Raw genomic sequence first — 56,488 nt, 5'->3', positions numbered from 1 at the left:
ATCTCGCCCAAGCCGGGTATGACGGCTCTTTGACCTCATTTCATCGCTGAAGCGGCGTACATCGGTCGGGTGGCCCAGCACCTTGTCCGCTTTGGCCGAAATCATCCAGAGCGGTGGCCAGTTGACCCGCACCGCCGCCTCGTCATAGGCGAAACCGTCGTGAGGATCCTGCCAGGGGCCACACTTGACCCAGGGGATGGTCTCCTGCAGATAACGTAGCGGTTCGTCGTCCGCACCGATCTTCAGATTGCGAGCCGCCAGGAAACCGCGCCGGCGGGCCAGCCAGGGGGCCAGCCGATTCCAGATCAGATCCACCTTCAGCCAGCGTTCGGGATTGTGCACCGACACTCCCCGCTTGGTGCCAAAAAACAGCAGGCTGGCCACCTGCTCCGCCAGCTCGGGAAAGCGCACCAGGGTCGAGGCCATGATAACGCCGCCCCAGGAGTGGGCCACCCAGTGCACCTTGAAGCCATGATGGCGCGCGGCAATCCAGCGCTGCAGGGCGGGCAGATCCTCGGTGATCAGCTCATGCTGACCGTGCTCCGCCTGCTCGGCGATGGCCGGAGTGCTGAGCCCCCGCCCCCGCAAATCAGCCACATAGACCTGATAGCCGTGGCGGGCCAGAAAGCAGGCCAGCCCCTTGCCCGATTCGGTATAGAAGATCCGCCCGTTCTCGATGGCGCCATGCACCATCAGGATCGGCTCGCCATGCACGGCGACCCGGGGTTTGATGTGGCGCACATGCAATTGATGGGCGCCACAGGGGATAAACAGAGACTGCTGCAACAATTCCATTTTTATTGGTTTCCTCCTTGAAACACTGTCAGCGCTTGTCCCAACGTTGCTCGCTGCAGGCCCGCGCCGCCAGCAGGCAGATCACCCCTTCCAGATCGTGATGATTGAGGGTTGCCGCCGCCTGCGCCCGCACCAGCGGTTTGGCGTGAATAGCGATGCCAAGGCCCGCAACCCCCATCATCTTGAGATCGTTGGCGCCATCGCCGATGGCCACGGTCTGGGCGGCAGCAATGCCGTACTCCTGCGCCAGCTGCTGCAACACCTCGGCCTTGACGCAGGCATCAACGATGCGCCCGCTCACCTCGCCGCTCAACTGGCCACCTTCCACCGCCAACTCGTTGGCAAAGATGGCATCGAGCCCCAGCGCTTGCTGCAACTCACCGGCAAAACGGGTAAAACCACCGGAGGCGATGGCCAGCGTCCATCCCGCCTCTTTGAGGGTATCGACCATCAGCTGCAAGCCGGGCATCCACGGCATATTGGCGGCCACTTCGTCGAGAATAGAGACCGGCGCCCCTGCCAGAAGGGCCACCCGATTGCGCAGGCTGTCGGAAAACTCCAGCTTGCCCTGCATGGCCGCGGCCGTCACTGCCGCCACCTGCTCGCCGACCCCGGCAAGCCGGGCAATCTCGTCGATGCACTCAATGCAGATCGCGGTGGAGTCCATGTCCATCACCAGCAGGCCGGGCTCACTCAAGGTCGGCAGCGCGGGCAGATGGCAGAGATCGATCTCCCACTCACCGCTCTTGAGCTCGGCCACCAGAGCGGGAGAGAAGCGATCGCAGCCAAGCAGCAGCAATGGCACGCCCGCCACCTCGGTGGGAGGATAGAGGGTGACCGCCAGCCCCTGCGCGGCCAATAGAGGCGACAGACGCGCCAGATGGGATGCCCCCAACCCCTTGCCAAACAGTACCAGCCAGCCACCCGCCTGCGGGGTCACTGTCGGTTGCAACGCATCAACACTGAGTTGCCAACAGGGTGAGCCGGACAACAACGCGGGCCAATCGGATAGCAGAGAGGGGAGCCGGGACAACAACATAAGGGATACGCCTTCCTTGGTGATCAGGGGGTTAACAATGCTGGCCCAGAGTAGCGTATTGCTTTTTGTACAGGCAAGCGCCAAGATCTCGCCACTCCTTGTTACCATGAGGTCTCCTGCTTGCAGCGTCATCTTCCCATCAAACGTGCTCTTAGCCTGGGCGCCGGTATCCTGCTCGGATGCTGGGTACTCGGTGTGCTCATCCATATGCAGGGTGAAAGCCAGGCAGCACTGCACAGCGAAGCGCGCAACCGGGCGCAGGCACTGGTCGCCTACGCCGCCCGTGACATGAAACGCTGGATCAAAGAGGAAAAAAGCAGCGAGCTGGAGCGGCTGGCGCGGGATCTGGCGGCAGAGCCGGAGATCCTCGATGCCACCCTCTACGACGGACGTGGCATTCCCCTCGCCCAGTCAAAGCAGGCGGTGCCGCTGGAGAGTCTGCTGCCCATCGGTAGCGATAACAAGTCACTGCCAGAGCTGGGCAAGGGACGGATCCAGTTCGTGCAGGAGATCCGGGATGGCGAGCAGACCATCGGCTTTCTGCGCATCACCCTGGAAGAGCAGCAAATGCTGGCAGACAAGGATACCCGGCTCAAGGTGGTGCAGGAGAAGCAGCGCTTGCTGCTGCTGGTCGCCCTGCTGGCCGGATTACTCATCTCCTATGGCGTGCGCCGTAACTACATGCGGGTGCGCAAACACAAGAAAAAGAGTCCCCCTCCCTCCCCACCTCCGGAACAGTGATGGCGTGACCAGATAGCAGATACACAAACGGCGGCCCGCAGGCCGCCGTTTCTTATTCGCGAGGGGATTAGTTGTCGCCCAGCAGGACGGAATCCAGTGCGATTTCGATCATATCGTTGAAGGTCAGCTGACGCTCTTCAGAGGTGGTCTGCTCACCGGTACGGATATGGTCGGAGACGGTGCAGATGGTCAGTGCCTTGGCACCGTACTCTGCGGCCACGCCGTAGATACCGGCGGCTTCCATTTCGACACCCAGGATGCCGTACTTTTCCATGACGTCGAACATGGAGGGGTCCGGGGTGTAGAACAGGTCGGCGGAGAAGATGTTACCCACACGCACGGCAACGCCCTTGTTCTTGGCGGCCTGTACAGCATTGGCAACCAGGTCGAAGTCGGCGATGGCAGCGAAGTCGTGATCCTTGAAGCGCAGACGGTTTACTTTGGAGTCGGTGCAGGCACCCATACCGATCACCACGTCACGCAGTTTCACATCTTCACGCACGGCACCGCAGGAGCCCACACGGATCAGGGTCTTCACACCGTAATCGGTGATCAGCTCCTTGGCGTAGATGGAGCAGGAGGGGATACCCATGCCGTGGCCCATTACGGAGATACGACGGCCCTTGTAGGTACCGGTAAAGCCGAACATGTTGCGCACGTCGCAGATCTGCTCGACGTTCTCCAGGAACGTTTCAGCGATGTACTTGGCGCGCAGGGGGTCGCCCGGCATCAGTACGGTATCAGCAAAGGCGCCATCTTTCGCATTGATATGAGGAGTTGCCATTCTCTTGATTCCTTCACACTAGGTTGAGTTTTATTGTTTTATAAATTGCCCGCCGCCGAAGTGGCGGGCGGGTAAATTACAGGAAGCTGGTGCCGTACGCCAGTTTCGGCAGGCCGTGGTAAGCCGCGATGCTCTGGCCGATATCGGCAAAGGTCTCGCGACGGCCGACGGAGCCGGCCTTGACCGGCTTGCCGTAGAACAGCACCGGAATGTACTCGCGGGTGTGGTCGGTGCCACCCCAGGTCGGATCGCAGCCGTGGTCGGCAGTCAGCACCACCACGTCGCCATCTTGCAGCAAGTCGAACAGCTCCGGCAGACGGGAGTCGAAGTACTCCAGCGCATCGGCGTAGCCCTTCACGTCACGACGGTGACCGTAGGAGGAGTCAAAATCGACGAAGTTGGTGAAGACGATGGTGTTGTCACCAGCTGCTTTCACCTCTTCCAGGGTTCTGTCCCACAGCTCGGTCAGACCGGTACCCTTCACCTGCTTGGTGATGCCCTGCTGGGCATAGATGTCGGCGATCTTGCCGATGGAGACCACCTGGCCACCCGCTTCCTTCATGTAGTCCAGCACGGTAGGCGCCGGCGGCAGCACGGAGTAGTCGTGACGGTTGCCGGTGCGCTTGAAGTTGCCCTTGCCACTGCCCACGAACGGACGCGCGATGACGCGACCGATGTTGTAGGGCTCCAACAGCTCGCGCACGATGTGGCACAGCTCATAGAGCTTCTCGAGGCCATAAGTCTCTTCGTGGCAGGCGATCTGGAACACCGAGTCGGCAGAGGTGTAGAGGATCGGCTTGCCGGTACGCATATGCTCCTCGCCCAGATCGTCCAGCACCTGGGTACCGGAAGCGTGGCAGTTGCCCAGATATCCCGGCAGACCAGCCTTCTCGACGATGGCGTCCAGCAGCTCCTGCGGGAAGCTGTTGTGGTGATCCTTGAAGTAGCCCCACTCGAACAGCACGGGCACGCCGGCGATCTCCCAGTGACCGGACGGGGTGTCCTTGCCGGAGGAGAGCTCCTGGGCAAAGCCGTAGGCACCGACTACCTCGATATCTTTGTTCAGCCCTGCCGGGAAGTAGCCGGAGGCCTGTTCACCAGCGTGGCCAAGGCCCAGCTTGTTGAGGTTAGGCAGATGAAGGGGGCCACGGCCCTCGATCTCGCCGGCGGCACACGCCTTGGCGATATGGCCGAGGGTATTGGCGCCCACATCGCCGAACTTGTCGGCGTCGGCGGCTGCGCCAATACCGAAAGAGTCCATCATCAGAATAAAGGTACGTTTCATGGGACTTCCCCTTGTTACAAATCAGCCAGACCGATGCGACGGTAAACCTCGGGCAGGGCCTCTGGTTGGGTATCACCGATCTTGACGGCAGCCTGCACCATGCTGGCCGCCTGAGCGAATTGATCTTCAGTTTGAGCGTGGATCATGGCGAGCGGCTTGTCTGCTGCGACACGCTGACCCAAGCGGATAAAGTCGGTCAGACCGACCGCGTAATCAAGTTTGTCACCGGCCGCGCGGCGACCGCCGCCCATCGCCACCACGGCCAGCCCCAGCTCGCGGGTATCCATGGCGGTCACAAAACCGCTGTTGGCCGCGAAGACCGGGCGCACGATGGCTGCTTTCGGCAGATAAGCGTCATAACGATCCATAAAATCGGCCGGGCCACCGAGGCCGGTCACCATACGACCGAAGATCTCGGCCGCCTTGCCATTATCCAGCACCGCCTGCAGCTTGGCATGGGCATCGCGCTCGTCGCTGGCCAGGCCGGCGGAGATCAGCATCTCGGCGCACAGCGCCATGGTCACAGCGTGGATGCGCGGATTGCGGTATTCACCGGTCAGGTAGCGCACCGCTTCGCGCACTTCCACCCCGTTACCGGCGCTGGAGGCCAGCACCTGGTTCATGTCAGTCAGGAGCGCAGAGGTGCGGCAACCGGCCCCGTTGGCCACGGCCACAATGCTCTTGGCCAGCTCTTCGGAGGCTTCAAAGGTCGGCATAAAGGCACCGGAGCCCACTTTCACATCCATCACCAGCGCTTCGAGCCCGGAGGCGAGCTTCTTGGAGAGGATGGAGCCGGTGATCATGGCGATGGATTCGACCGTCGCAGTGATGTCCCTTACTGCATAGATACGCTTGTCAGCCGGAGCGAGATCGCCAGTCTGGCCGATGATGGCGACTCCCGCCTCTTTCACCACTTTCAGGAAACGGTCGTTGTCGACCGAGGTCTGGTAGCCGGGAATAGCATCCAGTTTGTCGAGGGTACCGCCAGTGTGGCCGAGGCCCCGGCCGGAGATCATCGGCACGAAACCGCCACAAGCAGCGACCATAGGGCCAAGCATCAGAGAGACAACGTCACCCACACCGCCGGTGGAGTGCTTGTCGACAATCGGGCCACCCAGATTGAGGTGATCCCAGGTCAATACCATGCCGGAATCGCGCATGGCGCAGGTCAGGGCAACCCGCTCATCCATGGTCATGTCTTTGAAGTAGACCGCCATCGCCAGCGCAGCAATCTGCCCCTCGCCGATAGTGTTGTTGGTAATGCCCTGAACGAAGAATTGAATTTCTTGGGTACTGAGCGCTTCACCGTTGCGCTTCTTGCGAATAATTTCTTGAGGCAAAAACATCTTTCATTCCCTCCGCCATTGCTGGCGTGACACAAGCCTGAATCCTTGCCCGCACACCGCATGGTGGGGGCTAACAGGGCGGACAGCCGTCCGCCCTCTCATCAACCTGTTAGTAACCGCTGGTGTTGGCCGGCTTGTCGCCGTGCCCCAGAGTGGCCAGCAGACTGGCCAGCAGGCTGGATGCACCAAAGCGGAAGGTACGGGCGGATACCCAGTCGTTGCCGAGGATCTCTTCGGCCATGGCCAGGTACTGACCGGCCACGGCGGCATCTTTCACGCCACCGGCAGGCTTGAAGCCGACTTTCGGATTCTTGGCCTTGATCACTTCCATCATGATGCGGGCAGCTTCCGGGGTCGCATTGACCGGCACCTTGCCGGTGGAGGTCTTGATGAAGTCGGCGCCAGCATCGATACAGATTTCGGAAGCGCGACGGATCAGCGCCTCTTCTTTCAGCTCGCCGGTTTCGATGATCACTTTCAGCAGCACCTTGGCACCACAGGCCTCTTTACAGGCTTTGACCAGATCAAAACCGATCTGTTCATTACCAGCCATGAAGGCGCGGTACGGGAAGACCACGTCCACTTCGTCGGCACCGTAGGCAACAGCGGCACGGGTTTCGGCCACCGCGATCTCGATGTCGTCGTTGCCGTGGGGGAAGTTGGTCACGGTCGCAATGCGCACGTCGGCAGCGCCGATCTCACGCAGGGTCTTGCGAGCGATAGGGATAAAACGGGGGTAGATGCAAACGGCAGCAGTCAGACCGGCCGGTGACTTGGCCTTACGGCAGAGATCGATCACCTTCTGGTCGGTATCGTCGTCGTTCAGGGTGGTCAGGTCCATCAGATTCAGGGCACGCTGAGCGGCCACGTTCAGATCAGTCATTCTATTCTCCAAAGTCTCGATTTAATCCAGATAACCGGGCGCCATCAGCCCATCCAGCAATGGATGCACAGGCAATAATCCCCAGCTATACGGCAATGGAATTACAGCGTGAAGATACCAGCACTATCGGGATGCTATTCCAAACACCCTGCAGGCACTGCGACTGTAAATAAGGCAAGAGCCCTGTCACTTTCTTACAAAAGTGCGGACTTGGTTCCATGAAGACTTGAGAAAGGCCGACAACATCTGACCCGACTTCCCAATCAATTCCATTTGACCGCCAACACCCGATTTCATCGAGTATTAGTCATTGCCAGCACCCTGCTGGCAACGCCTATTTCAGCCGAGATACCCCCTGTTTGCAAGCCGGATTTGCCAATTTCAGAGGTACCTCACATCTGGCAAATCCAACGCTAAAGAAGCCTTACGAAAAGAAGCGAGTCAGGATCCAGGAGTATGCCAGCCCCCCTAGATAGACTCCGACGATACCCATGATCCCGGACAACACGGGAGGTGCCGGGATCGGCAATTTGAGGAAAGAAAACAACAAACCAACTATAAAGCCGGCCATCATCGCCAGTAGCACTTCATTCATATAACCTCCGATTTGACTCATTTTATTATTAGTTTAGATAGGAAAACGGTTGTCACCGCTCCATACGCGAACGCCACGGCAGATGCCGTGGCGTTCGTGTTTATACCCTGTCAGTCAGGCGGCTATTACATGGCGGACAGTGCCAGGAAGAAGCCTGCGATAGTGGCAGACATCAGGTTGGACAGAGAGCCAGCCAGTACAGCTTTCAGACCAAAACGAGCAATGGTGCTACGACGGTTCGGCGCCATGGACCCCAGACCGCCAAGCAGAATGGCAACGGAAGAGAGGTTGGCAAAGCCACACAGAGAGAAAGAGATGATGGCTTTAGTATGCTCAGACATGGCCACACCGTTGATCAGCAATTCATCTTTCAGGTACGGCGCGAAGTTCAGGTAAGCCACGAACTCGTTCACTACCAGCTTCTGGCCGATAAAGGAGCCAGCAACCACAGCTTCACTCCAGGGCACACCGATCAGGAAGGCCAGCGGGGAGAAGATCCAGCCCAGCAGCAGTTCCAGAGAGAGCTGCGGATAGCCAAACCAGCCACCAACACCGGAGAAGATACCGTTGATCATGGCGATCAGGCCGATAAAGGCCAGCAGCATGGCGCCGACGTTCAGGGCCAGTTGCATACCGGCAGAAGCACCCGCAGCAGCAGCATCGATCACGTTGGCAGGCTTGTCATCCAGCTCGGCATCGGCAGAGCTTTCATCGTAGCTCGGGGTCTCGGTCTCGGGAACCAGCAGCTTGGCGAACAGCAGACCACCCGGTGCAGCCATGAAGGAGGCAGCAATCAGGTACTCCATTTTGACGCCCATGGAGGCGTAACCGGCCAGTACGGAACCGGCAACGGAAGCCAGGCCACCACACATAACGGCAAACAGCTCGGAGTCAGTCATCTTGGAGATGTAAGGACGAACCACCAGCGGCGCTTCGGTCTGACCTACGAAGATATTGGCCGTTGCAGAGAGGGATTCGGTACGGGAAGTACCCAACACTTTCTGCAGACCGCCGCCCAGCAGCTTGATCACCCACTGCATGATGCCGAGGTAATAGAGTACGGCAATCAGGGAAGAGAAGAAGATGATGACTGGCAGAACACGGAAGGCAAAGACAAAGCCGCCGCCGCCAAACACTTCAAACATTTTATTGCTGACCAGGCCACCGAACAGGAAGTCGATACCATTCTGGCCATAGCTGATCACGCTAGATACCGCATCGGACACACCGACCAGGATATCGCGACCGACCGGTACGTAGAGTACGAATGCACCCAGACCGGCTTGAATTGCAAACGCACCGGCAACGGTACGCACCTTGATTGCCTTGCGATTGCTGGAGAACAGCACCGCAATAAGGATGAGCGTTGCCATCCCTACCAGACCCATGAACAAACTCATTATTATCTTCCTCTCGTAGCACCTAGTCGCACCTAACTTGTTAGCTGAATGTTATTAAAACCAACTAATCAAGGGGAGCGCATTATACTAATTAAAGTTCGATAAAATAGAATGCTGGTCACATTTTATCGTCATCAAAATATCCGAGTGTCACAAAATTAGACAGCAAACGATTTTTACGCTCGTTTTTTTTCCTGACGACGTCATCGCGTGTTGCATAATTGTTTCATTGCTGCGTATCGGGATGAAAAAGTTGACGGGCAGTTTCAAATAACACCTTGGCAACATTTTCCGGTGATTCACGCCTTAACTTCATCAATATTTGCGCGATTTTTGGCAGGGCTTCCGGGGTATTTCGGGTGCCTTGTTCATCTTGCAACGGCATATCTGGCGAGTCTGTTTCCAGCACCAGGGCCTCAAGCGGCATGGCCCGAAATACCTCTCGTGTCTTGTTCGCCCGCTCAAAACTGATCACCCCACCCACCCCGAGCCGAAAGCCCAGTTGCCAGAAAGCCTCTGCCTGCTGCAGCGAACCGCTGAAGGCGTGGATCACCCCGCCACGAGGTGGCTTGCAGCGGCGCAACAGCTTGGCCACAGTGTCATTGGCACGCACCGAGTGGATCATCAAGGGGAGTCCGGCATCGGCAGCCAGCCGGATCTGAGCCTCAAACAGCGCAAATTGTCCCTCCTGCGGCACATGAGATCGCAGATCCAGCCCACACTCGCCTATGGCCACCAGCCCGGCGGGTTGGCTCATTACCAGCGTTCGTAACCGCTCCATCACCCCCTCCAGCTGCTCACCGGCATACCAGGGATGAACGCCCAGACCATAAAAGAGGCCGTCATGCTGATCTGCCAGTGCCATCACACGAGTCCAGTTATCCTCTGCGATGGCAGGAATGATATACTCCGTCACCCCTAATGCCCGGCAACGGGCCAGCAGCGCCTCCCTGTCCTGGTCGAATACCGGAAAGTCGAGATGGCAATGGGTATCTATCAGCTGCATATCACTCACACCTGTTTGCGGTATTTAATGGGTCATTGAACATGATGAATAACAGAAACAAGGGCTTTACCCTGATTGAACTGGTGCTGGTGATCATAGTGCTGGGGATCCTGGCCGTCACCGCCCTGCCCCGCTTTATCAATATCAAGGATGATGCCCTGAAAAGCACAGTCTCGGCGACCGCAGGCGGCTTTGCCAGTGCAGTTCAGCTGGCTCATGCTGGATGGGCGGTGAAAGTGCAGGGACAGGCGATCGCGCTATACAACCTGAGCAGCTTTGGTAAAGGCGATGTGGATATCAATCGATATGGCTGGCCGGCGGGGACAAAAGAGGATCACTACAAACCGGCAGACACACCCTATCAGATCGGCACCGGCAACCATATCTCGGTCAATAATGCTGAGGATTGCGAGTTGCTATTTACTAACCTGCTAGATAGCAGTCAGAGCGTTGCTTCCACAGAGCGGCCTGACGCTGTTCAAAAGCAGGCTGATTACCTCACCACCATGATTGGCCCGAGCCATCCGGATGAAGATGAACCGAACGAAGAACACAATAACTGCCGCTATATTCTGCGTGATTCTATCGGCCGCTTCCCGGCTCACCCCAATGGCCTCGGCTTCGAGTACAACAGTGTTACCGGTGCCGTGACCCGCAATTTTGATTGAGCTCAGCCTCTTCTGCGCAAGCTCGCTCTTTGCTTGAATCATCATCATAACGAACCGGCGTGCAGCAGCGCCGGTTCTCCTGAGTGAGCCCCCACTCCTCACACCATGCATCGTAACGGGCCAGCCAACGCAGCAATACCCCTCTCATCGTCACACCTCCGCCAACAGGTTCAGGTCAAAAACCATCCTAATCAGAGTCAACAAGGGGGGCAAGTCCCTATTATTGCGACCGGGCGAGATAAAAAGAGCCGGTCAGCATGGCTGACCGGCTCTGTTAACATTCTCCGAAGAGAGTCTGTCGATGAGCGGCTGCTCATCCGCCTCACAAGCTTTTCAGCTTCTCTTCCGGCAGGGCCAGCTCGTCATTGCGATTGACGCCGACACCGCGAGCCAATACATCACGAGCGATAGCGTGGGCCTCTTCCAGCGAGTGCATGCTGTAGGTGCCGCACTGATACTCGTTCAGCTCGGGGATCTTGGCTTGATCCTGTACGGTCAGCACGTCGCTCATGGCTGCCTGCCAGGCGGCACCAACACGGGCTTCGTCCGGTGCACCGATCAGGCTCATGTAGAAGCCGGTGCGGCAACCCATGGGGGAGATATCGATGATCTCCACCCCGTTGCCGTTCAGATGATCACGCATAAAGCCGGCGAACAGGTGCTCGAGGGTATGGATGCCGCGCTCGGAGAGGATCTCCTGATTCGGCACACAGAAACGCAGGTCGAACACGGTAATGGTGTCCTTGTTCGGGGTCTGCATGGTCTTGGCCACACGCACCGCTGGCGCTTCCATACGGGTGTGGTCAACGGTAAAACTGTCCAATAACGGCATTTCTGACTCCTGCTTTGGTTACCAGAACCAGCCCCCGCGGGAGAGCTGATCCTTGCATTGACGGTACTGGGCGCCGTAGCGCTGGGCGCGCGCTTCCACCTTGCGAGAGGTCTTCATCAACCACCCCTTGCTGCGGTAGCTGCCACGCCGGTAGCCACCCCACCCTTCGTGATAATTGAGGTACTGGCCATAGGCATCCCACTTGGAGGTGCCATTGAGCCGCTGGGCCTTGTGAGTGTACCAGCCCATAAAGTCGATGGCGTCGGCAAAGTCATCGCGACTACTCCAGCTATTGCCGGTTTCCCGCTGGTAATCCGCCCAGGTTTCGTCTTTGACCTGAGCATAACCATAAGCCGAACTGGCCCGCCCGGTCGGAATGAAGAGAAAATACTGCATCGGCGGCTGGGCATCATGCACGAAGGAGGACTCCTGATACATCATGGCCATGATCACGTGGATCGGCGTCCCCCACTGCTCGTTCATCTTGAGCGCCGCCTTGCGCCACTCAGGCTTCTCGCGAAAGATCTGGCACAGGTTTTCCGGCTGAGCCGGTGGCCGGGTACTGCAGGCGGTCAAACCAGCCAGCAGGGTGACCACCGCAATGAGGCGTATCCAGGACATCAGCAGCTTCAACACTCCATGGGTTGGGTCATGACAAGTCGCCATCGGTTAGATGGCGTCTTCGTTCTCTTCGCCGGTACGGATACGAATGACACGCTCTACCTCGCAGACGAAGATCTTGCCGTCACCAATCTTGCCGGTGCGGGCGGTGTTCTGGATCGCCTCCAGGCAGGCATCGAGATCCTCGTCCTGCACCACCAGCTCGACCTTCACTTTCGGCAGGAAGTCGACCATATATTCGGCACCGCGATAGAGCTCGGTATGGCCCTTCTGGCGGCCGAAGCCTTTGACTTCGGAGACGGTCATGCCGTTGATGCCGATCTCGGCCAGGGCCTCGCGCACATCGTCCAGCTTGAACGGTTTGATGATGGCTTCAATCTTCTTCATGGTGACTCCTTACCAGTTCTGTTTGCCAAACCCGGATGTAATGGGGTAACGGCGATCCTTACCAAAGTTGCGAGCCGTAATACGGGGCCCGACCGCCGCCTGTCGGCGCTTGTATTCGTTGAGATCCACCAGCCGGATCACCTTGCGCACCACCGCTTCCTCGAAGCCTTCTGCCACCATGTCGGCGACCGAGGCATCCTCTTCCACGTAGCGTTTGAGGATCGCATCCAGGATGTCGTAAGGAGGCAGACTGTCCTGATCCACCTGATCCGGCGCCAGCTCCGCTGAAGGAGGGCGGTCGATAACCCGCTGCGGGATCACGTAGTCGACCGAGTTACGATATTCGCACAGCTTGAAGACCAGGGTCTTGGGTACATCTTTCAGCACGTCGAAACCGCCCGCCATGTCACCGTACAGGGTGGCATAACCGACCGCCATCTCGCTCTTGTTGCCGGTGGTCAGCACGATACGACGACGCTTGTTGGAGAGCGCCATCAGCAGCACACCGCGGCAGCGGGCCTGCAGGTTCTCTTCGGTGGTATCGCGGGCAGTACCTTCAAACAGCGGCGCCAGCTGGGTCATAAAGCCTTCGAACATCGGCTCGATGGAGATGATATTGAACTCCACCCCCATCCGCTCGGCCTGCTCCTTGGCATCTTCCACACTCATTTGGGCTGTGTAGCGGAACGGCATCATCACCGCCTGCACCTTGTCGGCGCCGATGGCATCTGCCGCGATGGCCAGGGTCAGGGCCGAGTCGATGCCACCGGAGAGACCCAGCACCGCGCCCTGGAAACCGTTCTTGGTGACATAGTCACGCACCGCCAGCACCAGCGCCTGATAGGTCTCGGCCAACGGCTCCAGCGGCGCCGCAGGTTCCCGCTCTTTTACCGGCTGGCCATCGGCAAAGCGCACCAGCGCCAGCTCTTCGGCAAACGGGGCGAGCTTATGGGTCAGCTCCCCCTGGCTGTTGAACACCTTGGAGCAGCCGTCGAAAATCAGCTCGTCCTGACCACACACCTGATTGAGGTAGACCAGCGGCAGACCGGTCTGATCGCAGCGTTCGGCCATCAGCTCGCGACGGATCCAGGGTTTCTCCTGATCATAGGGCGAGGCGTTGATGGTGAGCAGCAGTTCGGCCCCTGCCGCCTTGGCGGCCAGCGCCGGGCCTGGCTGCCACAAATCTTCACAGATGAGCAGGCCCAGCTGGTGACCACGGAACGGCACCACACAAGTTTCGGTCGCGGCGGTGAAGTAGCGCTTCTCGTCAAACACGCCGTAGTTGGGCAGATCCTGCTTGAAGTAACGGGCAATCAGCTTGCCCTGCTCATAGAGGGAAGCCGCGTTGTAGAGCGCCTCGCCTTCACGCCAGGGATGACCCACCAAAATGGCACAGTTGCCCTGCCATTCGGCAACACGAGCCAACGCGGCTTCGACCCGGATCATCAGATCGGCGCGCAGCAGCAGATCTTCCGGTGGATAGCCGGTCAGGGCCAGCTCGGAGCAGACCAGCAGATCGGCACCTTGCTGCTCGGCCTGAGCTGCCGCAGCGAGCACTTTGTCAGTGTTATCTTCGATGGCGCCTACCGTCAGATTCAACTGGGCAAGCATCAGAGAGAGGGCTTTTGCCATGGCGATGCATCTTGAATTCGAAAATGATGGGGAATGATAAAGAAAAGGGGGGCAATCTGCCAGTTCAAGACAGGCGTAACCGTGTGACAGCAACCAGCGGGAAGGATAAGCTGTACATAGTCACGGAACGACAGGCCTTCGCAGATATGAAAAACGCCGGATTTACCCTGATGGAGTTGATGATAGCCATTGCACTGGGCGTTATTCTGTTGGGGATTGGTATCCCTTCCCTCTCTAACCTGCTGGGCAGCAATAATCTGGCAACCCAGGAAAAAAGCCTTCTCAACCACTTAAACTACGCCAGGCAACAAGCCATCTCCAACCAACAGACCGTCACGCTCTGCCTGACCACTATCAACAATGCTGTTGAAGAGTGTGTTAAAAACAATGCAACCCGGCTGTTAGTCTTTATCGACAGCGATAGGGACCAGAAGCTTAATGGCAGCGAAACAACTCTGACGGCAAGCCCCGAGTTTCCGGCACAACTGGCTATTTCCGCCGATACGCATTCCGCCGATGTAAAGTCCCTGCGCTTCCTCCCTGATGGCACCCTGGCTTCTGCCAATAAGGTTACATTTTCACTCTGTATCAGCGGCGAAAAGGGCATTGATATTGACGTTATGCCTGCCGGGCGTGCCCACAGCCAGACAAGTGGTGCTGTATGTCCATGACCTGCGTTAACCACAGTGGAACTCGAATGAGCACAAGGAGATCCATTTCAATCCAATAACTATGCTTAGAGTCTCCTTTGAACAAGGACTCACACGGCATGTTACGAAATGGATTTACTCTGCTCGAATTTTTGCTCTCAGCAAGTCTGGCTACCATACTGCTGACCTTGGGACTACCGTCACTGGCAAGCCTGATAACCAGCACAGAGGGCAACCTCTACACCAGAAACCTGCTGGATCACCTGATCTTCGCTCAACGGCAAGCCATCATGCATCAACAAACCCTCACCGCATGTCTTGCCAAGCCCGTCAATAACGCCACAACAGAAAGCTGCGTACCTGCAAACCAAGCTGGCGCCCGGCGCATGCTGGTGTTTATCGACACCAATCAGGACCGTGTGCTCGACATCAGCAACGGTGATCGCTTGCTATCAGCGACAGAAGACTTTTCAGCCAAACACACAGTGACAGCCAATCGACAATTTGTCCGTTTTAAACCCGATGGCACTGCGATTGGCACCAACATGACAGTGCGGTTTTGTATCGACCAGAGATCCCGTATCGACATTATTATCTCGCCATCCGGCCGCAGCAGAAGTGAAAAAAAGGGGCTGGGTTGTTCTTAGCCCCTTTGCAATCCTGACATCTCCAACCTATCTCGGTTGCACCTCGTCCTGCTTTTTTGCTTCAGCCAGCGAGAACGTAGCCGCCAAGGGAACGCATTCGATGACCTCGGTCACCGCACGCACCACCCCATCAATCTCATAACCTTTCTGTTTGAACACACGAGCCAGATTTGCCTTGCTGGTGTCGGCAACGGGCTGCTGCAGCACCATCTGTGCGCCCCCTTCCAAGATCACATAGCATTTCATATCCTCAGTTTGAGCCTGAGCCAGCAAGGGTAAGCTCACACACCAGAGCAGCATCCGCTTCATCTCTGTTCTCCTTCATAGAGGTAGATTTTCTTGGCAGACATATCCATTTCGGCCTCTTCTGCCCCTTGTGAGCATTCATCTTCACCGGTACAACGTTCCGACTTCTCGTCTTTGAGGATGACCTCCTTGCCCGGCGCACCACCGATAATTCTGATCCGGCCATCATCACCACCATGAATTACCAGATCATCGGCGACCTTATTTTGCACTTCGACATAACGCTGAATAACCTCCTGATTGTTACTATCCAGCACATATTTGAACGATGTGCCGTAGTGCATATCAATCATATATTGGCGCATAGCACCGATGGATTGGATGGTACACTGCTGGAAGTCCTGAACCTGAGGCAGGAAAGAGGTGAAGTAAAGCTTGCCTTGCAACACCAGACCGGCCCCCATGGATTTCTCACCCGTCTCATTGAGCCAGAATTTCCATCCCAACTTGCTGGTAAGAGCCTTGGTCGTATTTACAATTTGCTCTTCATTCAACCCCGTAAAGGGATCGCTGGTCACATCGTAGAGATCGTTCAGTGTGATACTTGATGGCACCGCTGGTTCAGATGTAGCACCAAATAGGGTCGGATTGACATGGTAGTCACGTAGCATCACATAGACATTTTTGGTGGTTGCCTCCGAGGAGGGGCGGTTTCGATCACCACTGCCTATCAACACAGCATCAAACGGGCGCTCACTGTAGAGATATTTTGTCCCATCATACTTCCAACCTTTGTTGATGGTGCGCACCAATACCGGCTGAGTAAAGAAGCGGCGGTCGTCTACCAGCTTCTTATCATCTCCAAAATGGGCATTACCCAAACTGGCAAACTTGATGGCCGTCCACTTGGACTTCTCTATTCCCTTCATATCGATACGCCAGATCTGGCCGCCGGTATCACCTGCATAGATCCGGTCTGCAATACCATCCCCATCACTATCCAGTACGGAGACAGAGCCTGGCATGCTATAAACCATGCCAGCGACTTGCTTGTTGGTTGCACTGGTCACATCCGGGGTGAAGCTAAATAACAAAGTCCCTGTTTCAGCATCAACGATATAGACTCCAAGCCCCTCACTGTCCTCAGCTCCCTGCCCCAAATAGCTTTTTGCCTGATCGTAACCCCCCGAGAAGATCAAAACAGGCTTATAGCTCTTTTGACCATTGACCACTGTGAAATAACCAGGAATAAAGGCAACCTCGGGGATCGACCAAGTTTCACCAAGCTTACCAAAACCAGCGATTTTTTTATCCAGTCGCCACATAAGCGTGGGAGAATCGGGGTCTGATATATTCAAGGCATAATAGGCCTTGCCACCACCGCGCAACCCGGTAAATAACCACACCTTGTCACCTTGTGCCGATTGTATATAGCCATCTTTTACTTTCTCATTAATCAGTACAGTGGGCGATGAATCTACACCATATAAATGTACGGATGATTCAAGATTTTCCTGCAAGGCTTTCTGATTGGCGATAAATTGATAGGGCATAATGGCCCAGCTTTCATCAACCGTAGTGTCGCTGTCTTTAAACATATGCACGAAGCCGGCATTACTTCCCATCACAATGCGCAAGTCAGGTGTACATGTAGTCTGTCCTGTCGACTTTGTACAACCGTAATTGATCACTAATGGCCGTGAATGTAATGGGTCCCCGAGGATATCCTTACGCATTGTCGTTGTGCTATCACTATCCTCATCAAATGCATCCAGCCCCTTTGCCCAATCAATAATGCTATCGACATTATCATTACTGCCCAACCCCATCACGGTGCGAAGCTGCTCAGCGCCACCAGCCATATTTTCAAGCGCAGATTTGCTAAATGGACTCAATGAACTTGCAGAAGGAGGAATAATATAAAGATTGCGATTGGTTTTAGCTGCCAGCATCTCCTGCACCCCACCTTCAGCAACCTTGTTGCCATCACTAGTAGACGACCAGTAAGTCTTGGCAGACTCAAGAATGGTCCCATCACTACCGATAGCCGGCAAGCCACGCTGATCCACCACATATCCCTTTTCCGGGGCGAGTACCAATTTTTTAAGATTACCCTTCCATCGCGGGCCATCTCCCGGTTCAAACATGGCGTAGTAGATATTATTCAGGCTGCGAGTACGGTCAAAGTTATTGGTGGCAATAGCGGGAGAGACCAGCGAGGTATTCATTTTCAAGATAGCCAGCAATGATGACTTTAATGCTTCGTTAAGTTGGGTTGCATCTGTGGCGGGATAATATTTACCACCACCACGACGAGCCGTTTCAGCTAACAAAGCCCCCGCCCCGTTGATTGCTTCATCTCCAAAACCCACGGTGAATGTTGTGACTGTTTGCCTACCATCTGCAGATTTATTGACATCGTTATTTTTCATATAACCAGCCAACGCTGCCAGGTAGCTTTTCTCCCCTGATGAACCATAACCAACCGTCCCACCATATGCAGCTTTATCAGCAGCTGGCAACGTATTAATCATGTTTGAAATCAGGGTGTCAGCTGCACTGTCATAGGTTGGTTCACCATCTGTCATATAGATGATATAGCCATTATTGGAACATTTGTCATACGGGGATTTATAGACCCCGGCGGGTGATTCGGCATTGGGATCTCGTTTGGGGTTACGGTTGGAGTCATCATCACCAAAATGGACACTCAAACCACCAAAATAACGATAGGCTTCATATAATGTCTCACACAAAGGTGTCCAGGTATCCGAACTCAGAGCATTCACTTTATCGATTAGATCCTGCGCCCCCGTTTTTCCTGAAGACAACATAGCATCATTACCAATGATATTTCGAATTATCCTACCACCATTTCTACTATTTGCTGCATTACCATCATTGTAATTAAATACCGCCAGACCGAAATCAACAGCTGGTGTTGCCAGCACCAGCTCTTTTACTGCATCTTGGGCAACTTTTAAACGGGTCTGCATAGATACCCCTGTCGCACCATGATACCAACGGACATAATTTGCCGTAAACATAGATATCTGAGTGGTACTACCATTAGATAAGGCTTTCGTTACATCATTAGTGTAATACCAATTCCCGCTCCAATAATAAGTTTTATTGATTGGAAAGCCAGTAGTAAAACCCTGAGCATTAACACTGTTTTTTTCATCGATGTCCTGTTGGCAGTCGGCCACAGATATATTAGTGACTGTAAAATCATTCAGAGAACGCCAACGGCCAGTTCCATTATTCGGTGGAGATCCTGATGTCACCTCATATCCCCAAACCCTTGATTGAAATCGACCAACAGAATTAAGAGCACTCCATGAAGATGCACAGGCATTAACGCTACTTCGAAATCTCTTGGTACTATTAATAGCTGGTACAGTTCCATTAGTAGAAAAATATATGAATCGATTGCTATCGTTGATATCAGGGTCGTTAGGTAAAGATGGATATTTTGTGTCAGGGTTGTAGGGATCTTTGGCTACCTCGGTTGTATTTCTCATACTTCCCGAGTTATCGAATATAAAAAGCACCTTGGGACGAAAATCCCCCGCCTTGGCAAAGTCATAGAGAAATAACTCGGTATCGTCAGAATACCCTGCCCCTACAGACATTGCCGGGCTGGATATGCCAGCACTTAGCACCAGCAAGCTTGTCAGTAAACAGTTCCTTATGTTCATCACCCGCCCCCTAATTGGCGCTGAGCAGGGGCTGCTCAACCCCGGCAGTAAAGGTCATTTGGCTATCAATTTTTCCATAGGCACTGGATGTGGTGGCCTCGGCATAACGACAGGCGGGCGTTACATTTTGGCTACTGGCTTCAAATTTTCGCTTGCACACGCTCTCTGCATTGACGGTCAGCGTGGTGGTGGGTATTGCAGTGCCAATGGCTGCTGAGGTTCCTATTGCCTGTGTCGCAATTTGTGATGAGAGATTTACATTACCTAATGCGGTAGCCAAGGTACCTTCAACCTCATGCTCTGCTCGTTGCAAGCTGGCTCCCGAACCGGCCATTTTCAGGCTCATCCCGCTCGATTGCATGACCACCACCGCAATCAAGGTAAGTGGAACCAAAATAACCAGCGCAACAATAAGCGCAACGCCACGGCTTTGCTGAAGTATTATCATGTTCCACCCCGGGTCACTATTTGCGGGTTACGCAATGCAATACTGCTTTCCAACAACAGGCGACGATAGCCATCGCCGTTACCTTTTATCGGGGGCAGATTGCCAAGTTGATAGGTATTATTATTTTTGTAACGTGCAGACACTTTCGCTGCTCTGATCAATAAAAACAACCGAACTCCCAATACCCGGCCTTCATTCCAGCTTTGCGCTGTCATCTGATCTGCAGAAAGATATCGGTCGATACGCCCATCAGGGATCACAGAATCATCGACCCCGAACATCAGGACCATATGCTCTACCCCTTCGGCCATGGCTCCGCCAATCAGGGAAGAACCACCATCAGCTGTCAGGTAGCGTTTGCGCAGAACCGGAACACCATTATCTTGTGACAGGTAATAGATATAGTGCTGATATTCCCAAAGCTGGCTTTCATTATTTGACCCAAAGATAGGTCTGGTTTCACTACCCTTGAGAACTCGTGCCTCCTGGCTATTGGCCGCCATATAAAAGCGGTTTGCATCCAATCCCTCTGATGCTGGTATAGGACGCCCCACCAATCGTTTGATACTGATTACATCACTATTTTCCACCCGATCCGCAGTAGGAATACACGTGAACCCGGCTAGGGCTTTGGTGGCTGATACCCGGCTCACCCACAGCCCCCTGGCAGGTGCAGCATTGGATGGCAAGCTTCCGACCGAACGCTCATCCAGACAATCGCTGCTTGCCGGAACCAGGCTGCCAGCACTGAGGGAAAGAGAGGGGCCAACCTGCATCGGCTGGCCGGTGTAGGCCCCAAAAAAACCGGCCCACTTTATGTCGTGGCTAATCAGTCTAATAGCCAATCGACCATTTTCCTGTAATTCGCTTTGATCAAAGGCATCTTCAGAGCTGGAGCGAGATATTACAAAGACCGAAAAAACTCCCGCCAATAAGAACAGTCCCATCGTCATGGAGATAAGCCATTCAACCAGAGTAAATCCATGAGATTTCATAAGGTTGTCGTCAAAATAAACTGACGCCTCGCTGCATCGCTTGTTTTAGATAACTTACATTCGTTGATCAGCGTCACTGCCGCCGCAGCAGCCCCCCCATCAGATATCTCCTGTTTGCCTGCCCAAAAAATCCCGACCGCCAGCACATTATTGGCCCGCCGCACCACGCAGCCTATCGGTGAATTCAAGGAAGATGCCGCCCCCGAAACACTGGCCCCAAGCAGGGCTTGTTGCCAGTAGTGAAGGTCGGCATTACGTAAATCTGCAGCACTGCACGCACTGATTGTGCCATCTGCAGCGGCGCATGTCGGTCGAGTTAAATTAGAGGCAAGACCTACCGCTGCAGAGCTTTCTTCACTCCAGCTGTCCCTGTTGATCCGCACCCGCTCGACCATATCGTTAGCCAGCCAGCTGGCGATGGTACGCTGGCGAGCTTCATAACTGGCAAATTTGGAGTGGGTTTGCAACGCAACCAGACCGAGCAGCCCCAGTGACAGGATCACAGCAGTAATCATCACTTCTAATAGGCTAAATCCGGCAGATGAAATAATCGATGATTTCATATTCACTCCCAACACCCATCAACTTTATTACCAACCTTATCTTCGGCATCTTTTTCTTTTTGCTTATTTCCTTGATTAATCATTAATTTAAAACAGCGACTATCAGCCTCCTGAGCTCCCGAGGCGGTTGCTGTCAAAGTAAAGTTAGGGCTAGGGACTCCTGCGGAAATACTAATCTCTAAGCTATAACGGGCATCGGGCTCAAGCACGATACCTAAGTCGGTAATCGACGAAGCGTACTGATTGAAATCCATAAAATAGGTTTCTTGCCGATTGGCGGCATCCAGCAGCATTTTTTTGGCTTCTATACGGTGACTACTCAGCACATATTGCTGATAAGAGGGGTAAGCGATGGTGCCGAGGATCGCCACGATGGCGACGACAATCATCAGCTCAATAAGAGAAAAGCCACGAAAGTATCCAATCATATCCCATCCTTGGTGACAGACTGCTTCATAAGTTTAACGCCGAGCCTGTCTCTAGAACAAACCCGGCGTCATTATCAACACACTTTATTCTTAAGCCTTGCTGGCTGCACTCAAATTATTCTAAGTTCGGGAGGAACCTCAAAGACTACGTTCTCTTCGCGACCAGGATGCTCGGCGACCACCTTGCCTCCCAGCTCGCGCAGGCGGGCAATCACGTTCTGTACCAATATATCCGGTGCAGAGGCGCCAGCCGTCACACCGATGGCCTTGACACCCTCCAGCCAGTCGGACTCGATCATGGAAGCATCATCAATCAAATAGCCTCTGGTCCCCACCTTCTCGGCCAGCTCCCGCAGCCGGTTGGAGTTGGAGGAGTTACGCGACCCCACCACCAGCATCACATCCACCAGCCCAGCCATCTCCCGTACCGCATCCTGACGGTTCTGGGTGGCATAGCAGATGTCATCCTTGCGCGGCCCCTGGATCTTGGGGAAGTGCTTGCGCAGCGCATCGATCACGTCAGAGGTCTCATCCACGCTCAGGGTAGTCTGGGTGACGAAGCAGAGGTCGTCCGGGTTTTTCACCTTGAGCTTGGCCACATCTTCCGGCGTTTCTACCAGATACATGCCCCCTTCACGGTTTTCGTACTGCCCCATGGTGCCGATCACCTCGGGGTGACCGGCGTGACCGATAAGCACCGCCTCGGAGCCCTTGCGGCTGGCGCGATGCACCTCCATGTGCACCTTGGTCACCAGCGGACAGGTGGCATCGAATACCTTGAGGGCGCGGGATTTGGCCATCTCGCGCACCGTCTTGGCCACACCGTGGGCAGAGAAGATGACGATGCTGTCGTCCGGCACCTCGTCCAGCTCCTCGACGAAGACAGCGCCTGCCTCTTTCAGCTTGTTCACCACATAGCGGTTGTGCACCACTTCGTGACGGACATAGATGGGGGCACCAAACTTCTCCAGCGCGCTCTCGACAATGCTGATGGCACGGTCCACGCCAGCACAAAAACCACGAGGGTTAGCGAGCAGAATATCCATTAATGCACCTTCTCCTCATCATCAACCCCCAGGATCTCCACCTCGAAGGTGACGGTATGACCGGCCAGCGGATGGTTAAAATCGACCGTCACCGACATCCCGGCTACCGCCCGGATGATGCCCGGCAGCTCGCTGCCATTGGGCTGGTCGAACAGGATAATGGTGCCGACTTTGGGCTCCACTTCTGCACCAAACTTGGCACGGTCGAGATGGTAGATATTGTCGGGGTTGGAGAGGCCAAAGGCCTCTTCCGGCGCCAGGGTAAAGCTCTTGCTCTCCCCTTCACAAAGCCCCAGCAGGCACTGCTCGAAGGTGGGGGTCAGACTGCCATCTCCCATCCGCAGCCGAGCAGGCTTGCCCTGCAACGCAGTACTGTCGGCGACCGACCCATCTTCCAGCTTGATGGTGAAGTGGAACAGCACACTGCTGTCTGCAGTGATCGCTTGGCTCATGACCCCTCCTTCTGTTTGTCGGAGCGAAAGCCTTCCAGCACGATCATGGCTGCGCCGATAAAGATAAAGCTGTCGGCCAGATTGAACGCCGGCCAGTGGGCTCGCCCCCAATAAAAGTCGAGGAAGTCGACCACATGGCCGAGCACCAACCGGTCAAACACGTTGCCAAGGGCGCCGCCGATGATGAGCGAATAGGCGATACCACTCCAACGCTCGGTCACCGACTGCTTGCGCAGCCAGTGGATCAGTAATCCACAGATGGCAAACGCCAGCACCGCGAAGAACCAGCGCTGCCAGCCCCCCTGATCAGCCAGGAAGCTGAATGCGGCGCCCTTGTTGTAGACGTGAACCAGATTAAAGAAGGGGGTGATCTCCACCCCCGGGTAACCAAATGGCAGCAACTCGACCACGGCGAGCTTGCTCGCCTGGTCCAGTACAAAGGCCAGCACTGCCAGCCACAGCCAACGCAGGCCGCTTTTATGTTGAGTCATGTTCATCAGGCAAATTGACGTGTTTCGCCGTCACCCTCGACGTTGGTGACACAGCGGCCACAGATCTCTTCATGACCCGCGATGGTGCCCACATCTTCCACATGGTGCCAGCAGCGGTCGCACTTGGCGGCAGCAGATTGGGCCACGCAGAGCCACAGGTCGTCACGCTCGGTCGCCACGGCATCTGCCGGTGCAGTGTCAGTGACGACCACTTTGGCTTTGGAGGTGAGCAGCACGAAGCGCAGTTCATCGGCCAGGGCATTCAGGCGCGCAGCCAGCTCCGGCTTGGCGAACAGGGTCAGCTCGGCCTGCAGGGAGCCGCCGATCCGCTTCTCGCCACGGGCCACTTCCAGCGCCTTGTTCACTTCGCCGCGTACAGCAAGGATCTCGGCCCAGAACTCGTCGTTCAGCACTTCGCCCGCTTCAAGACCAAACAGACCGTCGTACCACTCTTCGGTGAAGACGAACTCGCCACGCTCGCCCGGCAGCAGCGCCCAGATTTCATCAGCGGTGAAGCTCATGATCGGCGCCATCCAGCGCACCATGGCCTCGGCGATGTGATAGAGGGCGGTCTGGCAGGAGCGACGGGCCAGGCTGTCAGCCTTGGCGGTGTACTGGCGATCCTTGATGACGTCCAGATAGAAGGAGCCCATCTCGATGGAGCAGAACTGCATCAGCTTCTGAGTTACGCCGTGGAAGTTGTACTCGTCAAATGCCGCCATGATCTCGGCCTGTACCGCTTTGGCACGACCCACAGCCCAGCGATCCACCACCACCATGTCGGCAGGGGCCACCATGTCGGTCGCCGGATTGAAGCCGTTCAGGTTGGCCAGCAGGAAGCGGGCAGTGTTGCGAATACGACGATAAGCATCGGCAGAACGCTTGAGGATCTCGTCGGAGACGGTCATCTCGCCGGTGTAGTCAGTGCTCGCTACCCACAGACGCAGGATGTCGGCACCCAGCTTGTTCATTACGTCTTGCGGGCTTACCACGTTGCCGATGGACTTGGACATCTTGCGACCCTGACCATCCACGGTGAAGCCGTGAGTCAGCACCTGGTTGTAGGGAGCCTTGTCTTTCATGGCCACACCGATCATCAGGGAGGACATGAACCAGCCACGGTGCTGGTCAGAGCCTTCCAGATACATGTCGGCCGGCTTGCCGTTGAACTCGGGACGGGCATCAACCACGGAGGCGTGGGTAGAACCGGAGTCAAACCAGACGTCCAGGGTGTCAGGCACCTTGTCGTACATGTCGGCATCGGCACCCAGCAGCTCCGCCTTGTCCAGATCCCACCAGGCCTGAATGCCGGACTGCTCGACCCGCTTGGCCACCTCTTCCATCAGGCGTACAGATTCCGGGTGCAGCTGCTGGGTCTCTTTATGGACGAACAGGGAGATGGGCACACCCCAGGTGCGCTGACGGGATATACACCAGTCAGGACGGTTCTCGACCATCGCCTGGATACGGTTTTTACCCCAGGCAGGTACCCAGCCGCTCTGGCCTTGCTGTTTGATACCGTCTTGCTCGATGCGCTCGATCTCTTCCAGCGCGCGTTTGCGCAGACCCTTCTGCTCCATGCTGATAAACCACTGGGGGGTAGCACGGAAGATGATCGGGGTCTTGTGACGCCAGCAGTGCGGGTAGGAGTGGTTGAACACCTTGTGATGCAGCAGAGCGCCGCGCTCGGTCAGCACCTCGATCACGGAGGCATTGGCTTTGAACACATGCTGACCGGCAAACAGTTCGGTATCCGGCAGATAGACGCCGTTGCTGCCAACCGGGTTGGCCACTTCCAGACCGTACTTCTGACCGACCACGAAGTCTTCCTGACCGTGGCCAGGCGCAGTGTGGACGGCACCGGTACCGGCATCCAAAGTAACGTGATCACCCAGTACCACCGGCACATCGAAGCTGTAGAAGGGGTGGTTGAAGCGCAGCAGCTCGAGCGCGGCGCCCTTGGCGTAGCCCAGATTGTGGAACTTTTCGATACCGGCGCGATCCATCACATCCTTGACCAGCTCGGCGGCCAGGATCAGACGCTCGGGATGCTCACCTTCAACCTGCACCAGTGCGTAGTCCAGATCAGCGTGCATGGCGATGGCGCGGTTAGCAGGCAGGGTCCACGGGGTGGTGGTCCAGATCACCGCAGAGATCGGGCCTTTACCGGGGTGGCCTTCGGCGCAGTCAAACTTGGCAACAACGCCCACCTCGTCGACAGCCTTGAAGCGCACATCGATGGAGGGGGAGTTCTTGTCGTAGTACTCAACTTCGGCTTCAGCCAGCGCTGAGCCGCAATCGGTACACCAGTGCACCGGCTTGGAGCCTTTGTGCAGGTGACCGTTTTCAACGATCTTGGCCATGGAGCGGATGATGTTGGCTTCGGTGCCAAAATCCATGGTCAGGTAGGGGTGTTCCCAGTCGCCCAGCACACCCAGACGGATGAAGTCGGTCTTCTGCGCTTCGATCTGGGTCTTGGCGTATTTGCGGCACTCGGCGCGGAATTCGGCAGCGGAAACCTTCTCGCCCGGCTTGCCGACCATGCCTTCCACTTTCAGTTCGATAGGCAGACCGTGGCAATCCCAACCCGGCACATAGGGGGAATCGAAACCGGAGAGGCCCTTGGACTTGATGATGATGTCTTTGAGGATCTTGTTGACCGAGTGACCGATGTGAATGTTGCCGTTCGCATAGGGGGGGCCATCATGCAGAATGAAAGAAGGCTTGCCCGCTTTGGCGCGGCGAATAGCGCCGTAGAGATCCTGATCGTACCAACGTTTCAGCATGTTGGGTTCGCGCTTGGCCAGATCGCCACGCATCGGAAACTCGGTTTCCGGAAGATTCAGGGTGTGTTTATAGTCGCTCATCAGTCCTGGGTTCCCTTCTTTGCTAAAAGAGTGCTGGGTAAATGAAATTGTGGCAGCCCGAACCAGGCTCGGGCCGCCAGGGCATCTCGTTCGATCTGCTCTTTCAAGGCGGTGAAAGAGGCAAACTTCTGCTCTTCGCGCAGCTTGTGGCGAAGCAGCACCTTGACCTGCTGACCGTATAGATCACCAGAAAAATCAAAAAGATGTACTTCCAATCTGGCTTGTGTACCGCTCAAGGTCGGCCGTACACCCACATTGGCTACACCGGGGAAAGTCTTGCCGGAACATATCACTTCCACCGCAAACACGCCACCGACCGGGATCACCTGACGCTTGAGGGCCAGATTGGCGGTGGGAAAACCTATGGTGCGCCCCAGCTTGTCACCGTGAGCCACCCGGCCGCTGATGGTATAGGGGCGGCCGAGCATCAGCTCCACTTCCGCCATCCGGCCCGCCTTGAGGGCTTCACGCACTAGTGTGCTGCTGACTCGCTGCCGTGCGAGCTGGAAGCTCTGGGTACTGATCACCTCGAAGCCGAAGCGGCGGCCCGCCTCTTCCAGCAGATGGAAGTCCCCTTCCCGCCCCTTTCCGAAGCGAAAATCGTCGCCGACCACCAGATAGCGCACCCCGAGCTTCTCCACCAGCAACTGCTCGATAAACTCAGTCGCGGCCTGGTTGGCAAAACGGCGGCTGAAGCGCACGCAGAGCATGCGATCGATATGCAGCCCCTGCAGCGCTTCGTACTTTTCCCGCAACCGGCTCAGCCGGGCAGGCGCTGCCGTGCCGGCAAACAGCTCCAGCGGCTGCGGCTCAAACAGCATGACGCAGGCGGGCAATCCCAGCTGGGCCGCTTTCTCCTTGAGACGTGCCAATACCGCATGGTGACCCTGATGAACCCCATCAAAGTTGCCAATGGTTAATACACATCCCCGGTGACGGGGCTTGAGATTGTGAATGCCGCGAATAAGCTCCATCAGTGCCTTGTGCGTTGCTGCCATGGAAATCGGCGGATTATATATCAGGCAGCAGGCAGGGTCAGCCCTCATAGCCTGATTTCAACTATCCGGGCCCAAGCCCGCCATCTACGGCGCCATGAGGCACTATCCCCATGGCGCCGCAGGATCACGGCTACTGCTGCCCCGATTTAAGGTGACGCGGCCGAATGCCCAGCAGCAGCAACACCACGGCATAGACCGCAGCCCCCAGCGACAGCAGCATGGTCAGCTGCAGACTGGCCTTGCCCATGCTCCATGCGCCCCACTGGGCCAGATCCGGCGACAGGTAGGCGAGCACGCCCCCCATCAGCACGCTGGCGACCAGCAGCTTGAGGCAGAACACGCCGGTATGGCGGGAGGGACGATAGACGCTCTGCTGGTACAGCCCCTTGAACAGCAAGGCAGCATTCAGAGTGCCCGAGCAGGCGGTCGAGAGCGCCAGCCCCACATAACCGAGCGGGTAGATGAAGATAAGGTTGCAGACCATATTGGCAATCATCGCCATCACCCCGATCCGTACCGGCGTCTTGGTATCCTGACGGGCGTAGTAACCGGGCGCCAGCACCTTGATCAGCATCAGGGAGAGCAGACCGGTAGTGGAGGCCAACAAACTGGCACTGGACATGCTCACCTCATGCAGGCCAAATTCGCCGCGCATAAACAGCACCCGCAGAATCGGCTCGCGCATGACCGCAATGCCGATCATGGCGGGCAGGCCGAGCAGCATCACCATCCGCACCCCCCAATCCATGGTGCGGGAGAAGTCGGCCGGATCGGCATCCACATGCTTCTTTGCCAGGGCAGGCAGGATCACAGTACTGATGGCCACCGCAAAGAGGCCGAGGGGGAACTCCAGCAGGCGATCCGAGTAGTAGAGGTAACTGATGGCACCGGTCGCCAGGAAGGAGGCCAGCATGGTGTTGACCAGCAGGTTGATCTGGCTGACCGAGACCCCGAACAGGGCGGGGATCATCAGGGTGCGGATCTTCACCACCCCGGGGTGATGCCATCCCCACTTCGGCCACACCAGCATGTTGATTTGGCGTAAAAACGGGAACTGGAACAAAAACTGTACCAAACCACCCAAAAAAACACCTATCGCCAGCGCAATCTCGGGATTGTCCATCAGCGGTGCAATCCACCAGGCCGCTGCAATCATGGTGATGTTGAGAAACACCGGCGTGAACGACGAGACCGCAAAGCGGCCGAAGGTGTTGAGAATAGCCCCCGCCATGGCGGTAAAGGTGATAAACCAGAGGTAGGGGAAGGTGATCTTGAGCATCAGACTGGCGAGCTCGAACTTCTCGGCCGCAGGGCCGCCGTGCAGCCAATCCCAGAACCAGCCCCAGCCAAACAGCGCGGTCAGCACACCCGAACCGAGCACACCAAGCAGGGTGACCACAGTCACTATGCCCCCCAGCGTGCCCGCCACTGCAGCCAACAATTCACGCACCTCCCCCTCGTCACCATTTTTCTTGTACTCCGTCATCACGGGAACAAAGGCCTGGTTGAAGGCACCTTCGGCGAACAGACGACGCAGAAAGTTGGGAATGCGATTGGCAAAAAAGAAGACGTCGGCGGCCACCCCGGCACCGAGCAGATTGGCGATGACCACATCGCGAACCAAGCCCATTACACGGGATGCCAGCGTCATTCCGGACACTATCATGCCGGATTTGATCAATTTCTTACTCAAGACGAGGCCTCTGGAACTGTCAGAATGAAAAGAATGCTGCTAGAATCGGCCGACAGTTTAACCGTCTCCCTACTGACACACCACCGGGAGGCGGTGTTTATTTGCACAAATCATTTGACATTATGTGGTTGGAAGGGCATATTTCCGGGCCTTTTCAATACACTCGCTAAGACAGTTTTAGGAGTTTTACCTTGGCTAACATCAAATCTGCTAAGAAGCGCGCTCTTCAGTCAGAAAAACGCCGTCAGCACAACGCCAGCCGTCGTTCCATGACCCGTACCTACCTGAAGAAAGTCATCGCTGCTATCGCCTCTGGCGACAAAGCTGCTGCGACTGCCGCTTTCGCTGTTGCTCAGCCGATCATGGATCGTATGGCGACCAAAGGCCTGATCCACAAGAACAAAGCTGCTCGTCACAAGAGCCGCCTGTCTGCCCAGATCAAAGCTATGGCTTAATCAGCATCTGCTGATAAAAGCTGAAAAAACCGGCCTTAGTGCCGGTTTTTTATTTGTCTGCGCTGCAATAAAGTCGATGCAGCAAACTGATCACCTCACGCACCTCATGGCTGCGCAGCGAATAGTAGACCGTCTGTGCCTCTTTGCGCGTCGCCACCAGCTCATCCCGCCGCAACAGCGCCAGATGCTGTGATAAGGCCGACTGACTCAAACCCAACTGCTCGTTAAGCTCCCCCACCGACAACTCCCGCTCCAGCAGATGGCACAGGATAAAGAGTCGCCGCTCGTTGGCCAACGCCTTGAGCAGTGCTACAGCCCGATTCGCATTGGCTGCCATCTCTTCAAGTTGCATCACATCTCTCCTCTGCCACTTATCGTCGATGATACGTGGTGACGGGCCGTTTTAAAACGACAGGGTGGTCGGTTGGATCGCAGAGAAGTTCTCTTCCCCGGCAAAAAGGAAAGTAAAGTCACTCTCACAGACCCGCTTCACCGCCGGATGCTGGATCATTCGCTCGGCGAAAATAACGTAATACTCCTCCATCAGCTCCTGGGTCTCCCCAAGCAACATGACATCCTCTCCTTCAAGGAGCTCCTCACGATAGATGGTCGGAGCCATGAAAATCCCCTGATTAAAAAAGCCAAACGCCTTCATCAGGGCGGCATCATCGAACTCGCCAAGAATACTGGGGGATACCCCCTGCTGCTCGAACCATTGGGTCAGCTGACGCCCCATAGCGGTACGGCGACCAGGGATTAACAACTTGCGCTCCTCCAGACAAGCAGGAAAAGGCTTTTCAGGCAGCGGTGCCTTGCAGAAAAAACTGACACCACAACCGCCCAGCCGTTTCGAGAGCAAGCCAGCATGTTGGCTGGAGTCCACCGGGCAGTCGGAGAGGATCATATCGAGCTTGTGCTCGCTCAACTGCTCCAGCAGCAGCTCGTGAGTCGATTCGAAGCAACGCAGGTGGATGGAACCATCATTGGGGATAACGGAGAGCAGCACACGGCTGGCCAAGCGCTTGGAGAGCGCATCAGCGATACCGACGTCGAACAGGATCTGGCTCTCCTTACGGTAATTGACGATATCGAGCATCTCATAGGAGAGGCTGAACATCTTGTCAGCATAGCGAAACACCAGCTGACCCAGCTCGGTCGCCTCAAGGCTGCGCCCTTTGCGCTTGAGCAGCTTGCCACCGAGGCGCTGCTCAAGCAGCTTAATCTGACCGGTCACGGTTTGCGGGGTGAGAAAAAGGGCTTCCGCCGCTTGCGTGACGGAGCCCTTCTTCTGAGTCATCCAGAAATAGTAGAGATGGTTGTAGTTAAGGTGTGACATCCTGTGGGGTTCCCGCGGTACGCGGGCTCCGGTAGCAGCTAAGTTCAACCGCCAGAATGTCATACATGTCGCTGATCGAGTCAACCTTGTTTGCAGTGAAACGCTCTTGCAATCGCCCCTTGAGGTAGTTTTTATCAGGCATACGTTCACCGCAGTAGCGTTTATTGGACTGTTTGACCAGCTCGCCGGCACGGCTGCTCAATGCACGTTCGGAAAATGTTTCGCCGAACTTTGCCTTGGTCTGCTTGTCCCCCAACATAAACGCGCTATCAACAACCCCATTAAGATAGGCTGAACAAGGTTCGGAATAGGCATCCTGCTGGCAATCTTGCAAACTTGCCGCCAACAGAGACGGGCTTAGCAATATCACGAGCCATCCATATTTTTTCATAACCCCTCCGTACTTTGATCCCCTTCCCGATTGGGAAGCGACATCCGCAAGACGAGATAGCCAACTACGGCCGCCAGAGTGGATCCAACCAGGATGCCAAGGCGTGAGTAACTGCCATAATCGAGCCCACCATGCTCAAATGCCAGCGATGCGATAAACATCGACATAGTGAACCCGATACCACAGAGGATGCTGACCGCAAAAATCTGCTTGAAGTTGACGCCAGGAGGCAACTGGGCTACCCCCAACTTGACCGATAACCAGCTGATGGTAAACACCCCAAGCGGCTTGCCAACAAACAGACCAAGCATGATGCCAAGCGGAACCGGGCTAAACAGTGCTGAAAAACCGATACCATCAAGAGAAACGCCCGCATTCGCAAATGCAAAGAGTGGCAGGATCAAATAGGAGCTCCAGGGATGCAGTGCGTGTTCCAGATGCTTGAGTGGCGAGGCATAGCGTTTTCCTTTCAGCGGGATCATAAAACCTACCACCACACCGGCCAGAGTGGCATGGACGCCCGATTTGAGCACCGCGACCCAGAGCACCAGGCCAACCAGCATGTAGAGGCCGATCCTGTCCTCACCACGGCGATTCATCCAAAGCAGGGTGAGGGTCGCCAGAATACCTATTGCCAGCGCCTCCAGCGACAGCTGCTGGGTATAGAAGAGGGCGATGATGATGATGACCCCAAGGTCATCCATGATGGCCAGCGCCAGCAGGAATACCTTGAGACTAACTGGCACTCGCTTGCCGAGCAGAGCCATCACACCCAGGGCAAAAGCGATGTCCGTTGCCGCCGGAATCGCCCAGCCAGCACGCGCGACTTCGTCCGAATAGTTGAAGAAAGCGTAGATCAGCGCGGGAGCCAGCATGCCACCCACCGCCGCGATAGCCGGGAAGGTCGCCTGAACCCGGGTCGAGAGCGCCCCTTCCAGCATTTCACGCTTCACTTCCAGACCAACCAACAGGAAGAAGACAGCCATAAAGCCGTCATTGATCCAGAGCAGCAAGGGTTTGTGAATATCAAGGCTGGCAATACGCATCTGAACCGGGGTATCAAGAAAAGCCTGATAAAAAGAAGCAAGATTGCTGTTGGCCAGCACCATCGCCAACATGGCAGCAATGATCAGGATGATGCCACCGGCACTCTCCATCTTCAGAAATTTCTTAATGGTTTCGCTCATATAAAACCGTCCTGTTGCGATCAAGGGAAGCAGTCTAAGACAGCCATCAGCATAGTGGAAAATCGTTTCTTACGACCAAAAACATCGGTAAAACCGAATAATAAAGCCAAAAACTCTACTCTTTTCGATATCAATAGTGCTCGCTATAAGTGTAGTACGAACAATAAAGGCGCCAATGGGCGCCTTTATTGTTCATATCATTGCACTTAAATTGCAACAGGCGCTTTGATACCCGGGTGGGGATCGTAGCCAAGGATCTCGAAATCCTCGAACTTGTAGTCGAAGATGGTGTCGGGCTTGCGCTTGATCACCAGGGTCGGCAACGGACGCGGCTCGCGGGAGAGCTGCAGCGCAGTCTGCTCCATGTGGTTGGCGTAGAGATGCACATCACCGCCAGTCCAGACGAAGTCACCCACTTCCAGATTGCACTGCTGGGCCATCATATGGGTCAGCAGGGCGTAGCTGGCGATGTTGAACGGCAGGCCGAGGAAGACATCACAGCTGCGCTGGTAGAGCTGGCAGGAGAGCTTGCCGTCCGCCACATAGAACTGGAAGAAGGCGTGACAGGGAGCCAGCGCCATCTTGTCCAGCTCACCCACGTTCCAGGCGGAGACGATGATGCGGCGCGAATCCGGGTTGTGCTTGATGTCATCCACAGCCTTCTGGATCTGGTCGATGACAGACCCGTCGGCCGCAGGCCATGAGCGCCACTGAGCACCGTAAACCGGCCCCAGATCGCCATTTTCGTCGGCCCACTCATCCCAGATGCTGACGCCATTTTCCTTCAGATAAGCGGTATTGGTATCGCCATTGAGGAACCAGAGCAGCTCGTGAATGATAGAGCGCAGGTGGCACTTCTTGGTGGTCACCAGCGGGAAACCTTCCGCCAGATTGAAGCGCATCTGATGGCCGAACAGGGAGACGGTACCAGTGCCGGTACGGTCTGACTTGACGGTGCCCTCATCGAGGATCTTCTGCATCAGGTCGAGATAAGCTCGCATTATTTCGCCTCCTTCACGGCATTACCGAACAACTGCGGGCGCTTGTAGGCGGCCCAGATCATCAGGGCACCGGCGATAATCATCGGGGTGGAGAGGATCTGGCCCATGCTGATCTCCTGAAAGTAAAGACCAAGCTGGCTGTCCGGCTGGCGCACAAACTCCACCAGGAAACGGAACAGGCCGTAGAACAGCAGGAACATGCCAGAGATGGCGCCGCGCGGCGGATTCTTGCGCCAGAACAGGTTGAGGATGATGAACAGCACCACCCCTTCCAGTGCGAACTGGTAGAGCTGGGAGGGATGACGCGGCTCGGGGCCAGCCTCCGGGAAGATGATGGCCCAGGGCACATCGGTGACCCGGCCCCACAACTCGCCGTTGAGGAAGTTGCCGATCCGGCCGACACCGAGACCAAACGGAATGAGCGGTGCCACAAAGTCAGCCACGGTGAAGAAGTGGCGCTTGGTCTTGTGGGCAAACCAGATCATCGCGGTGATCACCCCGATCAGGCCACCGTGGAACGACATGCCGCCGGTCCAGATTTTGAACAGGTAGGTGGGATCTGCGAGGAAAAGATCGAAGTTGTAAAACAGCACGTAACCGACACGGCCACCGAGGATCACCCCGAGGAAGCCGTAAAACAGCAGATCCGACACCTCGTTGCGGGTCCAGCCGCTGTTTGGTGCATCGGCGCGACGGCCAGCCAGCCACATGGCAAACGCGAAACCAAACAGGTACATGAGACCATACCAGCGTACCGATAGTGGTCCCAAACTGAATGCTACGGGATCAATCTGCGAGAAAACCCAATATCCATCGTGCTGCATAAGCGGCCCCAGTCAAAATAAAAGCCGCATTTTCCGATCATTCGTTAGCAGGGACAAGGCATGATTATCAATCACTCTGTTTCGATTTATGCCCGACGCGCAGCAAGCCGCCCAAACCATGCTCCTCCAGATAGCGGGCAAACAGACCGCGCAGCACATGGGGATTTTCATGTTTCAGGCCATCGGCCAGCAAGGCAGTCAATTCATCCAGGGTGGATTGACGCAACACGTACTTGATCCGGGCAATGTTGTGAGTGTTCATACTGAAGCGGCGATAACCCATGGCAAGCAGCAACAGTACGCCGACCGGATCACCGGCCAGCTCGCCACACACCGACACCGGCTTCTGGTAGCGATGGGAGGCATCAACCAGCTGTTGCAGGGCGCGGATCACCGCAGGATGGAAGGCGTCGTAAATGTTGGCAACCCGGGAGTTGTTGCGATCCACCGCCAGCAGGTACTGGGTCAGGTCATTGCTACCCACCGACCAGAAGTCGATGAGCGGCGCCATCTCCGGCAAGATAAAGAGGGCTGAGGGCACCTCGATCATCACCCCGAGGCTCGGGTAGCGGATCACCGCATCGCGGCTCGCCGCCTCTTCCGACACTTCCCGCCACGCCTGATCCAGCAGACGACGGGAGGCCTTGATTTCGCTGACGCTGCTGATCATTGGCAGCATAATGGCCAGATTGTCCAGCCCTTCACTGGCCCGCAGCATCGCCTTGAGCTGCACCAGAAACAGTTCGGGGTGATCCAGGGTGATCCGGATCCCCCGCCAGCCAAGGAAGGGGTTTTCCTCGACGATAGGGAAATAGGGTAACGGCTTGTCGCCGCCCACATCCAGGGTCCGCATGCAGACCGGCCGGTTGCGGTAGGTCTCCAGAATACCGCGATAGCGGGCCGTCTGCTCCCACTCGGAGGGGAAGCTCTCCTGCAGCATAAAGGGGATCTCGGTGCGATAGAGACCCACCCCGTCCGCCAGCTGATTGAGAGAAATCTCGGTATCGGCACTGAGCCCGGCGTTGAGCAGCAGGGAGACCTTGGTACCGTCAGCCGTCTCGGATGGCTGGCTGTCGGCACTGCGCACCAGGGTATCGAGTGCCCGCTCTTCGCTCAGCAGCTGACGATACTCGGTCAGGATCACCTGATTGGGTTCGATAAAGAGATCGCCGCTGTAACCATCGACAACCAGCATGCGACCGCCGATGTCACCGAGCGGCAGATCGACCCCCATGATGGCGGCGACCCCCATGGCGCGGGCCAGAATGGCGGCGTGGGAGTTGGTTCCCCCCTTGAGCGAGACCACCCCGGTCAGATACTCGCGGGGCACTTCCGCCAAAATGGTAGCGGTCACCTCGTCGGCAACCAGCACCACCGGCTCGCCGATGGCGATATGTTCCGGTTCGTTTTGCACCAGTCGGCTGATCAGCCGCTGGGCAATATCCTTCACGTCGGTGGAGCGCTCCTGCAAGTAGGGATCCTTCATCCCCTTGAACTGCTCGATCAAACGATCGCTGATGATTTTGATCGCCGAGACCGCAGTCCAGTGCTCCTTGCTCACCTTGTTGCGAATGGGCTTGATGTAGCCGGGATCGCTGAGCAGATGGAGGTAGATATCGAAGATCGCCACCGAATCCTGGCTGTAGCTCTCGCGAAAACGCAGCGCCAGACTCTCCAGGTCGTGCCGCACTTCCTCAACCGCCAGCTCCAGCCGCGCCAGCTGGCTGGCATGATCTTCATCCTTGCGCGGGGTAATGGACGAGAGCGCCTTGCGGGGCCGCCACACCCAGGCCTTGGCCATGGCGATGCCACTGGCACCGGCAATACCGCGCAGCGGTTTGCTCCAGTCTGTCTTCTGCAACCACCCCTTGGCCTGCGCCTGAGCGATCCGCGCCGCCAGCTGGGCGGCCAGGGTGACCATGAAGGACTCTTCCCCCTCATCGAAGCGGCGACTCTCCTTCTGCTGCACCACCAGAATGCCAACCACCTGACGCTGATGCATGATGGGGGCGCCGAGGAAGGAGCGGAACGCCTCTTCGGCGACATCGGGCAAGAATTTGAAACTGGGGTGGGCGGGGGCATCAGCCAGGTTGATCAGCTCTTCCCGCTGACCGACCAGACCGACGATGCCCTGCTCGTAGGGCAGGGTCACCTTGCCAACCGCAGACGGGGCCAAGCCATCGGTAGCCGCCAAGCGATAGCGGCGCACCTCGGGTTCCGAGACATAGACAGAGCAGCAGTCCACTGCCATGGCGTGCCGGGTCTGGCTCACCAATGCCTGCAAGGCCTGCTCGAGGGTATTGGCCTCGGCCATGCTCTCGACGATACGTCTCAGTTCCGTTAACAACTAATCTGTGCTCCTTAGTTAGCGGGCGCGATTGCGCCGCCCATCCTTCTTGTTGACCTGCACTGCCGGCACTGGCATGGCCAGCGGGGCAAACTCTTTCATGACCCGGCGGTAAACCTCCCGCTTGAACGAGACAACCTGACGCACCGGGTACCAGAAGCTGACCCAACGCCAGTCGTCAAATTCGGGATGGCCATGACAGCCAAACTGGATCCGCGATTCCCTGCCCGGACCAAGTTGTAACAGGAACCATTTTTGCTTTTGGCCAATACAGACCGGTGAACTGTCCCAGCGGACAAGACGTTTGGGTAAACGGTACTTCAGCCAGTTGCGACTGGTCGCCAATATGGTCACATCGTCGGGCTTGAGGCCGATCTCCTCATACAGCTCGCGATACATGGCCTGCTCTGGCGTTTCACCATCATCAACCCCCCCCTGCGGAAACTGCCAGGAGTGCTGCCCATAGCGTTTAGCCCACAACACTTGTCCTTCACGGTTACAGATCACGATACCGACATTGGGACGAAATCCGTCGCCATCAATCACGTGATCACCTTATAAAGGCTGAATCTATAAGGAGATTGTTCCACATTCACTCCGTGGCAGCAAACAAGGAGTGAATCCCCTGTTTCATGAATAACTTTCAATTTCAAACCTACTTATAAACAAATCCAAGGATCCACTCCCTCAAGTTGCCCACCCAGACTGTGCATAAAGCTGTTAGTAAACGGGTATATACAGTACTTTTTGGCGATCAGCGAAAAGTGAGCCTCTGCTTCATTGCACAAGAGAAACTATAAAAAAACACTATTATACATATGGTTGAGTGTATAAGACTGGATCAAGATCCATGTCACTCCAAGTGCCAGATCCCAGATCAGGATTGTGAACAAGTTCAACTGCTCAAAGATCCACCTCGGTGAATTTATCCACAGGAGTGGCACAATATCTACCCCGTTTACCCTATGAAAATGGGGTCGCATTCACAATTTTTTGTAACATATCAGCGACTCCAGCCACTTTCATCCAGTTATCCAAGATTTCTGTGGATAACTGTGTGTAACATCATACACAAACCCTTGGACAACTATTTAGAGGTCAAACCAGAACCGGTTCACTGCTCGATAAAACATACAAAACCTTTTAAAATCATAACGATGAGATGATTAGCGCCAAATTATCTGCATTTGATCTTATCCACTCAGGATCGGTTATAAAAACAGCGATCCTGCTCAAGATCCTCCCCTGTTAGAATATGGCGAGCAAGATGGAGCCAACTATGCCAAGCAATCCCCAATCCGAGCAGGAGTTATTGAGCCGTGCCTATGCCATGGCCGGCTTCACGCTGGCGCAGCTGGCCGCCGAGACTGGTGTCGCGGTGCCCAACGATCTGCGCCGTGACAAGGGGTGGGTCGGTCAGTTGCTCGAGCTGCAACTGGGGGCCAGCGCGGGAAGCAAGCCGGAGCAGGACTTCCCGGAGCTGGGGATCGAACTCAAGACGATCCCCGTGGATCCTCAGGGCAAACCGCTGGAGACCACCTTCGTCTGTGTCGCCCCGCTGATCGGCGTCAGCGGCCAGCGCTGGGAGCAGTCAAACGTGCGCAACAAACTCTCCCGGGTACTCTGGATCCCGGTGGAAGGCAGTCGGGAGATCCCGGTTGGCGAACGGCGAGTCGGCATGCCGCTGATGTGGAGCCCGAATGAAGAGGAAGAACGGCTACTGCGTCAGGACTGGGAGGAGCTGATGGACATGATAGTGCTGGGGGAAGTGGAGCAGATCAGCGCGCGCCACGGCCAGGTGATGCAACTGCGGCCCAAGGCGGCCAACAACAAGGCGCTGACTCGCGCCATCGGCCGCGATGGTCAACCCATCATGACCCTGCCCCGCGGCTTCTATCTCAAGACTGACTTCACCCACAGTTTGCTGCAACGTTATTTTGCCTTGCCGACTTGATCTGCCTTATCAACATCTTTGTCATATGGTGGTATAAAAATAGACAGGAGCCATTTTTAACTCACAGACAAGGAGGCGTCATGCCACTGATCAAACAGTTTTTGAAGTCCAAGCCCGAGGTCAAGGTGACCTTTGCCGTAGAGAAAGAGGCGGCCGCAGGGGCAGAGCAGGTGATGCTGATCGGCGAATTCACCCAGTGGCAACCGGTCGAGCTGAAACGCATGAAGAGCGGCGAGTTCAAAGCCACCCTCAATCTGCCGACCGACGGCCCGGGATACTTCGAATATTGCTACCAGCTCATCACCCCGGCAGGGGAAACCCTCTACGAGAATGACTGGGCAGCGGATGACTATGTGCCAGGCCCCTTCGGGCGAGACAACTCGGTAGTTCGGGTCATCCAGTAACGGCTCCCAGATAGCCAATAGACGGATACAAAAAAGGCTCGCCATTGGCGAGCCTTTTCACTACCTGTCGAGCTATTTGCCGACATACCGACACCAATTCGAATCGAATTAGTTGAGCTTCTCTTTGATACGAGCAGCTTTACCGGACAGGTTGCGCAGGTAGTACAGTTTGGCGCGGCGAACATCACCACGACGCTTCAGTTCTACACTGTGGATCAGCGGAGAGTGAGTCTGGAATACACGCTCAACACCTTCGCCGTTGGAGATCTTGCGAACGGTGAAAGCAGAGTGCAGACCGCGGTTACGCTTGGCAATAACGATGCCTTCGAAAGCCTGCAGACGCTCTTTACCACCTTCTTTAACACGAACTTGAACACGTACAGTGTCGCCCTGGGCAAAAGCCGGGATGTCGGTACGCAGTTGCTCTTGTTCAAGCTGCTGAATAATCTTGCTCATTGTCTTTCCTTACCTAGGATAAACTGAAAACTCTACTAAACGCTGTCACGCACTTCGCGGACATACTCGGCAAGAAGTGATTCTTGCTCGTCAGTCAGAGCTAGGTTGTTAATAAGTTCCGGCCTTCTTTGCCAGGTTCGTCCGAGCGATTGCTTTAGACGCCAGCGCCTGATCACTTCGTGATTGCCGCTTGTTAGCGCCTCGGGCACCGCCAACCCATCCAACACCTCCGGCCGAGTATAGTGGGGATGATCCAGCAAGCCATCCGTGAAGGAGTCTTGCTCGGCACTCGCCTGATCGCCCAAAACCCCGGGGACCAGACGCGAAACCGCATCGATCAGGGTCATGGCAGGCAACTCGCCACCACTTAACACGTAATCCCCGATAGACCACTCTTCGTCGACTTCGGTTTGTATCACGCGTTCATCGATACCTTCGTATCGACCGGCGACCAGAATCAGTTTCTGATTTGTCGCCAACTCGGTTACGCCCGCTTGAGTCAGCTTGCGTCCCTGAGGAGAGAGATAGATGACTTTCGCCCCGTCTCCCGCCGCTTGCTTGGCTGCATGAATCGCGTCACGCAGCGGCTGAACCATCATTAACATGCCGGGCCCACCACCATAAGGACGATCATCGACCGTACGGTGTTTATCGTGGGTAAACTCCCGGGGGTTCCAGCACTCAATCTGCAGCAGGCCACTCTTGACGGCCCGACCCGTTACCCCGTGCTCGGTAATGGCTCGGAACATTTCAGGGAAGAGGCTAATGACCCCAATCCACATAAGAAACCTCCGGCACCCGTGTTAGCGCGGGAAACTAGAAACCAGGATCCCAATCAACTTCGATTGTTCGAGCAGTCAGATCAATATTCTTGATCACCTGCTCTTCCAGGAACGGAATCAACCGCTCCTTTGCACCAAAGGCATCTTTTACATTGGCCTCAACCACCAACACATCGTTGGAGCCGGTTTCCATCAATTCGGTCACCTTGCCCAGGTCGTACCCCTTGGTAGTCACTACGGTGCAACCAATCAGGTCACGCCAGTAGAACTCCCCTTCGGGCAACGCAGGCAACAGATCGGCGGGTACGCCAATCTCGACATTGGTCAATGCCAGGGCATCTTCGCGCACATCGATACCATCGAGTTTGCAAATCAGACCCTTGTTGTGACGCTTCCAGGCCGAAACCCGAATTTCACGCCACGCCCCGTTCTGATTGATCAGCCAGGGGTTGTAATCGAAAATCGCTTCGGCAACATCGGTGAAGGAGTTCACTTTAAGCCAGCCCTTGATGCCATAAACGGTACCCAGGGTGCCCAGAACTACAGGTTTTTCCACCTTAACTCCTTACCGTTTGGCTGATTAAGCAGCTTTTTTAGCGTCTTTGATCAGCTTGGCAACGCGGTCAGAAACAGCGGCACCAGTAGCAACCCAATGCTCGATACGAGCCAGGTCCAGGTTCAGCTTTTCAGCCTGACCAGAAGCAACCGGGTTGAAGAAACCAACGCGCTCGATGAAGCGACCGTCACGGGCGCAACGGCTGTCAGAAACTACTACCTGGTAGAACGGACGCTTTTTCGCGCCACCACGTTGTAAACGAATGGTTACCATATCGTCCTCATTAACATCTAATGAACAAGGCCCGCAAACACGCGGACCCTAGCTTAAAATAAGCCGCGTAATTCTACTTGGATTCGTAATAATTGCAACCAAGCCAGCCATTTTTTGCGCAGAGCGGCAATGAAAAGGGGCCTGCCGCTGCAGACCCCCCATCAACACACAGGCCGGATCAGAACGGGCCGCGACCGCCACCGAAACCGGGGGGCATCATGTTCTTCATCTGGCTCATCATCTTGCGCATGCCGCCCTTGCCGGACATTTTCTTCATCATGCGCTGCATCTCGGTGAACTGCTTGAGCAGCTTGTTCACGTCTTGAACCTGCATACCGGAGCCTGCAGCGATACGGCGTTTGCGGGAACCCTTGATGAGGTCAGGATGGGCACGCTCCTTGGGGGTCATGGAGCTGATGATCGCCTCCATCCGCACGGTGAGCTTGTCATCCATCTGATCTTTCACGTTATCCGGCAAACCGGACATGCCGGGCAGCTTGTCGAGCATCCCCATCATGCCGCCCATGTTGCGCATCTGGGCCAATTGCTCGCGGAAATCTTCCAGATCGAAGCCTTTGCCGCTCTTGACCTTGCTGGCCAGCTTGGCGGCTTTCTCTTTATCAACGTTGCGCTCCACCTCTTCGATAAGCGAGAGCACATCGCCCATGCCAAGAATCCGGGAAGCAAGACGATCCGGGTGGAACGGCTCCAGCGCATCGGTTTTTTCACCCATCCCGATAAACTTGACCGGCTTGCCGGTGATGTGGCGCACTGAAAGGGCGGCACCACCACGGGCGTCACCGTCTGCCTTGGTGAGGATCACGCCGGTGAGCGGCAGCGCTTCATTGAACGCCTTGGCGGTGTTGGCGGCATCCTGACCGGTCATGGCATCGACCACAAACAGGGTCTCAACCGGCTTGATGGTGGCATGCAGATCCTGGATCTCGGCCATCATCTCACTATCGACGTGCAGACGGCCGGCGGTATCGACGATCACCACGTCATAGAATTTCTTGCGCGCTTGATCGATGGCGGCGGTTGCGATATCGACAGGCTTTTGGCTGGCATCGCTCGGGAAAAAGTCGACCCCGATGTCGCTGGCCAGGGTCTCCAGCTGCTTGATCGCCGCAGGGCGATAGACGTCGGCACTGACCACCAGCACTTTCTTCTTGCTGCGCTCTTTGAGCAGCTTGGCCAGTTTACCGACCGTGGTGGTCTTACCGGCGCCCTGCAGACCCGCCATCAGGATGATCGCCGGCGGCTGGGCAGCCAAATTGAGCTGTTCGTTGGCCTCCCCCATCACGGTGACCAGTTCACCGTGCACAATTTTGATAAATGCCTGGCCCGGGCTCAGGGACTTGGCCACTTCCTGGCCGACTGCGCGTTCTTTAACCCGCGCCACAAAATCACGCACTACCGGCAGGGCGACATCTGCTTCGAGCAGCGCCATGCGGACTTCGCGCAGGGTTTCCTTGATATTGTCTTCGGTCAGGCGACCACGGCCACTGACATTGCGCAAGGTGCGCGAGAGTCGTTCAGTCAAATTCTCAAACATGACGGATTCCGGTTCTTGGCGTAATAAATTGGGGGCATTATAACCCAGAGCAGGCGCGAGGACGATTATTCACCGCACGACAGCAACAGGGACCATCTCCCTATATATGGGCAGATCGGACATTGCACAACTGGCGAGCACTTCTCGTGCAAGGTATACTGCCCCTCTTACCCTCAAAAGCTTGTGCAACAATGACCTGGTTATGATCGTCATCTCTGTTCTGGCCCTGGCGTTTTATCTGCTGGCCATTTTTGCCTCCCTGCATCTGCTACTGAGCGCCAAGCCGGTGGGACATCGCTCCCTGTTTGCCTGTATCGGATTGGCCTTGGTCGCCCACGCCAGCACGCTGGGCTCAGAGGTGTTGCAAAGCGCCGGCCAGAACCTGAGCATGCTCAACGTTGCCTCGTTGGTGAGTCTGATCATCAGTGGCTTCATGACCTGTGTCACCCGCCGCTTCAACGGCTGGATCCTGCTGCCGGTGGTCTACAGTTTTTCGGCCCTGCTACTGATAGCCAGCGCCCTGATCCCCGGTCGCTACATCACCCATCTGGAGGCTCATCCCCAACTGTTGCTGCACATCGGCCTCGCCCTGATGGCCTACTCGGTCTTGATGATCGCCTGTCTGTTTGCGTTGCAGCTTGCCTGTCTGGACAAGCAGCTTAAATCTCGAAAAATCAGCAGCCTGCCAGCCATGCCGCCGCTGATGACAGTGGAAAAACGACTGTTTCAGCTGATCTCTGCGGGGGTACTCCTGCTGACTTTCTCCATCGCCTCCGGCCTCTTCTTTCTTGAAGATATGTTCGCTCAGGGTAAATCCCACAAAGCTGTGCTCTCCATCCTGGCATGGTGTGTTTATGTGCTGCTGCTATGGGGCCATCACACTTATGGCTGGCGCGGCCGCAAAGTCATCACACTGAGTCTGATTGGCAGCTTTATCCTGACCCTGGCCTACTTTGGCAGCCGCTTCGTCAAAGAAGTGCTGTTAAGCTGACACCTATACTTTTTTAGCCATCCCATCCCGCAGGAGCCTTTTTTGGACAGCATCTCAACGAGCACATTACTGATTGTCCTCGTTATTCTGATCTTCTTATCCGCCTTCTTCTCCAGTTCTGAAACTGGCTTGATGTCCATCAACCGCTACAAACTGCGGCATCTGGCACAGGCTAAACACAAGGCTGCGATCCGGGTAGAAAAAATGCTCTCACGCCCCGATCGGCTACTGGGACTGATCCTGATCGGCAACAACCTGGTCAATATCCTCGCCTCCGCCATCGCTACCATCGTCTGTATCCGACTGTTTGGCGATCTCGGGGTGGCCGTCGCAACCTTCGGTTTGACGCTGGTGGTACTTATTGTTGGTGAAGTGACGCCCAAGACGCTGGCAGCCATGTACCCCGAGAAGATTGCCTATCCGGCATCATGGATTCTGAAAGGATTGATGGTGCCGCTCTCGCCTTTCGTCTGGCTGATCAATGGCATTACCAACGGTCTGCTCAAGCTGCTGAAGATCAATCCCAATAAGGATGACTCCCTCAATACCGAGGAGCTACGCACCATAGTCAACGAAGCTGGCAACCTGATCCCCCAGCGCCATCAGGAGATGCTGCTGAGCATTCTGGATCTCGACAAGATGCTGGTCGAAGACATCATGGTGCCGCGCAGCGATATCTACGCCATCGACATCAATGATGACTGGAAGAGCATCCAGCGCCAGCTGGCCCACTGCGCTCACACCAAAATCCTGCTCTATCGCGACAATATCGACGACGTTGTCGGATTTTTACACGCGCGCGATGCCCTGCGACTGGTAGCCAGGGATCAGTTCAACAAATCGAGCCTGTTGCGAGAGGTAGACGAGATCTACTTCATTCCGGAAGGCACCCCGCTCAACGTGCAGCTGGCCAAATTCCAGCGCAACAAGGAGCGGATTGGCCTGATCGTCGATGAATATGGCGATATTCAGGGGCTAATCACTCTGGATGACATTCTGGAAGAGATCGTGGGGGACTTTACCACCTCCATGACGCCAGCGCCGAGCGACGAGATCCATCCCCAACCGGATGGTTCTTATCTGGTCGAGGGTTCAGCCAATATTCGTGAGCTGAACAAAGAGATGAACTGGCAACTGCCCATCGATGGACCAAGAACCCTTAACGGTCTGATCCTCGAATATCTGGAAGAGATCCCCCAGCCCAATATCGGGATCCGGCTCGCTGGCTATCCGATAGAAATTCTCGAAGTCGAGAACAATATGGTGAAGATGGCGCGGATTATTCCTGCGTCTTATCGCTCAAGCGACAGCAACCATGATTGAAAGAGAGCTGCCAATGGCAGCTCTCTTGCTATGACTCATCATCATTTTCCGGCTCCAACACCAGGGTTGGAATCAACTCACCAAAGACACGTTGCAGCTCTTCCCGGTTGGCCAGCAGGTCTTGCAGCGTATAGCTGTCCATCACCGCCAGAAACGCATCCATCGCCTCTTTCAACGCACTTTTGAGCAGACAGACAGAGACAATGTGGCAGGCTGGCGAGCCACAATCGATTCCGTCCAGATTACCTTCAAGAGCCCGGATCACCTGCCCGATATTGATGGTGGCAGGGTCACACGCCATGCGGATCCCACCGTTTTTGCCCCGCTGGGATTGCAGATAGCCCAGCTTCACCAACTGATTGACTACCTTCACCATGTGGTTGCGCGACACGCCATAAAGGGCCGATACCTTGGCCACACTAGACAACTCCCCCTCCGGCAAGGTTGCCAGATAGAGCAGAGCTCTCAATCCAAAATCTGTATAACTGGTTAGTCTCATAAGGCCTGATTAGCGCAATGTAACAATTGAAATATTGATTAAGGTCAAATAAACATCTAGGATGCTACTTATTAAATGGCATTTTAAATGTTTAATTGAAACGAGGACCTCTATGCTAGACCAAACCACCGTTGCCGTCATTAAAAGCACCATTCCTCTGCTGGAGTCTGCCGGCCCGGCCCTGACCCAGCACTTCTATCAGCGGATGTTCAGCCATAACCCGGAGCTGAAAGATATCTTCAACCTGGCCCACCAACGCAGTGGCGGCCAGCCACTAGCCCTGTTCAATGCGGTCGCAGCTTACGCCAGGAATATCGACAATCTGGGAGCACTCGCCGGTGCGGTCGAGCGGATTGCGCACAAACATACCGGATTTCTGATCCAGCCGGAACAATATCACATTGTAGGTAGTCATCTCTTGGCCACGCTCAAAGAATTGGGCGGCAGTGCAGTCACCGACGAGGTGCTGGAGGCATGGGGCAAGGCGTATGGCGTACTGGCCGATATCTTCATCGGCCGCGAGCAGGAGATCTATCAGGAGAAGGCCAGCCAGGATGGCGGCTGGCAAGGTACCCGCACCTTCATCATCAAAGAGAAGCGGGCCGAGAGTGCGCTCATCACCTCCTTCCTGCTGGCGCCGGAAGATGGCAAGCCGGTACTGGCCTTCAAGCCGGGTCAATACCTCAGCATCAAGCTGACCCACCCCGAGCTGGAATATCAGGAGATCCGCCAGTACTCCCTCTCCGATGCGCCCAACGGGCAGGATTACCGGATCAGCGTCAAGCGCGAGCCACAAGGTCAGGTCTCCAATCTGCTGCACGATCACCTGCAGGCAGGCGACAAGATCGAGGTAATGCCCCCTACTGGCGATTTCTACCTGAAAGCCGACAGCCAGACTCCGGTCGTGCTGCTCAGTGCCGGTGTTGGCGTGACGCCGATGATGAGCATGCTGAACCAGCTGCTGGCGAGCGGTCATCAGGCCAACATCACCTGGCTGCACGCCTGCGAACGGGGCTCGGTTCACGCCTTCGGGGAGGATATTCAACAAAAATCTCGCCAGCACCCCAACCTGCTGAGCCGGGTCTGGTATCGGGAGCCTGAGGCCAGTGATGTGCAGGGGGAACATTACGATTTTTCCGGCACCATGGATCTGGCCGCAGTGAAAGCGTGTATTGCCCCCGAGGCCCACTACTACTTCTGCGGCCCCATCGGCTTTATGCAGGCGATCAAACGCCAGTTACTTGAGCTGGGTGTACCGGCCAGCCAGCTCCATTACGAAGTTTTTGGCCCCCATCAAGATCTCTGAATCACCCCATCACATATAACGGAGTGAGAAACCCGCCTGTCATGGCACGGCGGCGGGTTTCGGACCCACAGATGCAAGTCTGTGGGTCATTTTTTGTTTTAGTTCATCGCCTTGGCGCGGGCCACCACGTTAGCGGGCATCCGGTTGCCAAGCTGCTTTAGCAGACTCGCCGCCTTCTGGTGCTGGCTCTTGTCACCGATCACCGAGCCATGGAGCCAGCGATAGGCATCCTCATAATCGAGTGGACTGCCCATCCCTTCCAGCAACATCTCGACCCATTCGATACGGGCCCGCAAAAAACCGATGCTGGCTGCCTCGCGCATCAGGGTCTCGGCGCGCACCAAGTCCTTCTGCACCAAAATCCCCTTCCAGTAGTAGCGGCCCAGTTGCTCCAGCGCCGGCGCCAGCCCGTGGTTGGCCGCCTCCCACATATAATGCACCCCGAGTTCGGCATTGGGTTTGGTGCATACCCCCCACGCCAGCATATCCCCCCAAAGGAACTGATAGGCCGGAACCTTCATCACCGAGGCGCGCGCTTCAATATCCTGAGTCAACTGGCAGCGATCCTGCTTCACCTGAGTGAGATGGCGCCCCTGCTCAATCCAGTTGAGCAGCTCATCCTGACGATAGAGCGGCACCGCCTGCAACTCGCCAGAGGCCAGAGGAACTGGAGGCGCAACCACAGCAGCAGGTTCCGCAGGTTTTGGCAGCGGCGCAGCCCCCTCGCTACTGCTCTCGGCCGGGAGCAAGACGGGGGCAGCCTCAGAAGGCGCGGGCGTAGCAGCCGAGACAGGCGCCGTTGCCACCGCAGCACTGCTTGCGGCCGGTGCCGATGCACTTGCTGCAGGTGCATCGCTCGATACGGCAGCTGATTCCGCCTCAACGCCATAGAGGGGCACGGTGAATGCACCGACAAGAACGAGAAGGGTAAGGGGTTTCATCATAAGGATCTCCTGCTGCACTCTGTTATCGGCACCAATCCCCATCCCCTTAGCCTGCCGATCGGATCTCATCAATACAAAAGGGTGTCGAAGCCCTCTTTCTCTTAAGCACTGAACAGCCACATTCTTTTGAGCGTCCCAGGTTGTATCCAAGAGACAACCCACGACCTCCACAATTCATCCTATTTACTGGCGATCTCGATGGTGACATGCACCAGCTCTTCATGAATTGCCAGCCGCTCACGGATCTGCTGCGCCGGTAGCGGATTGACCATCAACAAAGAGAGCACGCAGGCATATTGCTGCTGCCCTACCCGCCAGACGTGCAGATCGCGGATATCGGTGCCCGGCAGCTCGGTGATGACCTCGCGGATCTCCGCCACCAGCGGGGTATCCATCTCGGCATCCAGCAGCACTCGACCTGAGTCACGCAGTAGCCCCCAGGCCCACACCGCCACCAGCCCGGCACCCACTATACCCATCAGGGGATCGAGCCAGTCGGCCCCCCACAACATACCTCCCGTCAGCGCCAGGATCGCCAGCACCGAGGTGGCGGCATCCGCCAGCACATGAATATAGGCGGCGCGCAGGTTGAGGTCCTGATGGCCGTGGTGATCGTCATGATGATGATCGTGGTCGTGATGATCCCCGTGGCTATGGCTATGGCCATGGTGGTGGTGGCCGTGATCATCCTTGAGCAGCCAGGCGCAGGCCAGGTTCACCAGCAGCCCCACCAGCGCGATGGCAATCGCCTGCTGATAGTGGATCGGGCTGGGATCGAGCAGCCGGAACACTGACTCGAACAGCATCATGCCGGCCACCCCCACCAGCAACAGGGCACTGGTAAAGCCACCCAGCACCTCGATCTTCCAGGTGCCGAAGCTGAATCTGTGGTCACGGGCGAAATGGCGAGCGGCGCGGTAGGCCAACACCGAGAGACCGAGCGCCAGCGCGTGAGAGCTCATATGCCAACCGTCGGCCAGCAGCGCCATCGAGTTGTAGAACCAGCCACCGCCGATCTCCGCCACCATCATGATGACGGTCAGCAATACGGCCCAGCGGGTCTTCTGTTCGGCCAGCGGATTGCCTTCGTGAATGACGGGTTGATGGCAGTGAGATTGAACGAGGGATGACATGGATTTCTCCTGAGAGCGGCGATGCAATATACTATACCCCAGTATAGTTTTATTGATCGAAAGGATCCGCAATGTCCCACACCATTCACGACAAAAAGAAGCTGCTGGCGCGGGTGCGCCGCATCAAGGGACAGGCTGGCGCGCTGGAGAGTGCACTGGAGCAGGAGAGCGACTGCGCCGCCATCTTGCAGCAGATCGCCGCCATCCGTGGCGCCGTCAACGGCCTGATGCTGGAGGTGCTGGAGGGCCATATGCGCGAGCATCTCGGTGCCGAAGAGGCGACCCCGGCCGAACGATTGGAGGATCTGGATCAGGTGGTGCGGGTTTTGCGATCCTATCTGAAATAAGGCCGGGGCACTGGATTGCCCCGCAACATGCCATTCACGACCGGGCGGTATAGAGCCACTGCTCCCCGCCTCTTTCAGACTTGAGCCCTCGCCCGCTTTACGCCATGATGACCGCCGATCATTGATCGCCATACCCTGGATTCCATTTCGCAAGGACCCCCCATGTTTGAACACGTCGATGCCTACGCTGGCGACCCCATCCTGACCCTGGTCGAGACCTTCCACAAAGACACCCGCGAGCAGAAGGTGAATCTGGGGATTGGCCTCTATTACGATGAGCAGGGCCGCATTCCGCTGTTGCCGTCGGTGCAGCAGGCCGAAGCCCAGCGCGCCGCCGCCCCGGCGCCGCGCCCCTACCAGCCGATGGAGGGTGCCGCCAACTACCGCACTGCGGTGCAGCACCTGCTGTTTGGTGCCGACCATGAAGCGGTCAAGGCGGGACGTATCGCCACCATCCAGACCATCGGCGGCTCGGGCGCCCTGAAGATCGGCGCCGATCTACTCAAGCGCTACTTCCCTACCTCCGAGGTGTGGGTCAGCAACCCGACCTGGGATAACCACAAGGCGATGTTCGAGGGAGCCGGCATCAAGGTCCATGACTACCCCTACTACGATGCGGCCACCGGCGGCGTGCTGTTCGACGCCATGCTCGACAGCCTGAGCACCCTGCCAGCGCAAAGCATCGTGCTGCTGCACCCCTGCTGCCACAACCCGACCGGGGTGGATCTCTCCCGCGCCCAGTGGGATCAGGTGATCGCCCTGGTGGTCGAGAAGAACCTTATCCCCTTTATGGATATCGCCTATCAGGGCTTCGGTGACGGGCTGGAAGAGGATGTCTACGCCATTCGCGCCATGGTGGCCGCCGGCGTCAGCTTCTTCGTCAGTAACTCATTTTCCAAGAACCTCTCCTTCTACGGCGAACGCTGCGGTGGCCTGTCGGTCATCTGCCAGGATGCCGAAGAGGCAAGTCGGGTACTGGGCCAGATGAAGGCCACCGTGCGCCGCAACTACTCCAGCCCCCCCACCCACGGTGGCCAGATCACCGCGGCTGTGATGAGCCAGCCCGAGCTGCACGCCATGTGGGTCGACGAGGTGACCGAGATGCGCACCCGTATCAAGGCGATGCGCCAGAAGCTGTTCGAGGTGCTGAGTGCCAAGGTGCCGGGCCGTGATTTCAGCTACTTCATCAACCAACGCGGCATGTTCAGCTATACCGGCTTCACGCCGGAGCAGGTGGAGAGACTGCGCGAGGAGTTCGCCGTCTATCTGGTGCGCTCCGGTCGCATGTGCGTGGCGGGTCTCAACAGTCGCAACGTCGACTATGTGGCCGACGCCATGGCCGCGGTGCTCAAGGGTTAATCCGCACCAGCCCCGCCTTGGCGGGGCTTTCTGTCTGTTTCATTCGCTTGTGGAGTCTTTATGGATCTGATCGCACTCTCGAGGTTGGGCGGTCGCCATCTGGTCACCCTACACCTGCTGCTCGACAACCAGAGTGTCACTCGCACCGCCGAGCGGCTCTGCACCACCCCTTCAACCGTCAGCAAGACCCTCAACCAGCTGAGGGATCTGCTGGGGGATCAACTGCTCTACCGTCAGGGCAACCAGCTGCTGCTCACCCCCATGGCCGAGCGACTGGCCCCGACTCTGCATCGGCTACTGGGAGAGTTGAATGGCCTGACCAATCAACAGCAGTTCGAGCCAGGCCAGTGGCAGGGGCGATTGCGGTTAGGACTACGGGAAAGCAGCATGACCTGGCCCGTGGGTCCCTTGCTCGACAAGCTGATGGCAGCTGTGCCAGGGCTGATCCCTGAAATCTGGAATAAAGATGAGCAGGGGTTGGCTGCCCTTACTCAAGGCAAGCTCGACCTGGTGATCTTGCCCCATGACCAAAGCCAACCGATACGCAGCTTGAGTGGGCTGGTATGGGAAAAACTGTGTGACGATGAGCTGGTCTGCCTGCTGCGTAACGATCATCCGGCACTGACCAAACCCTGGGATCTCGATGCCTACCTGAGCTGGCGTCATATCGCCATCCGGGACCATGAGCTGGCCAGCCCTTTCTTCGAACAGACGCTGGCCCAACAGCAAGTGCAACGACGACTGGGGGCCATAGTGCCGGACTTTGGCTCGGGTGCAGCCCTGCTGACAGAGAGTGACCTGATCATGACTGCGCTTGGTGGCTGGGCGACCCAGATGGCCGCCCACTATCCGCTGGTCACGCGTCCTGTTCCATTCGCATACGGCACCATCTGTCACAGCCTGGTGTGGCATGGCCCGGCCGGGGAGGATCCGGCCCATCGCGGCTTACGGGAACTGCTGCTGACGCTGGCAAGATCCTGACGTTACTGGCCGGGGTCACGGCCCAGACGACGAGTCAAATCGCCAATAGCAAACTGGACCGCATCCCGGTGGGGATAGATCACGTGAGCGCCCCCCATCAACTCAAGCAGGCAACCATCCTGCTCATGACGCACAACCAGGGTGACATCGCCCTGATAATGGTGCTCACGCAGGGAGTGCAACAAGTTCAGGGTGGAGTGCAAATCCGGTAACGTACAGACCACGCTGCCAATCGCAGGCAGTGACAAGGTATCGAGATAATCGGCATCACACGCATCGCCATAACGAACTGACAATCCCTCATTGCGCAGCCGATCCACCTGCTCGGGATCGAAATCGACCCCCATCACACTGATGCCTTTTTGCTGCAATCCCTTGAGCAGGTGCTCACCATAACGCCCTAGCCCCACTACCAGCACATCTGCGGCCGGATTCGGCATCTCATGATGCTGCTTCCCTTGCTCCCGATAGGGGTGAGCGCGTTCCACCCAACCCAACAGCGGCGAGAGGCGTTCAAATAGCCACTGGGCATTGAGGATCATATAGGTAGAAAGGGCGATGGTGATGAGCCCCACCAGCGTCGTCAAACCGAGCGCCCCGCTACCTACATGGCCAAGCGAGATGCCCATGGCAACGAAGATGATGGAAAATTCGCTGATCTGGGCCACCGTCAATCCGGCCATGAAGCCGGTGCGCTTGCGATACCCCATATACCCCATGATGATCATCACGATCAGCGGATTACCTATCAGCACGAAGAGAGATAGCAGGAGGGCTGGCAACAGCTCCTCCCCCAGGGTTGAGAAATCAAGCTTGGCACCAAGATCGATAAAGAAGAAGAGCAGCAAAAAATCACGGATCCCGGTCAACCGCGCATTAATGGCATCCCGATAGGGGTTGGACGCCAGCGTGAACCCGGCCAGAAAGGCCCCCGCCTCTTTGGAAAAGCCGGCCCACTCCCCAAGCGCCGCCAGCCCAGTCCCCCAGGCAATGGCAAAAATCAGCAACAACTCCTGCGAGCGCGCCATACGTCGCACCAGATAGGGGAGCAAATAGCGCATCAATATAACGATGGTCAGGGCAGCCACCACCAATCTGAACAGCAGAGATATGAGCACCTGCTCCAGGCTATTGCTCTCTGCCCGCATGGTACTCATAGCCATCATGGCAAGTACCACGGCCAGATCCTGCACAATCAAAAAGCCGACAGCGATACGGCCATGCAACGAATCCAGCTCCCGCTTATCCGACAGCAGCTTGACGATGATGATGGTACTGGAGAAGGTGAGTGCCACCGCCACATAGAGTGCTTCCAGTGGTGGCTTGCCCAGCAGCAGGATCAGCCCGAACCCGACCACTATGGTGAATGCGAGCTGACCTAGCCCGGTCGCCAACGCCACCGGGCCGAGATGACGAACGTGTTGCAGGTCCAGCTTGAGCCCCACCAGAAACAGCAATACGGCGACCCCAATCTGGGCAAGCAGATCAATCTGATCATGTGCTGCAGACCCATGAGTGGAGACCAGACCAAGCAGAGCAGGGCCGACCACAATTCCCACCACTATGTAGGCAATCAGGACCGGCTGGCGTAACCAGATCGCGACCCCGCCAGCCAGAGCAGAGAGCAGTAGCAAAAGAGCAAAATCGGCAAAAATCTGGTGCATAATCGGCCCCCATCCTTAGAAAAAACCGCTTGGCCATCCATGGCGCCTTATTGCAAGCAGTGGCAAGCAACAAGGATTCTATCAAGCATATCAAAGGGGGCGGTCAGACTGCACTAATCAAGTCATGACTATCACCGTCCACCTTGCCTGAGGACAAGAGCACCATGGAATGAGAGGCTAATAGAGGGGCAGTCACCTCTCATGACAACTTATCAGGGGCGTTTGGAATAGATGGGGCCGGGGAAGGAGGCGATATTGCTGCCAAGCTCGGTGATGCGGGCTGCCCCCTGCTTTTTCACCTTATCGATGCGCAACACCTGATGCATAGGGATAAGGGTCTGGCGCACATCGGCAAATTCGCTCTTGAGCTTCTCGTGACCGGGATCGACGATAAATGCCGTGTGGTTGTCCCAGACAAAGTCGGCAATCTCGATAAAACCGAACAGCTGGCCCTGATTGACTTCACGCACATAGACTTCGTAGCGCTCGCTGTGGCAAATAAACTGAACTCGATATAACGCCTTGCTTTCACTCATGATTATCTGTCATTGAGGGGTAAGAAGATGGCCATATTCTAGCCGCCGTTCTCGCCCCCTCCAATAGACAGAAATCACAGTTGCGGCCTTTCCATGCCGCACCTCACGCCATGACGGTCACCGGATGACGCAGCCACTCAACCCATCAAGGCAGGCAGTGATACCGGCCCCAATTCCGCTGCACGCAAGCAGCTAGCCAGCTGTTCCAACTCGGTTTGGCGGGCCTGTGGCCATTGCGCCGCCTCCCCTCGCACCCCGTGGTGGCGAAAGCCGTTGATGCGGATCGGCACCGGCCCCAGCCGCAGCAAGAAGGCGGCGAGATCCGCGTCCAGCTCACCACTCACATCCAGAAAATCGCTCTTGTCCGGCACATGGAGCAGCCGCAGTTCGGTCAGCTTGCCGTGGCGTGCCAGCAGCTCAAGAGAGGCCAGTATCCGCTCGCGGCCATAGCCGGTCAGCGTGTGATGTACCGAGTCGCGCCACCCCTTGAGATCGAGCATGGCACCATCGAGCACCGGCAACAGCCGCTGCCAACCGCTTTCGGCCAGCGAACCGTTACTGTCGAGCAGGCAAGTGAGATGGGCCAGATCCGGCGCGGCCTTGATGGCGGTAAACAGGGCAACCACAAAGGGAAGCTGGGTGGTCGCCTCGCCGCCGGAGACGGTGATCCCGCTCAGCAGCGGACCGTAGCGGCGCAGCAGAGTCAGCACCTCGGCCACCGTCATGGTAGAGGTCTTGGGATTAGCGCTACGCGGGCAGACATCCAGACAAGCGTCGCAATCGGTGCAGCGCGTCGCCTGCCACTGTACCTTGCCCTCATTGAGGGTGAGGGCGCTGCTCGGGCAGACCGCAAGGCAGTCACCGCAATCGTCGCACAGCCCTATGGTGTGCGGGTTGTGGCAGCCGGGGCAGCGAAAGTTGCAGCCCTGCAGAAACAGCACCAGCCGGTTGCCCGGCCCATCGACACAGGAGAACGGCAGCACCCTGCTCACCAGGGCGCTGCGTGTTGGCAAAACATCAGCCATCAGGGTGAACTCAATACGCGCCGATGGTCGCTTCATGGGCGACCACCCGTGGCGCCCGCTGACGGATGGCGGTCACTTCACTCGCCTCGGCCCCGAGAGAGGTGGTCTGCAAGCGCGAGCCTTCTTCTGCGAAGCGGGCCACGTCGCTCTTGCGGATCATGTAGCCGGTCACCCGCACCAGATCGCTGTCGGCCACGTTGGCGGTGAACTCGCGCATACCGATAGCGAGCGCCCCCTTGCAGAGCTGCAACAGCGCCTGCGGGTTCTGGCGGATGGTGGGATCCAGGGTCAGGATCTCGCTGATCCCCGAGTGGTAATAGCCGTGGTGCGGCGCCAGCGCCAGCAGATGGCTGGCCGGATCCGGTTCCTGCCCGTAGGGAATGCGCACCCCCGGGGTTACCGCCACATCGACACTCAATCCACCCTGTGAGTGCAGCAGCGAGCGGCCACCCCAGGCATGGGTTTGCGGCGTCGCGGTGACATATTCCGAGAGTTGGGCCGAGATACGATAGCCAAGCTGGTTCGCCTCCTCGCCATGGCCGTAGCGCCCCGGCAGATTCTCTTTATCCATCAGGATATTGACCGCTTCCGCCATGCCGTAGATGCCAAACATGGGGACGAAGCGATCCTCATCCAGCAGCCCCTCTTTCACCAGGAAGCTGTTGAAGAAGCCAGACTCCTGATGCAAGAAAGCGGCCCGCGCTTCGATCAGCTGGGAGGCCAGACGGCAGTAATGGGGCAGCAGGCAGCCGAGGAAATCGTCGATCCCTTGTGCCTGCTTGGCGATCCGCTTGAGGGAGAGGCGCACCAGGGTATTGGCGCCACCGGCCTGTGGCAGGGCGTTGTAGCAGCTGACGATGCCAAAGCCGCGCTGGTCGAAGGTGTCGCGGTGGATCGGGTAGTTGGCGATGTGCGGCTTGCTGCACTCGGCGATATTCTTCACTGCCAGCAGCAACAGATCATCCGGGGTCTGCTCCGGATCGTGGAAGAAGGTGAGGTTCGGCGCCACCTGCTTGAGCTCGTTGTCGATGCGCAGGATCAGGCGGCAGATACGGTTGTCATCAGGCCCGATGTTGACGTGCATGAAAGCATCCGGCAGCACCCTGTCCAGATAGACCCAGAACCCCTTCAGCTTGCGATAGAGGGTCTCGTCATCCAGTTCGCCGACAAAAGGCAGCAGCAGATGGTCGAGCCGACCCAGCCAGACCGGCATGCCAGTGACAGAGGGGACATGGTGATAGAGGATACGCAGCGCATTGAGCGCCTCGTCGAAATCCTGTGGTGGTGCCAGCTCCAGCCAGGCAGACCCCTGACTCAGGAATTTTTCATAGTCCGGCAGCACATAACGCGGCTTGTAAGGGGCGTGCCCTTCGAACATGTCGCAGACAAATCCCTGTGCCATTGCCTCGGCCACTGCCGCAGGCAGCTCGGGGTAGGGCAACGCATTCTCGGCGGCCAACGCCAGCGCATGGCTCTTTTGAGCAGCAGATAGATGGGGATCGCGCACGATGCGCTGGCAGGTTTCAGTCAAAGACATGGGAGACTCCTTCACGGACAGAGCCCATATCCTTATCGTTTGCAGGTCTTTTTTGAAGTGACATTCACAACAATGCGAATGTC

58 protein-coding genes (1 of these 58 running past the window's edge) are annotated in these 56,488 nt (G+C 56.6%); 13 read left to right on the top strand and 45 right to left on the bottom strand.

Annotation, left to right across the window (positions count from 1 at the left end; all coding sequences use genetic code 11):
- Positions 1–795: the 5' portion of an alpha/beta fold hydrolase gene (locus BN1117_RS09445; protein ID WP_040096812.1), read on the bottom strand. It extends 111 nt beyond the left edge of the window; 795 of the gene's 906 nt are visible here — the first part of the coding sequence; it begins with the start codon at positions 793–795; the stop codon falls past the left edge of the window.
- 28 nt (positions 796–823) lie between these two features.
- Positions 824–1,834, bottom strand: a complete 1,011-nt coding sequence (gene serB, locus BN1117_RS09440; RefSeq protein ID WP_040096810.1) for a phosphoserine phosphatase SerB — start codon at positions 1,832–1,834, stop codon at positions 824–826.
- 120 nt (positions 1,835–1,954) lie between these two features.
- On the opposite strand from serB, the gene BN1117_RS09435 reads away from it, so the two are divergent.
- Positions 1,955–2,575 (top strand): AhpA/YtjB family protein, encoded by a 621-nt coding sequence (locus BN1117_RS09435; protein WP_040096809.1) that lies wholly within the window; start codon positions 1,955–1,957, stop codon positions 2,573–2,575.
- A 67-nt stretch (positions 2,576–2,642) separates the two neighbouring features.
- Here the strand turns inward: BN1117_RS09435 and deoD are convergent, their stop codons facing one another.
- The 7 genes from deoD to BN1117_RS09400 form a co-directional block, all read right to left on the bottom strand.
- Complete coding sequence (gene deoD / locus BN1117_RS09430) at positions 2,643–3,359, bottom strand: purine-nucleoside phosphorylase (RefSeq protein ID WP_040096807.1); 717 nt, start codon at positions 3,357–3,359, stop codon at positions 2,643–2,645.
- 76 nt (positions 3,360–3,435) lie between these two features.
- Positions 3,436–4,644, bottom strand: coding sequence for a phosphopentomutase (locus tag BN1117_RS09425; protein WP_040096805.1), 1,209 nt, complete (start codon positions 4,642–4,644; stop codon positions 3,436–3,438).
- A gap of 14 nt (positions 4,645–4,658) precedes the next feature.
- The gene (gene deoA, locus BN1117_RS09420; protein ID WP_040096804.1) at positions 4,659–5,990 is read right to left on the bottom strand and encodes a thymidine phosphorylase; all 1,332 of its coding nucleotides are present in this window, start codon (positions 5,988–5,990) and stop codon (positions 4,659–4,661) included.
- A 109-nt stretch (positions 5,991–6,099) separates the two neighbouring features.
- The gene (gene deoC / locus BN1117_RS09415) at positions 6,100–6,873 is read right to left on the bottom strand and encodes a deoxyribose-phosphate aldolase (protein ID WP_040096802.1); all 774 of its coding nucleotides are present in this window, start codon (positions 6,871–6,873) and stop codon (positions 6,100–6,102) included.
- A 424-nt stretch (positions 6,874–7,297) separates the two neighbouring features.
- A complete protein-coding gene (locus tag BN1117_RS09410) occupies positions 7,298–7,468 on the bottom strand; it encodes a XapX domain-containing protein (RefSeq protein ID WP_040096800.1) in 171 nt (56 codons plus the stop codon).
- 125 nt (positions 7,469–7,593) lie between these two features.
- Positions 7,594–8,868 (bottom strand): NupC/NupG family nucleoside CNT transporter, encoded by a 1,275-nt coding sequence (locus tag BN1117_RS09405; RefSeq protein WP_040096798.1) that lies wholly within the window; start codon positions 8,866–8,868, stop codon positions 7,594–7,596.
- Positions 8,869–9,094: 226 nt separating this feature from the next.
- The gene (locus BN1117_RS09400; protein WP_040096796.1) at positions 9,095–9,874 is read right to left on the bottom strand and encodes a TatD family hydrolase; all 780 of its coding nucleotides are present in this window, start codon (positions 9,872–9,874) and stop codon (positions 9,095–9,097) included.
- 41 nt (positions 9,875–9,915) lie between these two features.
- On the opposite strand from BN1117_RS09400, the gene BN1117_RS09395 reads away from it, so the two are divergent.
- Positions 9,916–10,542: a type II secretion system protein gene (locus tag BN1117_RS09395; protein WP_040096795.1), complete on the top strand. Its 627-nt coding sequence runs from the start codon at positions 9,916–9,918 to the stop codon at positions 10,540–10,542.
- 322 nt (positions 10,543–10,864) lie between these two features.
- On the opposite strand, the gene luxS is transcribed toward BN1117_RS09395, so the two are convergent.
- The 4 genes from luxS to BN1117_RS09375 are packed head-to-tail and all read right to left on the bottom strand — an operon-like array spanning position 10,865 to position 14,014.
- Positions 10,865–11,374: an S-ribosylhomocysteine lyase gene (gene luxS / locus BN1117_RS09390; RefSeq protein WP_040096793.1), complete on the bottom strand. Its 510-nt coding sequence runs from the start codon at positions 11,372–11,374 to the stop codon at positions 10,865–10,867.
- Between the two features lie 18 nt (positions 11,375–11,392).
- A complete protein-coding gene (locus BN1117_RS09385; protein WP_040096848.1) occupies positions 11,393–11,995 on the bottom strand; it encodes a transglycosylase SLT domain-containing protein in 603 nt (200 codons plus the stop codon).
- Between the two features lie 48 nt (positions 11,996–12,043).
- The gene (gene glnB, locus BN1117_RS09380) at positions 12,044–12,382 is read right to left on the bottom strand and encodes a nitrogen regulatory protein P-II (RefSeq protein ID WP_005308848.1); all 339 of its coding nucleotides are present in this window, start codon (positions 12,380–12,382) and stop codon (positions 12,044–12,046) included.
- Between the two features lie 9 nt (positions 12,383–12,391).
- Positions 12,392–14,014 carry an NAD+ synthase gene (locus BN1117_RS09375; protein WP_040096792.1) on the bottom strand — a complete coding sequence of 541 codons (1,623 nt, stop codon included), beginning with the start codon at positions 14,012–14,014 and terminating at the stop codon, positions 12,392–12,394.
- 11 nt (positions 14,015–14,025) lie between these two features.
- Between BN1117_RS09375 and BN1117_RS09370 the strand changes: the two genes are divergently transcribed.
- Together BN1117_RS09370 and BN1117_RS09365 are read left to right on the top strand one after the other, a co-directional pair.
- Positions 14,026–14,685, top strand: a complete 660-nt coding sequence (locus BN1117_RS09370; RefSeq protein ID WP_244463533.1) for a GspH/FimT family pseudopilin — start codon at positions 14,026–14,028, stop codon at positions 14,683–14,685.
- A 98-nt stretch (positions 14,686–14,783) separates the two neighbouring features.
- Complete coding sequence (locus BN1117_RS09365) at positions 14,784–15,311, top strand: GspH/FimT family pseudopilin (protein WP_040096790.1); 528 nt, start codon at positions 14,784–14,786, stop codon at positions 15,309–15,311.
- 27 nt (positions 15,312–15,338) lie between these two features.
- Here the strand turns inward: BN1117_RS09365 and tapY2 are convergent, their stop codons facing one another.
- From tapY2 to murJ, 12 genes are all read right to left on the bottom strand, one after another.
- Positions 15,339–15,620 carry a type IVa secretion system protein TapY2 gene (gene tapY2 / locus BN1117_RS09360; protein WP_040096788.1) on the bottom strand — a complete coding sequence of 94 codons (282 nt, stop codon included), beginning with the start codon at positions 15,618–15,620 and terminating at the stop codon, positions 15,339–15,341.
- The gene (locus BN1117_RS09355) at positions 15,617–19,258 is read right to left on the bottom strand and encodes a pilus assembly protein (protein WP_052441466.1); all 3,642 of its coding nucleotides are present in this window, start codon (positions 19,256–19,258) and stop codon (positions 15,617–15,619) included. The genes tapY2 and BN1117_RS09355 overlap by 4 nt, the downstream gene beginning before the upstream one ends.
- Positions 19,259–19,268: 10 nt before the next feature.
- The gene (tppD, locus tag BN1117_RS09350; protein ID WP_040096784.1) at positions 19,269–19,706 is read right to left on the bottom strand and encodes a type IVa pilus pseudopilin TppD; all 438 of its coding nucleotides are present in this window, start codon (positions 19,704–19,706) and stop codon (positions 19,269–19,271) included.
- Complete coding sequence (locus BN1117_RS09345; protein WP_082032580.1) at positions 19,703–20,701, bottom strand: PilW family protein; 999 nt, start codon at positions 20,699–20,701, stop codon at positions 19,703–19,705. Before BN1117_RS09345 ends, tppD begins: the two co-directional genes overlap by 4 nt.
- Positions 20,698–21,264 (bottom strand): type IV pilus modification protein PilV, encoded by a 567-nt coding sequence (gene pilV, locus BN1117_RS09340; RefSeq protein ID WP_040096780.1) that lies wholly within the window; start codon positions 21,262–21,264, stop codon positions 20,698–20,700. The genes BN1117_RS09345 and pilV overlap by 4 nt, the downstream gene beginning before the upstream one ends.
- Positions 21,265–21,266: 2 nt before the next feature.
- On the bottom strand, positions 21,267–21,692 hold the full coding sequence (locus BN1117_RS09335; protein WP_082032579.1) for a type IV pilin protein: 426 nt from the start codon (positions 21,690–21,692) through the stop codon (positions 21,267–21,269).
- A gap of 110 nt (positions 21,693–21,802) precedes the next feature.
- Positions 21,803–22,738 (bottom strand): 4-hydroxy-3-methylbut-2-enyl diphosphate reductase, encoded by a 936-nt coding sequence (gene ispH, locus BN1117_RS09330; protein WP_040096779.1) that lies wholly within the window; start codon positions 22,736–22,738, stop codon positions 21,803–21,805.
- Positions 22,738–23,190 (bottom strand): FKBP-type peptidyl-prolyl cis-trans isomerase, encoded by a 453-nt coding sequence (gene fkpB / locus BN1117_RS09325; protein WP_040096777.1) that lies wholly within the window; start codon positions 23,188–23,190, stop codon positions 22,738–22,740. Before fkpB ends, ispH begins: the two co-directional genes overlap by 1 nt.
- Positions 23,187–23,687, bottom strand: a complete 501-nt coding sequence (gene lspA, locus BN1117_RS09320) for a signal peptidase II (RefSeq protein ID WP_040096775.1) — start codon at positions 23,685–23,687, stop codon at positions 23,187–23,189. The genes fkpB and lspA overlap by 4 nt, the downstream gene beginning before the upstream one ends.
- A complete protein-coding gene (gene ileS / locus BN1117_RS09315) occupies positions 23,687–26,548 on the bottom strand; it encodes an isoleucine--tRNA ligase (RefSeq protein WP_040096773.1) in 2,862 nt (953 codons plus the stop codon). The genes lspA and ileS overlap by 1 nt, the downstream gene beginning before the upstream one ends.
- Positions 26,548–27,522, bottom strand: coding sequence for a bifunctional riboflavin kinase/FAD synthetase (ribF, locus tag BN1117_RS09310; RefSeq protein ID WP_040096771.1), 975 nt, complete (start codon positions 27,520–27,522; stop codon positions 26,548–26,550). The genes ileS and ribF overlap by 1 nt, the downstream gene beginning before the upstream one ends.
- A 154-nt stretch (positions 27,523–27,676) precedes the next feature.
- Positions 27,677–29,239, bottom strand: coding sequence for a murein biosynthesis integral membrane protein MurJ (gene murJ, locus BN1117_RS09305; RefSeq protein WP_040096769.1), 1,563 nt, complete (start codon positions 29,237–29,239; stop codon positions 27,677–27,679).
- Positions 29,240–29,430: 191 nt separating this feature from the next.
- On the opposite strand from murJ, the gene rpsT reads away from it, so the two are divergent.
- Positions 29,431–29,694, top strand: a complete 264-nt coding sequence (gene rpsT / locus BN1117_RS09300) for a 30S ribosomal protein S20 (RefSeq protein WP_005308808.1) — start codon at positions 29,431–29,433, stop codon at positions 29,692–29,694.
- A gap of 49 nt (positions 29,695–29,743) precedes the next feature.
- Here rpsT and BN1117_RS09295 read toward each other — a convergent pair whose 3' ends face one another.
- The 8 genes from BN1117_RS09295 to rppH all read right to left on the bottom strand — a co-directional run bounded on the left by BN1117_RS09295 (position 29,744) and on the right by rppH (position 37,326).
- The gene (locus BN1117_RS09295) at positions 29,744–30,046 is read right to left on the bottom strand and encodes an ArsR/SmtB family transcription factor (protein WP_040096768.1); all 303 of its coding nucleotides are present in this window, start codon (positions 30,044–30,046) and stop codon (positions 29,744–29,746) included.
- A gap of 51 nt (positions 30,047–30,097) precedes the next feature.
- Complete coding sequence (nhaR, locus tag BN1117_RS09290) at positions 30,098–31,030, bottom strand: transcriptional activator NhaR (protein ID WP_040096766.1); 933 nt, start codon at positions 31,028–31,030, stop codon at positions 30,098–30,100.
- The gene (locus BN1117_RS09285) at positions 31,017–31,421 is read right to left on the bottom strand and encodes a hypothetical protein (RefSeq protein ID WP_040096764.1); all 405 of its coding nucleotides are present in this window, start codon (positions 31,419–31,421) and stop codon (positions 31,017–31,019) included. The genes nhaR and BN1117_RS09285 overlap by 14 nt, the downstream gene beginning before the upstream one ends.
- Positions 31,418–32,608 carry a Na+/H+ antiporter NhaA gene (gene nhaA / locus BN1117_RS09280; protein WP_040096763.1) on the bottom strand — a complete coding sequence of 397 codons (1,191 nt, stop codon included), beginning with the start codon at positions 32,606–32,608 and terminating at the stop codon, positions 31,418–31,420. The genes BN1117_RS09285 and nhaA overlap by 4 nt, the downstream gene beginning before the upstream one ends.
- Before the next feature lie 206 nt (positions 32,609–32,814).
- Positions 32,815–33,609 carry a thymidylate synthase gene (thyA, locus tag BN1117_RS09275; RefSeq protein WP_040096761.1) on the bottom strand — a complete coding sequence of 265 codons (795 nt, stop codon included), beginning with the start codon at positions 33,607–33,609 and terminating at the stop codon, positions 32,815–32,817.
- Positions 33,609–34,433, bottom strand: coding sequence for a prolipoprotein diacylglyceryl transferase (gene lgt / locus BN1117_RS09270; protein ID WP_031227775.1), 825 nt, complete (start codon positions 34,431–34,433; stop codon positions 33,609–33,611). The genes thyA and lgt overlap by 1 nt, the downstream gene beginning before the upstream one ends.
- A 67-nt stretch (positions 34,434–34,500) precedes the next feature.
- Positions 34,501–36,780, bottom strand: coding sequence for a phosphoenolpyruvate--protein phosphotransferase (gene ptsP / locus BN1117_RS09265; protein WP_040096760.1), 2,280 nt, complete (start codon positions 36,778–36,780; stop codon positions 34,501–34,503).
- 18 nt (positions 36,781–36,798) lie between these two features.
- A complete protein-coding gene (gene rppH, locus BN1117_RS09260; RefSeq protein ID WP_040096758.1) occupies positions 36,799–37,326 on the bottom strand; it encodes an RNA pyrophosphohydrolase in 528 nt (175 codons plus the stop codon).
- Between the two features lie 733 nt (positions 37,327–38,059).
- Here rppH and mutH point away from each other — a divergent pair.
- Both mutH and BN1117_RS09250 read left to right on the top strand, forming a co-directional pair.
- A complete protein-coding gene (mutH, locus tag BN1117_RS09255) occupies positions 38,060–38,734 on the top strand; it encodes a DNA mismatch repair endonuclease MutH (protein WP_040096756.1) in 675 nt (224 codons plus the stop codon).
- 80 nt (positions 38,735–38,814) lie between these two features.
- On the top strand, positions 38,815–39,138 hold the full coding sequence (locus BN1117_RS09250; RefSeq protein WP_005348910.1) for an isoamylase early set domain-containing protein: 324 nt from the start codon (positions 38,815–38,817) through the stop codon (positions 39,136–39,138).
- A gap of 108 nt (positions 39,139–39,246) precedes the next feature.
- On the opposite strand, the gene rplS is transcribed toward BN1117_RS09250, so the two are convergent.
- The 5 genes from rplS to ffh form a co-directional block, all read right to left on the bottom strand.
- Complete coding sequence (gene rplS / locus BN1117_RS09245; RefSeq protein WP_005313505.1) at positions 39,247–39,594, bottom strand: 50S ribosomal protein L19; 348 nt, start codon at positions 39,592–39,594, stop codon at positions 39,247–39,249.
- A 35-nt stretch (positions 39,595–39,629) separates the two neighbouring features.
- Complete coding sequence (gene trmD / locus BN1117_RS09240) at positions 39,630–40,376, bottom strand: tRNA (guanosine(37)-N1)-methyltransferase TrmD (protein WP_040096755.1); 747 nt, start codon at positions 40,374–40,376, stop codon at positions 39,630–39,632.
- Between the two features lie 34 nt (positions 40,377–40,410).
- Positions 40,411–40,932 carry a ribosome maturation factor RimM gene (rimM, locus tag BN1117_RS09235; RefSeq protein WP_040096753.1) on the bottom strand — a complete coding sequence of 174 codons (522 nt, stop codon included), beginning with the start codon at positions 40,930–40,932 and terminating at the stop codon, positions 40,411–40,413.
- Between the two features lie 24 nt (positions 40,933–40,956).
- A complete protein-coding gene (rpsP, locus tag BN1117_RS09230) occupies positions 40,957–41,205 on the bottom strand; it encodes a 30S ribosomal protein S16 (protein WP_040096752.1) in 249 nt (82 codons plus the stop codon).
- 178 nt (positions 41,206–41,383) lie between these two features.
- Positions 41,384–42,760, bottom strand: coding sequence for a signal recognition particle protein (gene ffh, locus BN1117_RS09225; RefSeq protein WP_005340391.1), 1,377 nt, complete (start codon positions 42,758–42,760; stop codon positions 41,384–41,386).
- A gap of 202 nt (positions 42,761–42,962) precedes the next feature.
- Between ffh and BN1117_RS09220 the strand changes: the two genes are divergently transcribed.
- Together BN1117_RS09220 and BN1117_RS09215 are read left to right on the top strand one after the other, a co-directional pair.
- Positions 42,963–43,751 (top strand): cytochrome C assembly family protein, encoded by a 789-nt coding sequence (locus BN1117_RS09220; RefSeq protein WP_040096750.1) that lies wholly within the window; start codon positions 42,963–42,965, stop codon positions 43,749–43,751.
- 42 nt (positions 43,752–43,793) lie between these two features.
- Positions 43,794–45,074 (top strand): HlyC/CorC family transporter, encoded by a 1,281-nt coding sequence (locus BN1117_RS09215; RefSeq protein ID WP_040096748.1) that lies wholly within the window; start codon positions 43,794–43,796, stop codon positions 45,072–45,074.
- Between the two features lie 28 nt (positions 45,075–45,102).
- Here BN1117_RS09215 and BN1117_RS09210 read toward each other — a convergent pair whose 3' ends face one another.
- The gene (locus BN1117_RS09210) at positions 45,103–45,573 is read right to left on the bottom strand and encodes an Rrf2 family transcriptional regulator (protein WP_040096746.1); all 471 of its coding nucleotides are present in this window, start codon (positions 45,571–45,573) and stop codon (positions 45,103–45,105) included.
- A 112-nt stretch (positions 45,574–45,685) separates the two neighbouring features.
- Between BN1117_RS09210 and hmpA the strand changes: the two genes are divergently transcribed.
- On the top strand, positions 45,686–46,879 hold the full coding sequence (hmpA, locus tag BN1117_RS09205; RefSeq protein WP_040096744.1) for an NO-inducible flavohemoprotein: 1,194 nt from the start codon (positions 45,686–45,688) through the stop codon (positions 46,877–46,879).
- A 98-nt stretch (positions 46,880–46,977) separates the two neighbouring features.
- Here hmpA and BN1117_RS09200 read toward each other — a convergent pair whose 3' ends face one another.
- Both BN1117_RS09200 and dmeF read right to left on the bottom strand, forming a co-directional pair.
- The gene (locus BN1117_RS09200; RefSeq protein WP_040096842.1) at positions 46,978–47,562 is read right to left on the bottom strand and encodes a tetratricopeptide repeat protein; all 585 of its coding nucleotides are present in this window, start codon (positions 47,560–47,562) and stop codon (positions 46,978–46,980) included.
- Between the two features lie 440 nt (positions 47,563–48,002).
- A complete protein-coding gene (dmeF, locus tag BN1117_RS09195) occupies positions 48,003–48,956 on the bottom strand; it encodes a CDF family Co(II)/Ni(II) efflux transporter DmeF (protein WP_040096742.1) in 954 nt (317 codons plus the stop codon).
- Positions 48,957–49,027: 71 nt separating this feature from the next.
- Between dmeF and BN1117_RS09190 the strand changes: the two genes are divergently transcribed.
- The 3 genes from BN1117_RS09190 (at position 49,028) to BN1117_RS09180 (ending at position 51,643) form a co-directional block, all read left to right on the top strand.
- Positions 49,028–49,303: a metal/formaldehyde-sensitive transcriptional repressor gene (locus tag BN1117_RS09190; RefSeq protein ID WP_040096740.1), complete on the top strand. Its 276-nt coding sequence runs from the start codon at positions 49,028–49,030 to the stop codon at positions 49,301–49,303.
- A 162-nt stretch (positions 49,304–49,465) separates the two neighbouring features.
- Positions 49,466–50,662 (top strand): amino acid aminotransferase, encoded by a 1,197-nt coding sequence (locus BN1117_RS09185; RefSeq protein WP_040096738.1) that lies wholly within the window; start codon positions 49,466–49,468, stop codon positions 50,660–50,662.
- A gap of 60 nt (positions 50,663–50,722) precedes the next feature.
- The gene (locus tag BN1117_RS09180) at positions 50,723–51,643 is read left to right on the top strand and encodes a LysR family transcriptional regulator (protein ID WP_040096736.1); all 921 of its coding nucleotides are present in this window, start codon (positions 50,723–50,725) and stop codon (positions 51,641–51,643) included.
- A 2-nt stretch (positions 51,644–51,645) separates the two neighbouring features.
- On the opposite strand, the gene BN1117_RS09175 is transcribed toward BN1117_RS09180, so the two are convergent.
- From BN1117_RS09175 to BN1117_RS09160, 4 genes are all read right to left on the bottom strand, one after another.
- A complete protein-coding gene (locus tag BN1117_RS09175) occupies positions 51,646–53,307 on the bottom strand; it encodes a cation:proton antiporter (protein ID WP_040096734.1) in 1,662 nt (553 codons plus the stop codon).
- Between the two features lie 212 nt (positions 53,308–53,519).
- Positions 53,520–53,843, bottom strand: coding sequence for a DUF1820 family protein (locus tag BN1117_RS09170; protein WP_040096732.1), 324 nt, complete (start codon positions 53,841–53,843; stop codon positions 53,520–53,522).
- Between the two features lie 137 nt (positions 53,844–53,980).
- The gene (locus tag BN1117_RS09165) at positions 53,981–54,868 is read right to left on the bottom strand and encodes a YjjW family glycine radical enzyme activase (protein ID WP_040096841.1); all 888 of its coding nucleotides are present in this window, start codon (positions 54,866–54,868) and stop codon (positions 53,981–53,983) included.
- Positions 54,869–54,878: 10 nt separating this feature from the next.
- Complete coding sequence (locus BN1117_RS09160) at positions 54,879–56,405, bottom strand: YjjI family glycine radical enzyme (RefSeq protein ID WP_040096730.1); 1,527 nt, start codon at positions 56,403–56,405, stop codon at positions 54,879–54,881.
- Positions 56,406–56,488: the final 83 nt, after the last annotated feature.

The organism is Aeromonas australiensis (genome assembly GCF_000819725.1).
GTDB classification, from domain to species: Bacteria; Pseudomonadota; Gammaproteobacteria; order Enterobacterales; family Aeromonadaceae; genus Aeromonas; species Aeromonas australiensis.
This window is presented reverse-complemented; position numbering and strand designations above follow the sequence as displayed.

What these genes read in the sequence shown, in the direction of transcription:
- BN1117_RS09165 (WP_040096841.1), bottom strand. Translation starts at nt 54,868, where the DNA reads ATGGCTGATGTTTTGCCAACACGCAGCGCCCTGGTGAGCAGGGTGCTG.
- ileS (WP_040096773.1), bottom strand. Translation starts at nt 26,548, where the DNA reads ATGAGCGACTATAAACACACCCTGAATCTTCCGGAAACCGAGTTTCCG.
- BN1117_RS09175 (WP_040096734.1), bottom strand. Translation starts at nt 53,307, where the DNA reads ATGCACCAGATTTTTGCCGATTTTGCTCTTTTGCTACTGCTCTCTGCT.
- BN1117_RS09285 (WP_040096764.1), bottom strand. Translation starts at nt 31,421, where the DNA reads ATGAAAAAATATGGATGGCTCGTGATATTGCTAAGCCCGTCTCTGTTG.
- rplS (WP_005313505.1), bottom strand. Translation starts at nt 39,594, where the DNA reads ATGAGCAAGATTATTCAGCAGCTTGAACAAGAGCAACTGCGTACCGAC.
- lgt (WP_031227775.1), bottom strand. Translation starts at nt 34,433, where the DNA reads ATGCAGCACGATGGATATTGGGTTTTCTCGCAGATTGATCCCGTAGCA.
- dmeF (WP_040096742.1), bottom strand. Translation starts at nt 48,956, where the DNA reads ATGTCATCCCTCGTTCAATCTCACTGCCATCAACCCGTCATTCACGAA.
- tppD (WP_040096784.1), bottom strand. Translation starts at nt 19,706, where the DNA reads ATGATAATACTTCAGCAAAGCCGTGGCGTTGCGCTTATTGTTGCGCTG.
- BN1117_RS09170 (WP_040096732.1), bottom strand. Translation starts at nt 53,843, where the DNA reads ATGAGTGAAAGCAAGGCGTTATATCGAGTTCAGTTTATTTGCCACAGC.
- trmD (WP_040096755.1), bottom strand. Translation starts at nt 40,376, where the DNA reads ATGTGGATTGGGGTCATTAGCCTCTTCCCTGAAATGTTCCGAGCCATT.
- nhaA (WP_040096763.1), bottom strand. Translation starts at nt 32,608, where the DNA reads ATGAGCGAAACCATTAAGAAATTTCTGAAGATGGAGAGTGCCGGTGGC.
- ribF (WP_040096771.1), bottom strand. Translation starts at nt 27,522, where the DNA reads ATGGAGCTTATTCGCGGCATTCACAATCTCAAGCCCCGTCACCGGGGA.
- BN1117_RS09190 (WP_040096740.1), top strand. Translation starts at nt 49,028, where the DNA reads ATGTCCCACACCATTCACGACAAAAAGAAGCTGCTGGCGCGGGTGCGC.
- BN1117_RS09335 (WP_082032579.1), bottom strand. Translation starts at nt 21,692, where the DNA reads ATGATTGGATACTTTCGTGGCTTTTCTCTTATTGAGCTGATGATTGTC.
- deoA (WP_040096804.1), bottom strand. Translation starts at nt 5,990, where the DNA reads ATGTTTTTGCCTCAAGAAATTATTCGCAAGAAGCGCAACGGTGAAGCG.
- deoC (WP_040096802.1), bottom strand. Translation starts at nt 6,873, where the DNA reads ATGACTGATCTGAACGTGGCCGCTCAGCGTGCCCTGAATCTGATGGAC.
- BN1117_RS09180 (WP_040096736.1), top strand. Translation starts at nt 50,723, where the DNA reads ATGGATCTGATCGCACTCTCGAGGTTGGGCGGTCGCCATCTGGTCACC.
- mutH (WP_040096756.1), top strand. Translation starts at nt 38,060, where the DNA reads ATGCCAAGCAATCCCCAATCCGAGCAGGAGTTATTGAGCCGTGCCTAT.
- BN1117_RS09395 (WP_040096795.1), top strand. Translation starts at nt 9,916, where the DNA reads ATGATGAATAACAGAAACAAGGGCTTTACCCTGATTGAACTGGTGCTG.
- fkpB (WP_040096777.1), bottom strand. Translation starts at nt 23,190, where the DNA reads ATGAGCCAAGCGATCACTGCAGACAGCAGTGTGCTGTTCCACTTCACC.
- BN1117_RS09425 (WP_040096805.1), bottom strand. Translation starts at nt 4,644, where the DNA reads ATGAAACGTACCTTTATTCTGATGATGGACTCTTTCGGTATTGGCGCA.
- hmpA (WP_040096744.1), top strand. Translation starts at nt 45,686, where the DNA reads ATGCTAGACCAAACCACCGTTGCCGTCATTAAAAGCACCATTCCTCTG.
- BN1117_RS09365 (WP_040096790.1), top strand. Translation starts at nt 14,784, where the DNA reads ATGTTACGAAATGGATTTACTCTGCTCGAATTTTTGCTCTCAGCAAGT.
- ispH (WP_040096779.1), bottom strand. Translation starts at nt 22,738, where the DNA reads ATGGATATTCTGCTCGCTAACCCTCGTGGTTTTTGTGCTGGCGTGGAC.
- rpsP (WP_040096752.1), bottom strand. Translation starts at nt 41,205, where the DNA reads ATGGTAACCATTCGTTTACAACGTGGTGGCGCGAAAAAGCGTCCGTTC.
- BN1117_RS09160 (WP_040096730.1), bottom strand. Translation starts at nt 56,405, where the DNA reads ATGTCTTTGACTGAAACCTGCCAGCGCATCGTGCGCGATCCCCATCTA.
- deoD (WP_040096807.1), bottom strand. Translation starts at nt 3,359, where the DNA reads ATGGCAACTCCTCATATCAATGCGAAAGATGGCGCCTTTGCTGATACC.
- BN1117_RS09400 (WP_040096796.1), bottom strand. Translation starts at nt 9,874, where the DNA reads ATGCAGCTGATAGATACCCATTGCCATCTCGACTTTCCGGTATTCGAC.
- serB (WP_040096810.1), bottom strand. Translation starts at nt 1,834, where the DNA reads ATGTTGTTGTCCCGGCTCCCCTCTCTGCTATCCGATTGGCCCGCGTTG.
- tapY2 (WP_040096788.1), bottom strand. Translation starts at nt 15,620, where the DNA reads ATGAAGCGGATGCTGCTCTGGTGTGTGAGCTTACCCTTGCTGGCTCAG.
- BN1117_RS09405 (WP_040096798.1), bottom strand. Translation starts at nt 8,868, where the DNA reads ATGAGTTTGTTCATGGGTCTGGTAGGGATGGCAACGCTCATCCTTATT.
- pilV (WP_040096780.1), bottom strand. Translation starts at nt 21,264, where the DNA reads ATGAAATCATCGATTATTTCATCTGCCGGATTTAGCCTATTAGAAGTG.
- BN1117_RS09250 (WP_005348910.1), top strand. Translation starts at nt 38,815, where the DNA reads ATGCCACTGATCAAACAGTTTTTGAAGTCCAAGCCCGAGGTCAAGGTG.
- BN1117_RS09295 (WP_040096768.1), bottom strand. Translation starts at nt 30,046, where the DNA reads ATGCAACTTGAAGAGATGGCAGCCAATGCGAATCGGGCTGTAGCACTG.
- BN1117_RS09375 (WP_040096792.1), bottom strand. Translation starts at nt 14,014, where the DNA reads ATGGCAAAAGCCCTCTCTCTGATGCTTGCCCAGTTGAATCTGACGGTA.
- BN1117_RS09185 (WP_040096738.1), top strand. Translation starts at nt 49,466, where the DNA reads ATGTTTGAACACGTCGATGCCTACGCTGGCGACCCCATCCTGACCCTG.
- luxS (WP_040096793.1), bottom strand. Translation starts at nt 11,374, where the DNA reads ATGCCGTTATTGGACAGTTTTACCGTTGACCACACCCGTATGGAAGCG.
- glnB (WP_005308848.1), bottom strand. Translation starts at nt 12,382, where the DNA reads ATGAAGAAGATTGAAGCCATCATCAAACCGTTCAAGCTGGACGATGTG.
- BN1117_RS09355 (WP_052441466.1), bottom strand. Translation starts at nt 19,258, where the DNA reads ATGAACATAAGGAACTGTTTACTGACAAGCTTGCTGGTGCTAAGTGCT.
- BN1117_RS09345 (WP_082032580.1), bottom strand. Translation starts at nt 20,701, where the DNA reads ATGAAATCTCATGGATTTACTCTGGTTGAATGGCTTATCTCCATGACG.
- thyA (WP_040096761.1), bottom strand. Translation starts at nt 33,609, where the DNA reads ATGCGAGCTTATCTCGACCTGATGCAGAAGATCCTCGATGAGGGCACC.
- BN1117_RS09385 (WP_040096848.1), bottom strand. Translation starts at nt 11,995, where the DNA reads ATGTCCTGGATACGCCTCATTGCGGTGGTCACCCTGCTGGCTGGTTTG.
- nhaR (WP_040096766.1), bottom strand. Translation starts at nt 31,030, where the DNA reads ATGTCACACCTTAACTACAACCATCTCTACTATTTCTGGATGACTCAG.
- BN1117_RS09210 (WP_040096746.1), bottom strand. Translation starts at nt 45,573, where the DNA reads ATGAGACTAACCAGTTATACAGATTTTGGATTGAGAGCTCTGCTCTAT.
- lspA (WP_040096775.1), bottom strand. Translation starts at nt 23,687, where the DNA reads ATGAACATGACTCAACATAAAAGCGGCCTGCGTTGGCTGTGGCTGGCA.
- ffh (WP_005340391.1), bottom strand. Translation starts at nt 42,760, where the DNA reads ATGTTTGAGAATTTGACTGAACGACTCTCGCGCACCTTGCGCAATGTC.
- BN1117_RS09410 (WP_040096800.1), bottom strand. Translation starts at nt 7,468, where the DNA reads ATGAATGAAGTGCTACTGGCGATGATGGCCGGCTTTATAGTTGGTTTG.
- BN1117_RS09220 (WP_040096750.1), top strand. Translation starts at nt 42,963, where the DNA reads ATGATCGTCATCTCTGTTCTGGCCCTGGCGTTTTATCTGCTGGCCATT.